Raw genomic sequence first — 57,364 nt, 5'->3', positions numbered from 1 at the left:
AGCACGTCTTCGACGCCATGGGCGCCGCACCGGCCCAGGAAGCCGCCCACCAGGTCCTCGCCCGCGTCCGGGACTCGCGGATGGACGGCTTCACCAAGCGGGACCTGTTCCGCCAGCTCTCCCGCGGTGACTTCCCCGCCATGGCCGATCTCGACCCGGCCCTGGCCCTCCTGGAGGAACACGGCTGGATCCGCCAGCAGCCCTCACCCCCGCGCACCGGCCGCGGCGGCCGGCCGCCCTCCCCGAAGTACGACGCACACCCCCGCCTCACCCGCGGCGCCTGACACAACCCCCGCCGGACCGCCACAACAGACAGAACCCTCGATGTAGCCCGCTGACCTGCATGAACGGGCCCCACGGTCACCGTGACAGAACCTCCGGAAACTCCGACAGAACCCACGCGTCGGCCGCGACAGAACCCACCGCGGGAGGTTCTGTCGGAGTTTCCGCGAGTTCTGTCAGAGCGGCTCCTAGCCCTGAACTCGCAGGTCAACGCGATTTTGCCCAGGTTCTGTCAGTTGTGTCAGCGGTCCCGGTGTTCTTGCTCCCCAACTCATACCTCCCCGAAGGAGTCTCGCCGTGGCCAAGCCCCGCGACGAAATGCTGACCATCCCGCAGGTGGTCGAAGAGATCGGTGTTCCACGAGCCACGTTCTATCGCTGGCGGCAGTGCAAGAAGGGCCCCAAGGCAATCAAGCTCCCGAATGGTTCCGTGCGCATTCGCCGTTCCGAGCTGGTCCGTTGGCTTGAGATGCGGGAGGAGACCGCGTGACGAACGACGCTGATTCCAGGCCTGAGGAGATCAATGGCTTGGACCCGGAAGGGTTTTCCCTCGACGTCCGCCTGTGGAACGTGACCAAGGCGCAGAGTAAGACCCGTCCGTATCAGCTCCGCTGGATCGTCGGGGGCAAGGTCAGCAGTAAGACCTTCGCCACCGTGGCGCTTGCGGGGAGCCGTCGGTCCGAATTGTGGTTGGCCATGAAGCGCGGCGAGGCGTTCCGCATCAAGGACGGCCTGCCTGAGTCCGAAGTCCGCGCCGCCGCGCAGGCTGCAGAGCCCGCCGATGCCCGCGAGGAGCTTTCCTGGTTCACGTTCTGCCGTGAGTACATGGCTATGCGCTGGCCTACGGCTGCTGCCAAGACACGCGAGGGCATCGCCGATGGTCTCGCCGCGGTGACCCTGGCCATGGTGGAGCAAGACAAGCAGATGCCCGAGGTGGGGGAGCTGCGCCTCGCTCTGCGCTGGGCCGTTGTCCCGGCGAACGCTGAGTTGGCGCCGCCGGCCGAACTCGAAAATGTCCATCAGTGGCTTTCGAAGAAGTCGCTTCTCGTTTCCGCGTTGGAAGAGCCGAAGATTCTGCGAGACATCCAGTACCGGCTTTCGTTCAAGCTGGACGGTACGCCTGCGGCGGGGGAGACGTCCCGCCGCAGGCGCCGAGCTCTGAACACTGCGGTGGAATACGCGATTGAGCGCAATCTCCTGGCCGAGAATCCTCTCGCCGGGCTTAAGAGGGTAAAGACCTCTTCATCGGATCGTGTCGACCCGCGCGTTCTCGTGAACAAGACCCAAGCCGCTCAGTTGCTCGCCGCGGTGTCATACGTCGGGACGTGGGACCGCAAGAAGGGGCGCCGTCTGGTGGCCTTTTACGCGGTGATGTACTTCGCAGCGCTCCGCCCGAGCGAGGCGGTGGGGCTGAGGAAGTCGGACTGCTACCTACCCGAGAAAGGATGGGGGACGCTCACCCTCCGGGACACCCATCCCGTGTCCGGCAAGCAGTGGACGGACAGCGGGGAGCGACACGACAAGCGAGGGCTGAAGTCCAGGGAGGCCAAGGATGACCGGCCGGTTCCGATCCCGCCGCCGCTGGTCACCATGCTCCGTGCCCATCTTAAGGAGTTCGGCACGGCCAAGGACGGCCGGCTCTTCACAAACGAGCGGCTCGGTCTCGTCGGTAGCAGTACGTACTGGCGGGTCTGGAAGGACGCCCGGGCCTACGCGCTGCCACCGGACCTTGAAGCATCCATCCTCGGCGGACGGCCCTACGACCTGCGACACACCTGCATTACGACCTGGCTGAACGCTGGGGTGCCCGTGGCTGAGGTCGCCCGCCGGGTTGGCAACTCGCCCGAGGTGATTCATCGCGTGTACGAGGGATGCATTTACGGTCAGGAGGCGGTCATGAACAAGAAGATCGAGCAGGAACTCGACTGGCCACTCGACTGAGCCTTGCTGCTGGTAGTTGACGCAGGCGGAGCATGTTAGCCATAGAGGCTGGCCTATGTCTCAGTCTTCTTCGTCCGGCGGCTGGACGCCGACATTGCCTTTGATGTAGCCGCCGTCACCGACAACTACGATGGTCCCTCCCCTGTGCGCTACGGAGTTATAGTCACCTCCAGGTCGAGCGGCTTCGCTCTTGCTAAAGAGATCTCGGAGTGTTCGCGCTACAGGGGCGAGGTGGAAGAGCATATAGCCCAGAAATGTGAAGCGTGTGATTGTTGCAAGAGCCTCGGCAATCCCATCAGGGATCATGGATGAGGTGATTGAATAGGGTACGGTCAGGAAGAGGAAGAGGGACATTGTGAAGGGGCCGATGTGCATCCGGTCTTCCTTCCTTTGTGCGACACCCTTCTTTTCTACCTCTACGTCCCCTTCTTCATTCGATGGCACCGCTTTCCATTGATCCGCAGTATCGCCAGCTACTACGAACCTAAAGTGGACGTTCTGATCACGCTCCAGGTGCCCAACTTTGTAGATTACTTCCTGGGGGTTGGAGTTGCGTTCGAGTTCAACTTTCAACTCCGGTTCGGGAGTTGGGGACATGTATGTTTCAAGTACTTGCGTTCCGTCGGCAAACTTGAAACGGAACCGCTGATCTTTGATGGCACGGTTTCCCGTGTTTGAGACCCTATACTTGATTGAGAAGATATTTTTTACGTCCACGTCGTCATATGTGACGTTCAGCTTCTCTTGGATCTCAGGGTCGTCGATGGCAGCAAAACCCGGATCGAAGCTGGAGTCCCAGGAGATTCTTTTGCGTGGCTCCGCTCGGGCCTTGAGCATGTGGACGAGGAGCGTCGCGCTGGCACCGATGATGGCGCTTACCAGGGCGACTACGAACTTCTGTTGCAGGTCCGAAAGTCCCTGGCCGGCCGCCAGTTGTAACACGGACATGGATCCACTCCCTGTTCTAGGAGGGCCACATCGTAGGGTCGGCGACCGTGTGTCGTCAGGGTGTTTGGGTGATCAAGCGGGGCGCGGGTGCAGTGACAGCCCCTGCCGCGCCTGAGGCCGGTCTATCGCAGGTCTATCGCGATCAGTGCGTAACAACGACAAAGACCTGGACTCAGTGGGACTGGGTCCAGGTCTTCATGCTCGGCACTTCAGCTGGTCAGCGACACTTGCACACCACCAGCTGGAGTGCCCCCGGCAGGATTCGAACCTGCGCACACGGCTCCGGAGGCCGTTGCTCTATCCCCTGAGCTACGGGGGCGTGTCATCCGCTGTGCGGCGACGGGTTGAACACTACCAGCTTCCGCGGGGTGATCAGGAACGCGTTTGCGGGGTCCGGAGGGGTGGGTCGCCCGGAGGGGGTGGAAGTGGCAAAAACCCGGACGCGGGGGCTTAGGGCGACCTACTCTCGAGTTGTGTCAGGCGCCTCGGGCCGGGTGCTTGTTGTCGACGACAACAAGGTCATCCGGCAGCTGATCAAGGTCAATCTCGAGCTGGAGGGCTTCGAGGTCGTGACCGCGAACGATGGTGCCGAGTGCCTGGACGTCGTGCACCGGGTCTGTCCCGACGTGATCACCCTGGACGTCGTCATGCCGCGGCTCGACGGGTTCGGGACCGTCGCGCGGTTGCGCGCCGATCCGCGGACGCGGCTGGTGCCCGTCGTGATCGTCAGTGCGTGTACGCAGTACGAGGTGGAGTCCGGGACCCTCGCCCAGGTGGACGCGTTCCTCGCCAAGCCCTTCGAGCCGACCGAGCTGGTGCGGGTCGTGCGGCGGCTGATCGAGCGCAAGCGCGGGGGGACCGGCGGGCGGGGAGTTCACATGGCGAAACCGGTTCGCGTCAGGGGGGACCTTCTCCCCTAGTGTGGGTCCCGTGACCCCCGCTGACCTCTCCCGTACCGTCGTGCGCGCCGTGCGCTGCGCCGTCGAGGGCGGGGAGCTCGGCGCAGGGGCCGTCGTGCCCGAGCGGGTCGTCGTCGAGCGGACCCGGCCCGGGGGAGTGGGGGAGTACGCCACCCCCGTCGCCCTCCAGCTGGCCAAGGCGAGCGGACGCCGTCCCGCCGAGGTGGCCGATCTGCTGGCCCGGCGGCTCGGCCGGGTGGCCGGAATCCGGCACGTGGAGATCACCGGCCCCGGCTTCCTCAATTTCAGTCTCAGTGATGATGGAGACGGCGATGGCGACGGCGCTGCCGGTGCCGGTGCCGGTGCTCGTGAGGTCGTGCGGCTGGTGCGGGCCCGGGGGGCCGCGTACGGCTTCGCCGACTCCGCCGACCTCCCCGCCCCAGTCGATCGCCCCGGTACGGACGCCGCCGCCGACCAGGACCTCCGTACCCGCGCCGTGCGCGAGGCCGTCGGGCGGCTGCTGCGGAGCCAGGGCGTGCCGGATGACGCCCGGTTGCTGCGCGTCGCGCCCGTGGCGCGGGCCGACGGGGACGTCGTACGCCGCTACGGCGCCGACGCCTCGCGCTGGGGCATGCTCGCCACCGACCCCGCGCAGCCGCCGCACTTCGGCCCGGTCCTGCTCGTCCAGGGCGAGGCCAGCGAGTTCTTCCGGGTGCGGTACGCCGTCGCGCGCGCCCGGGCGCTCGTACGCAACGCCGCCCAGCTCGGGTTCGCCCCGGCGACGGACGACCCGGCGACGGACTACCCGGCGACGGACTACCCGGCGACGGACGACCCGACCCCGGCCGGCGCCACCCCCGCCCGCACCCCCACCACCAAGCCCCTGCTCGACGCGCTCCGCGAGTACCCCCTCGTGCTCGAAGCCGCCGCGCACCACCGGGCGCCCGAGCGGCTCGCCCGGCACCTCGTCGCGCTCGCCGACGCCCTGCTCGACTTCCAGTACGACGTACTGCCCCGAGGGGACGAGAAACCCTCGGCCGCCCATCGCTCCCGGCTGGCGCTCGCCGATGCCGCCGGGACGGTGCTGGCCGGTGGCCTGACCCTGCTCGGTGTCGACATTCCTGAAGTGGTTTAGAGGAGAAAGAGAAGCGTCATGAGCCGCTCCGCACACCCCGCCGGTCCCCGTCACGCCGACGTCCTGCCGGAAGGCCACTACGCCCCGCCGGCCGCCGACCTCAACCTGCTCCCCGAGAAGGTGTGGTCCCGGACCGTCACCCGCGCCGGTGACGGAGTGGTCAGCGTCGGCGGGATCGAGGTGACCCGGCTCGCAGAGGAGTTCGGGACCCCCGCCTACTTCCTCGACGAGGAGGACTTCCGGGCCCGCTGCCGCGCCTGGGCGCACGCCTTCGGGCCGGACGCCGACGTCTTCTACGCGGGCAAGGCCTTCCTCTCCAAGGCCGTCGTGCGCTGGCTGAGGGAAGAGGGGCTCAACCTCGACGTGTGCTCCGGGGGCGAGCTGGCCACCGCCCTCGCCGCCGAGATGCCCGCCGAGCGCATCGCCTACCACGGCAACAACAAGTCCGTCCCCGAGATCCGGCGGGCCGTCGCCGCGGGCGTCGGGCGGATCGTCCTCGACTCCTTCCAGGAGATCGCCCGGGTGGCGCACGTCGCCGCCGAGCTGGGGGTCCGCCAGCGCGTGCAGATCCGCGTGACCGTCGGCGTCGAGGCGCACACGCACGAGTTCATCGCCACCGCCCACGAGGACCAGAAGTTCGGCATCGCGGTCGCCGACGGGCTGGCCGCCGAGGCCGTGCGCCGCGTGCTCGGCCACGACAGCCTCGAACTGATCGGGATCCACTCCCACATCGGCTCGCAGATCTTCGACATGGCCGGCTTCGAGGTGTCCGCCAAGCGCGTGGTGCGGCTGCTGGCCGATGTGCGCGACGAGCACGGCGTCGAGCTGCCCGAGATCGACCTCGGTGGCGGCCTCGGCATCGCCTACACCGACACCGATGACCCGCGTGAGCCGCACGAGATCGCCAAGTCGCTCACCGAGATCGTCGCGCGCGAATGCGAGGGCGCCGGGCTGCGGGCGCCGCGGATCTCCGTCGAGCCGGGCCGCGCGATCGTCGGGCCGACCGCCTTCACGCTCTACGAGGTCGGCACGATCAAGCCGCTGGAAGGGCTGCGGACGTACGTCAGCGTCGACGGCGGGATGTCGGACAACATCCGCACCTCCCTCTACGACGCCGAATACAGCGTGGCGCTGGTCTCGCGCGCCTCGGACGCCGAGCCGATGCTCTGCCGCGTCGTGGGCAAGCACTGCGAGAGCGGTGACATCGTGGTGCGCGACGCCTTCCTGCCCGCCGACCTGGCGCCGGGCGACCTGATCGCGGTGCCCGCCACCGGCGCGTACTGCCGCTCGATGTCGAGCAACTACAACCACGCGCTGCGTCCGCCGGTGGTCGCCGTGCGCGACGGAGCGGCCCGTGTGATCGTCCGGCGCGACACGGAGGAAGATCTCCTGCGCATCGACGTCGGATAATGAAATTACCGTCTCACTCAATGGACGAAGGATGGAAAGTTCTGTCCATTGAGTGAGACTTGTTCCCACCTGGTGCGCAAGACCGCGCAGCGGGGGCTGATGGACGGATCGAAGCCTGATCGATCCGTGGATCGAAAGGTTTGGGTCTACATGATGCGTACGCGTCCGCTGAAGGTGGCGCTGCTGGGCTGTGGAGTGGTCGGCTCAGAGGTGGCGCGCATCATGACGACGCACGCCGACGACCTGGCGGCGAGGATCGGCGCGCCCGTCGAGCTGGCCGGCGTCGCCGTGCGGCGGCCCTCCAAGGTCCGCGAGGGGATCGACCCCGCGCTCATCACCACCGACGCCACCGCCCTGCTCAAACGGGGTGACATCGACGTCGCCATCGAGGTCATCGGGGGCATCGAGCCCGCCCGGACCCTGATCACCACCGCCTTCGAGAACGGCATCTCCGTGGTGTCGGCGAACAAGGCCCTGCTCGCCCAGGACGGCGCCGCCCTGCACGCGGCCGCCGAGCAGCACGGCCGCGACCTCTACTACGAGGCCGCCGTGGCCGGCGCCATCCCGCTGGTCCGCCCGATGCGCGAGTCCCTCGCCGGCGACAAGATCAACCGCGTCATGGGCATCGTCAACGGCACCACGAACTTCATCCTCGACAAGATGGACTCCACCGGCGCCGGCTACCAGGAGGCGCTCGACGAGGCCACCGCCCTCGGGTACGCCGAAGCCGACCCGACCGCCGATGTCGAGGGCTACGACGCCGCCGCCAAGGCCGCGATCCTGGCCGGCATCGCCTTCCACACCCGGGTGCACCTCGACGACGTCTACCGCGAGGGCATGACCGAGGTCAGCTCCGCGGACTTCGCCTCCGCCAAGCGGATGGGCTGCACCATCAAGCTGCTGGCGATCCTGGAGCGCGCCGCCGACGGCCGCTCGGTCACCGCCCGCGTCCACCCGGCGATGATCCCGCTCAGCCACCCCCTCGCCTCGGTCCGGGAGGCGTACAACGCCGTCTTCGTCGAGGCCGAGGCCGCCGGCCGGCTGATGTTCTACGGTCCGGGCGCGGGCGGCGCGCCGACCGCCTCGGCGGTCCTCGGCGACCTGGTGGCCGTCTGCCGCAACAAGCTCGCCGAGGTGACGGGGCCGGGCGAGTCGGCGTACACGCGGCTGCCGGTCAGCCCCATGGGCGACGTCGTCACCCGCTACCACATCAGCCTGGACGTGGCCGACAAGCCGGGCGTGCTCGCCCAGGTGGCGACCACGTTCGCGGAACACGGTGTCTCCATCGATACCGTTAGGCAGCAAGGACGCCCCGACGGGGTCGGCAATGAAGCCTCCCTCGTCGTCGTCACCCACCGCGCGCCCGACGCCGCCCTCTCCGGGACCGTCGAGGCACTGCGGAAGCTGGACACCGTCCGCGGTGTCGCCAGCATCATGCGTGTTGAAGGGGAGTAAGGGACCCATGACCGACAACGGCACCCACCAGTGGCGCGGCATCATCGAGGAGTACCGGCACCGGCTTCCGGTGACGGCGAACACCCCGGTGGTCACGCTCCGCGAAGGCGGTACGCCCCTCGTCCCCGCGCAGGTGCTCTCCGAGCGCACCGGCTGTGAAGTCCACCTCAAGGTCGAGGGTGCGAACCCCACCGGGTCCTTCAAGGACCGCGGCATGACCATGGCGATCACCCGGGCCAAGGAGGAGGGCGCGAAGGCGGTCATCTGCGCCTCCACCGGCAACACCTCCGCCTCCGCCGCCGCCTACGCGGTGCGCGCGGGCATGGTGTGCGCCGTCCTCGTGCCGCAGGGCAAGATCGCGCTCGGCAAGATGGGCCAGGCGCTCATCCACGGCGCCAAGATCCTCCAGGTCGACGGCAACTTCGACGACTGCCTGGACCTGGCCCGCGCGCTGGCCGACAACTACCCGGTCGCGCTGGTCAATTCCGTCAACCCGGTCCGCATCGAGGGCCAGAAGACGGCCGCGTTCGAGATCGTCGACGCGCTCGGCGACGCGCCCGACATCCACGTCCTCCCGGTCGGCAACGCGGGCAACATCACCGCGTACTGGAAGGGGTTCAAGGAGTACAAGGCCGACGGCCTCGCCTCCCGCACCCCCCGCGTCTGGGGCTTCCAGGCCTCCGGCTCCGCGCCCATCGTTCGCGGCGAGGTCGTCAAGGAGCCGCACACGATCGCCACCGCGATCCGCATCGGCAACCCGGCCTCCTGGGAGTACGCCCTGGCGGCCCGCGAGGAGTCGGGCGGCTTCATCGACGAGGTGACGGACCGCCAGATCCTCGCCGCGTACCGGCTGTTGGCCGCACAGGAGGGCGTGTTCGTCGAGCCCGCCTCGGCCGCGTCCGTCGCCGGTCTGCTCAAGGCCGCCGAGCTGGGGCTGGTCGACCCGGGCCAGAAGATCGTGTGCACGGTCACCGGCAACGGCCTCAAGGACCCCGACTGGGCGGTCGCGGGCGCCCCGCAGCCCGTCACGGTCCCGGTGGACGCCGAGGCCGCCGCCGCACGCCTCGGCCTGGTCTGACCGCGCGCCCGGCGCTCGCGCCCGGCCGTCCGACCTGACGGACACCGGCGCGATCCGGCCGGTGCGGCACGGCCGCCCGGCACCCGCCGCCCCGCCGCCGGATTCCGGAAGGGCTCCTCGGAGCCTTCCGGAATCCGGCAACTCGGCCCGTACGGCCACAAAAGCGCGAGGGAACACCGCGACACGCATCGTGCGCCTCCCGTGCGCCCTATGTCGGAGAAGAACCTTCCTTCGATACGCTGTACTGACATCCGCCACCGCGCATATGACGCGGTGCTGCCCCGGGGGCCTTCGGGTGTCGTACGTTCTCCAGTACATTCACAGCGAAGATTCACAGCTGAAGATCCACGGCAAAGATCTCGCACAGTCACAAGGAGTGTCATCGAGCGTGGCCGGTCCAGCATTCCGCGCCGCCGCCGTACGGGTGCGCGTTCCCGCCAGCAGCGCCAACCTCGGCCCGGGCTTCGACGCCTTCGGGCTGTCCCTGGGGCTCTATGACGACGTGGTCGTCCGCGTCGCCGACTCCGGCCTGAACGTCGACATCGCCGGCGAGGGCGCCGACAACCTGCCCCGCGACGAGAGCCACCTGCTCGTACGGTCCATGCGCACCGCCTTCGACCTGCTCGGCGGGCAGCCGCGCGGCCTGGAGGTCGTGTGCGCCAACCGCATCCCGCACGGCCGCGGCCTCGGCTCCTCCTCCGCCGCCATCTGCGCCGGGATCGTCGCCGCGCGCGCCGTGACCATAGGCGGCGAGGCGCGCCTCGACGACACCGCCCTGCTGGAACTCGCCACCGAGATCGAGGGCCACCCCGACAACGTCGCCGCCTGCCTGCTCGGCGGCTTCACCCTGGCCTGGATGGACGGCGGCAGCGCCAAGGCCATCCGTATGGAGCCCGCCGATTCCATCGTTCCGGTGGTCTTCGTCCCCTCCAAGCCGGTCCTGACGGAAACCGCCCGCGGCCTGCTGCCGCGCTCGGTCCCGCACGTGGACGCCGCCGCCAACGCCGGCCGCGCGGCCCTGCTCGTCGAAGCCCTGACCAGGCGTCCCGAGTTGCTGCTCCCCGCCACCGAGGACCGGCTCCACCAGGAGTACCGCTCCCCGGCGATGCCCGAGAGCGTGGCGCTCGTCAACAGGCTGCGGGCGGACGGGATCCCCGCGGTCATCTCCGGCGCCGGACCCACGGTCCTCGCGCTGGCCGACAACGACGCGGCCGACAAGGTCGCGCAGCTCGCGGGCGAAGGGTGGGCGGCCAACCGGCTGGCGCTCGACGCCGGGGGCGCGAGCGTCCTTCCGCTGGGCAGCCAGGGCGGCTAGCACACGGCCGCCAGGGGGACGGGGCGGCCGGGCAGGCCGCCCCCGGACGGGCGCGAGGCCGGTTACTGAGAGGGGGAATGTCTGTTGGATCCGGTAGTGTTAGTCTCAAGTGCGCATCCGAAGCCGCCATGGCTCGGTGCTCAGTGTCCCCATCAGGGACCACCTTTCTTCCGGGAGCCTCCCCAACTGCTTTGATCACTGCCAAGCAGTTTCGAGCACGCTCCGGAATCGGCGTGATTTTCCCACGCTTCCAGCTCGGGGGCTCTCGCCGGAACCCATGCACGTTTCCCTCCGCCGCGGTATCTCTGCCGGCGGACCACCGCCCCGGCACGGTCCACACCTAGGACCGCGGTCGGACAGCACAACCGGTCGCCGAGCCAGACAGGCCGACGTCCGCTCCAGGGAAGGACCCTTCGTGAGCGACACCACCGATCTGATGGGCGCTGCCGACACCAGTGTCGACACCAGTGCCACCGCCGCGGGCGCCGCACCCAAGCGTCGCCGCTCCGGCACCGGCCTCGAGGGCATGGTTCTGGCCGAGCTGCAGCAGGTCGCGTCGGGCCTCGGCATCAGGGGCACCGCGCGGATGCGCAAGAGCCAGCTGATCGAGGTCATCAAGGAGACGCAGGCCGGTGGTGCCTCCACCGCCAAGGCCGCGGCTTCCGCCCCCGCCGACGCCGCCGAGGCAAAGCCGAAGCGCCGTGCCACCAGCAAGGCCCGCACCGGCGAGACCGCCGCCGCGGCGCCCGCCGAGAAGCCGGCCGTGCAGGCCCAGATCGACATTCCCGGCCAGCCGGCGGGGGGCCCCTCCCGCGCGAGCGAGGCCGACGACCAGCCGGTCGGCGAGCGCCGCCGCCGCCGTGCCACGGCCCCCTCCGGCAGCCCGGAGTCCTCGGCCCCCGCCGCCGTGCAGGTCGAGACCAAGCCGGAGACGGCGGCCGCCGCCGTCACCGCGCAGCCCGAGGCCAAGGCCGAGGCGGCCACCGCCGTCGCCGGCCAGGACGCCGCCGAGGGCCGTACCCGCCGGGACCGCCGCGACCGCGGCGACCGCGCCGAGCGGGGCGACCGTACGGAGCGCCAGGGCCGCCGCGACCGCGGCAAGGCCGACGACCAGGGCCAGGGCCAGCAGGGTCAGGGCCAGGGGCAGGGGCAGCAGCAGGGTGGCGGCCAGGGCCAGCAGCAGGGCGGCGCCGACCGCGCCGACCGCCAGGACCGTCAGGGCGGCCGCCAGGGCCGCGGCCAGGGTCAGGGCCAGCAGCAGGGCGGCCAGGGCCAGGGCCGTCAGGACCGCCAGCAGGACAACGGTCCGCAGGACGACTTCGACGAGGACGGCCGCCGCGGCCGCCGCGGCCGCTACCGCGACCGCCGTGGCCGTCGCGGGCGCGACGAGTTCACCCCGAACGAGCCGCAGGTCGCCGACGACGACGTGCTGATCCCCGTCGCGGGCATCCTCGACATCCTCGACAACTACGCGTTCATCCGGACCTCGGGCTACCTGCCCGGCCCGAACGACGTCTACGTCTCCCTCGCCCAGGTCCGCAAGAGCGGCCTGCGCAAGGGCGACCACGTCACCGGCGCCGTGCGCCAGCCCAAGGACGGCGAGCGCCGCGAGAAGTTCAACGCGCTCGTGCGCCTCGACTCGTGCAACGGCATGGCGCCCGAATCGGGCCGCGGCCGCCCCGAGTTCCAGAAGCTGACCCCGCTGTACCCCCAGGACCGGCTCCGTCTGGAGACCGACCCGGGCGTGCTGACGACCCGCATCATCGACCTCGTGTCGCCGATCGGCAAGGGCCAGCGAGGCCTGATCGTGGCCCCGCCGAAGACCGGCAAGACCATGATCATGCAGGCGATCGCCAACGCGATCACCACGAACAACCCCGAGTGCCACCTGATGGTCGTCCTGGTCGACGAGCGTCCGGAAGAGGTCACCGACATGCAGCGGTCGGTCAAGGGCGAGGTCATCTCCTCGACCTTCGACCGCCCGGCCGAGGACCACACCACCGTCGCCGAGCTGGCCATCGAGCGCGCCAAGCGCCTCGTCGAGCTGGGTCACGACGTGGTCGTCCTGCTGGACTCGATCACCCGTCTGGGACGCGCGTACAACCTCGCCGCCCCGGCCTCCGGCCGCATCCTGTCCGGTGGTGTCGACTCGACCGCGCTGTACCCGCCGAAGCGCTTCTTCGGTGCCGCGCGCAACATCGAGGACGGCGGCTCGCTGACCATCCTGGCCACCGCGCTGGTCGACACCGGCTCGCGCATGGACGAGGTGATCTTCGAGGAGTTCAAGGGCACCGGCAACATGGAGCTCAAGCTCGACCGCAAGCTCGCGGACAAGCGGATCTTCCCGGCCGTCGACGTCGACCCCTCGGGCACCCGCAAGGAGGAGATCCTCCTCAACAGCGAGGAACTCGCGATCGTCTGGAAGCTGCGCCGGGTGCTGCACGCGCTCGACTCGCAGCAGGCGATCGAGCTGCTGCTCGACAAGATGAAGCAGACCAAGTCGAACGCCGAGTTCCTGATGCAGATCGCGAAGACCACGCCGTCGGGCAAGAACGACGACTGATCTCCGCGCCGTCACGGGCCGTGACGAAGCCGCCCCCGCCGGTTCACCGGCGGGGGCGGTTCTCGTTCCCCGGTGTCCTTCACCACACCGTTCGCGCTGCGGACGTCCCGCGCGCGCCGGTGAAATCCCAGGTGGGACGGGCCCGCGGCGGCGCCGGGCGAGGACACCGGGCGGCCTTTGATCACCGAACGGTCACATTCGGCATGGAACCCTGGGATCCGCTCCACCGTCTGAACCAGAGGACACCAGGCGTCGGGGGAGGCGTCCGGACCGGGTCGCCGGTACACCAGGACTGAGGAGAGCATGAGCCAGGACAGCAGGGGCCGCGGCCGCCGTGCCGCCGCCAAGCGCAGCCGCCGCAAGCCGACGACGAAGCGCCGCAAGGCCCTGACCCTCACCGCCTGGACCGCGGCGGGGGTGGTCCTGCTGGGTGGGGCCGGCTTCGGGTACTTCTACGTGAAGTACAACAGCAACCTGAAGAGCGTGGACATCGACGCGGCGCTCGGCAAGGACCGCCCGCAGAACGTGGACAACGGCTCGATGGACATCCTCGTCCTCGGCTCCGACTCGCGCGGCGGCGACAACGCCCAGTACGGCGCCGACGACGGCGGTTCCGCGCGCTCCGACACCGCGATGGTCGTCCACCTCTACGAAGGCCACAAGCAGGCCAGCATCGTCTCGATCCCGCGCGACACGATGATCAACCGGCCGGCCTGCACCACGAGCGGCGGCAAGACCGCCAAGGCCGCCTTCGAGCAGTTCAACGAGGCCTACACGGTCGGCGGGGCCACCTGCGCGGTCAAGACCGTCGAGAAGATCTCGGGGATCCGCATGGACCACTACATCGAGGTCGACTTCACCGGCTTCAAGAAGATCGTCGACAGCCTGGGCGGCGTCCCGCTGACCACCACCAAGCCGATCAAGGACGACAAGGGCAGCCACCTCGACCTCCCGGCCGGCACGCACAAGCTCAACGGCGAGCAGTCCCTCGGGCTGGTCCGCACCCGCAAGAGCGTCGGCGTCGGCAGCGACCTCGGCCGAATACAGCTCCAGCAGGCCTTCATCAAGGCACTGATCAAGCAGGTCAAGAGCATCGGGGTGTTCGACAACCCCAAGCGGCTGCTGTCCGTCGCGGACACCGCCACCAAGGCGATCACCACCGACAAGGGCCTCGGCGACGTCAAGTCCCTCATGGGCTTCGCGGCCGGCCTCCAGGGCCTCGGCGCCGAGAGCATGCACATGGTCACGCTGCCGGTGATGGACTACCCCAAGGACAAGGACCGCGTCGTCCCGCTGGAGGCGGAGTCCAAGATGGTCTGGGACGCCCTGCGCGGCGACCAGCCGATACCCGCCGAAGCCACCCAGAACTCGGCCAATGACCGCAGCGGCGCGGGCTCGATCGTCCAGTAGGAATACCCGGCGCCCCCCGTCCGTTATGGCTCACGTCCTGAATTTTGACAGGCGGCCCGGTCCTGGCAGACTGGTCCGTCGGCCCCGGTTCACGCAGCGCGCAATTCGGCCCCTGCGACCCGGCGCCCTCCCGATCTAGGAGACACCTTGAAGAGCGACATCCACCCCCAGTACGTCGAGACCCAGGTCAGCTGCACCTGTGGCGCGTCGTTCACCACCCGTAGCACTCTGGCCGAAGGCTCCATCCGCGCCGAGGTCTGCTCCGAGTGCCACCCGTTCTACACGGGCAAGCAGAAGATCCTCGACACCGGTGGCCGCGTGGCCCGCTTCGAGGCCCGCTTCGGCAAGGCTGCCGGCTCGAAGTAGCGAGCCCACGGCGCCGGTCCACGGCCACCCCCGGTCCACTCGGGGGCGGCCGGACCGGCGCCTTTGTCGTCCTGGCCCGTCCGCGGTGCCCAGCCCTTCCGCAGCCCGTTCGTACTTTTCACCCCAGGAGCCCCCGATGTTCGAGGCGGTCGAGGACCTGATCGGCGAGCACGCCGATCTTGAGAAGAAGCTCGCCGACCCGTCGGTCCACTCCGATCAGGCCAACGCGCGCAAGCTCAACAAGCGCTACGCGGAGCTGACCCCGATCGTCGCGACCTACCGGGCGTGGAAGCAGACGGCGGAGGACATCGAGACGGCCAAGGAGTACGCGGCCGACGATCCCGACTTCGCGGCCGAGGTCAAGGAACTGAGCGCCGAGCGCGTCGAGCTGACCGAAAAGCTCCGCCTCCTGCTCGTCCCGCGCGACCCCAGCGACGACAAGGACGTGCTCCTGGAGGTCAAGGCGGGAGCGGGCGGCGACGAGTCGGCCCTCTTCGCCGGCGACCTGCTGCGCATGTACCTGCGCTACGCCGAGCGCGTCGGCTGGAAGACCGAGATCATCGACGCCACCGAGTCCGAGCTGGGCGGCTACAAGGACGTCCAGGTCTCCGTGCGCACCAAGGGCGGCAACGGCGCGACCGAGCCCGGCCAGGGCGTCTGGGCCCGCCTGAAGTACGAGGGCGGCGTGCACCGCGTCCAGCGCGTGCCGGCCACCGAGTCGCAGGGCCGCATCCACACCTCCGCCGCCGGCGTGCTCGTCACCCCGGAGGCCGAGGAGGTCGAGGTCGAGATCAACATGAACGACCTCCGGATCGACGTGTACCGCTCCTCCGGCCCCGGCGGCCAGTCCGTCAACACCACCGACTCCGCCGTGCGCATCACGCACGTGCCGACCGGTGTCGTGGCGTCCTGCCAGAACGAGAAGAGCCAGCTCCAGAACAAGGAGCAGGCCATGCGCATCCTGCGCTCGCGCCTCCTGGCCGCCGCCCAGGAAGCCGCCGAGCAGGAAGCCTCCGACGTGCGCCGCAGCCAGGTGCGCACCGTGGACCGCTCCGAGAAGATCCGCACCTACAACTTCCCGGAAAACCGCATTTCGGACCACCGGACCGGGTTCAAGGCGTACAACTTGGACCAGGTGCTCGACGGCGACCTCGACTCCGTCATCCAGGCCTGCGTCGACACCGACTCCGCCGCCAAGCTCGCCGCCGCGCAGTAGCGGCGGCGCGGTACCCCTTCCGTCCGTCCCGCCCGTACGACAGCAGTCCGGAGGACCAGCGTGCAGCCACAATCTGGGGGGCGACCCCCGGGCCCCCGCAGTCTGCTGCTTGCCGAGGTGGCCCAGGCCACGCAGCGGCTGGCCGCCGCAGGCGTACCCTCGCCGCGCTTCGACGCGGAGGAGCTCGCGGCCTACGTCCACGGCGTCAAGCGGGGGGAACTGCACACGGTCAAGGACGTCGACTTCGACGCCCGCTACTGGGAGACCGTCGCCCGCCGCGAGGCGCGCGAGCCGCTCCAGCACATCACCGGGCGCGCCTTCTTCCGCTACCTGGAGCTCCAGGTCGGCCCGGGCGTCTTCGTCCCGCGCCCGGAGACCGAATCCGTCGTGGACTGGGCCATACAGGCCGTCCGCGCGATGGACGTCGTCGAACCGCTGATCGTGGACCTCTGCACCGGCTCGGGCGCCATCGCCCTCGCCATGGCGCAGGAGGTGCCGCGCTCGCGCGTGCACGCGGTGGAGCTGTCCGAGGACGCCCTGCGGTGGACCCGCAAGAACGCCGAGGGCTCCCGGGTCACCGTCCACCAGGGCAACGCGCTCAGCGCGCTCCCGGAGCTGGACGGCCAGGTCGACCTGGTGATCTCCAACCCGCCGTACATCCCGCTCACCGAATGGGAGTACGTCGCCCCCGAGGCCCGCGACCACGACCCGGAGATGGCGCTGTTCTCCGGCGAGGACGGCCTCGACACCATCCGCGGCATCGAACGCACCGCCCACCGGCTGCTGCGGCCCGGCGGGATCGTCGTCGTCGAGCACGCCGACACCCAGGGCGGCCAGGTCCCGTGGATCTTCGCCGAGGAGCGGGGCTGGGCCGACGCCGCCGACCACCCCGACCTGAACAACCGGCCGCGCTTCGCCACCGCCCGCAAGGCCATGCCGTGACGAGCGCGTCCCGCCCTGTGCACACCCCCACCACGATGACCCCGCACGAGGAGACCCGCTGATGGCCCGGCGATACGACTGCAACGACGCGACGGACCGTAAGACGGGCCTGCGTGAAGCCGCATCCGCCGTGCGCCGCGGCGAGCTCGTCGTGCTGCCCACGGACACGCTCTACGGGATCGGTGCGGACGCCTTCAGCGCGGAGGCCGTCGGGGACCTGCTGGCCGCCAAGGGCCGGGGCCGCAACATGCCCACACCGGTGCTGATCGGCTCGCCGAACACCCTGCACGGCCTGGTCACGGACTTCACCGAGCAGGCGTGGGAGCTGGTCGACGCCTTCTGGCCCGGCGCGCTGACCCTCGTCGCCAAGCACCAGCCGTCGCTGGCCTGGGACCTCGGCGAGACGCGTGGCACGGTGGCCGTGCGGATGCCGCTGCACCCCGTCGCGATCGAGCTGCTGACCGAGGTCGGGCCCATGGCCGTGTCCTCGGCCAACCTCACCGGCCACCCGGCGCCGGAGGACTGCGACGCCGCCCGCGAGATGCTCGGCGACTCCGTCTCCGTGTACCTGGACGGCGGGCCCACCCCCGGCATCCAGCCGTCGTCGATCGTCGACGTCACCGGCAAGGTTCCCGTCCTCCTGCGCGAGGGGGCACTCACCGCGGACCAGCTGCGCGAGGTCGTACCCGACCTCGAGGTGGCTCCGTGAGCCCTGAGGGGCGTGGCATAGCAAGGGCCGGAGGGGACGCCTTCCGCATACTCCACGTCAGCACCGGCAACGTCTGCCGCTCGCCGATCACCGAGCGGCTGACGCGGCATGCCCTGAGCCACCGCCTCGGCGGGGCGCCGGCGGGCGGGCTGATCGTCGAGAGCGCCGGTACGTGGGGGCACGAGGGCGCGCCGATGGAGGCGAACGCCGCGGCGGTCCTCGCGGACTTCGGGGCCGACGCGAGCGGGTTCATCGGGCGGGAGCTGCTCGACGAGCACGTCATACGCGCCGATCTGGTGCTGACCGCCACGCGCGACCACCGGGCGCAGGTCATCTCGATGGGGCACTCGGCCGGGCTGCGCACCTTCACGCTCAAGGAGTTCACCCGGCTGGTCCGGGCGATAGACCCGGCGACGCTGCCGCCGCTGGACGACGGGATGGCGGAGCGGGCCCGTGCGCTGGTGCGGGCGGCGGCCGCGCTGCGGGGGTGGCTGCTGGCGCCGTCTCCCGACGCGGACGAGGTGTACGACCCGTACGGTGCGCCGATCACGTTCTTCCGCTCGATCGGCGACGAGATCCAGCAGGCGCTGGACCCGGTCGTCACCGCGCTGACGGGCGTGAACGACCGCCGCTGACGGCGCCGCCGCCCCTTGCGCGGCCCCCGTCCCCCGCGGTGCTCCCGCCCCGCCCCGCGCCTCCCCTCCCCGTACCCCTCTTCGCTTGGCGTGCCCCAGTGCCCGCGGGCGCCCTCAATCGCCGGGCGGCTGGTGCTGCCTCCGGCGGGCCCTCAAACGCCGGGCAGGCTGGAATTGGCAGGCCGGGAGCGGCCATCACCCTCAGATCCGGAGGTCGGACAAATGCAGCCTCGCCGGCGTTTGAGGCGCCGCCGGAGGCAGGGGCCGGTGGCCGGAAGGGGTCCCGGGGCGGTAGGAAAGGCGGGGTGGCGGGGGCGGGCCTACAGTGGCGGTACCCGGTCCATCCACCGCGTCGGAGCCGCGCCATGAGCGTCATCACCCAGCCGACGGACACCCTGCGCCGCCAGGATCCGCAGATGGCCGACGTCCTCGCCGGAGAGGCGCACCGCCAGGCCCGGAGCCTCCAGCTCATCGCGGCCGAGAACTTCACCTCCACCGCCGTCCTCGCCGCCCTCGGCTCCGCCCTGGCGAACAAGTACGCCGAGGGCTACCCCGGCGCCCGCCACCACGGCGGCTGCGAGTACGCCGACCAGGCCGAACGGGTGGCGACCGAGCGGGCCCGCGCCCTGTTCGGGGCCGAGCACGCCAACGTCCAGCCGCACTCCGGCTCCGCCGCCGTCCTCGCCGCCTACGCCGCGCTGCTGCGCCCCGGCGACACCGTGCTGGCCATGGGCCTCCCGTACGGCGGTCACCTCACCCACGGTTCGCCCGCGAACTTCTCGGGCCGCTGGTTCGACTTCGTCGGGTACGGCGTCGACGCCGAGACCGGCCTGATCGACTACCTCCAGGTGCAGGAGCTGGCGCACGCCCACCGCCCCAAGGCGATCGTGTGTGGCTCGATCTCGTACCCCCGCCACCCCGAGTACTCCGCCTTCCGGGAGATCGCCGACGAGGTCGGTGCCTTCCTGATCGCGGACGCCGCACACCCCATCGGCCTGGTCGCGGGCGGCGCCGCCCCGAGCCCGGTCCCGTACGCCGACATCGTCTGCGCCACCACCCACAAGGTGCTGCGCGGCCCCCGCGGCGGGATGATCCTGTGCGGCGCCGAGTTCGCGGAGCGGGTCGACCGCGCGGTCTTCCCCTTCACCCAGGGCGGCGCCCAGATGCACACCATCGCCGCCAAGGCGGTGGCTTTCGGGGAGGCCGCGACCCCGGCCTTCACCACCTACGCCCACCGGGTCGTCGCCAACGCGCGGACCCTGGCCGAGGCCCTGCGCGTGCGCGGCCTCGCGATCACCACCGGCGGCACCGACACCCACATGATCACCGCGGACCCGGACCCCCTCGGCGTCGACGGCCCCACCGCCCGCGGCCGCCTCGCCGCCGCAGGCATGGTGCTCGACACCTGCGCCCTGCCGTACGGGGACCAGCGCGGCCTGCGCTTGGGCACCGCGGCGGTGACCACCCAGGGCATGGGGGAGGCGGAGATGGTCCGTCTCGCCGATCTGTTCGCGGCGGCCCTGACCGGCGCGGACGCCGGCCGCCTGCGGGCGGAGGTCGCCGAACTGGCCCTCGACTTTCCCCCGTACGGGGCGTAACCGGGGCAAGCGGCGGGTAGGGGAACCGGTTCACAGTGCCCTCGCGTCCTCTTCCAGGGGGACATCGCGGCTAATGTGTGGGGCTGAGATGGCCGGCGATACATCTGGGGCAGCCCGTGCGTGAATATCTGCTGACGCTCTGCGTCACGGTGGCGGTGACGTACCTGCTCACCGGGCCGGTACGGAAGTTCGCGATCGCGGCCGGAGCGATGCCGCAGATCCGCGCGCGCGACGTGCACCGCGAGCCCACTCCGCGGCTCGGCGGCATCGCGATGTTCGGCGGACTGTGCGCGGGCCTGCTCGTCGCCGACCACCTGCCGAACCTCAACGGCGTCTTCGAGCGCTCCAACGAACCCCGGGCGCTGCTCTCCGGAGCGGCGCTGATCTGGCTGATCGGCGTCCTCGACGACAAGTTCGAGATCGACGCCCTGATCAAGCTCGGCGCGCAGATGATCTCCGCGGGCGTGATGGTCATGCAGGGCCTGACGATCCTGTGGATCCCGGTCCCCGGCGTCGGCACGGTGTCGCTGACCCAGTGGCAGGGCAACCTGCTGACCGTGGCGCTCGTCGTCATCACCATCAACGCGGTGAACTTCGTGGACGGCCTCGACGGCCTCGCCGCCGGCCTGGTGTGCATCGCCGCCGCGGCGTTCTTCCTCTACGCCTACCGGATCTGGTTCGGGTACGCGATCGAGGCGGCCGCCCCCGCCACCCTGTTCGCCGCGATCCTGATGGGGATGTGCCTCGGCTTCCTGCCGCACAACATGCACCCGGCGCGGATCTTCATGGGCGACTCCGGGTCGATGCTGATCGGCCTCGTGCTGGCCGCGTCCGCCATTTCGATCACCGGTCAGGTGGACCCGGACGCGATGAAGCTGTTCGCCGGTGGTGAGCGCAACGCGGTGCACGCGATGCTCCCGGTCTTCATTCCGCTGCTGCTGCCGCTGACGATCATCGCGATCCCGGTGGCGGACCTGGTGCTCGCCATCGTGCGGCGGACCTGGAACGGCCAGTCCCCCTTCGCGGCCGACCGCGGGCACCTGCACCACCGGCTGCTGGAAGTCGGGCACTCGCACAGCCGGGCCGTTCTGATCATGTACTTCTGGTCGGCGCTGATCGCCTTCGGCGCGGTGGCGTACTCGGTGAACTCCGCTTCGATGTGGATCGTGCTGATGATCGTCGCGCTGAGCGCGGTGGGGCTCGTCCTGCTCCTGCTGCCGCGGTTCACGCCGCGCGCCCCGCGGTGGGCGGAGGGCCTGGTGCCGCCCCGCTACCGGCATTCCGAGCGCGCGGCGGAGGCCGCGGCGGAGGCGGCGGCCCTGGACACCTCCGGCGAAGAGCCGGAGCCGGCCCGGGAAGCGGCGGCGAAGACGGTCGTCGGGGTCTCGGGCGTCAACGGCGCGACCGCCGTAGGCCCTCGTTCGCGGTTCCGGTAACCGGACCGAACGTCCTATACCAGACAGAACCGTTGGCGCGCGTGCACACACGGGCGGGTTAGCTCTCATGTGTGACAGTGAGCACACCACACAGGTAAAGCTCTCATCAAATAGTTTGTGATACCGTTCACTAAACCCGGCGACAGAGCCGAAGGACCGTAGTGCGACGGTCCATTGGCCCGAGGCTCTCTCTCGGACCGGGCTTACGCTCGTCCCGTACGAGTCCCGAAAACCCCCACCACCACGCGGAGCCATGCGCCATGCGGTCTGATGACGCCCGATCCCTTCTGCATACCGCCGTACCCACTGCTGCCGTCGGCGCGATCGCCGCTGTCGTCAGCGGTGTCGTCGCGGGCGGCAAGGGTGCCATCGGCGCGGTCGTCGCCACCGTGGTCGTGATCCTCTTCATGGGCATCGGGTTCGTCGTGCTGCAACGCACGGCGCGATCGATGCCCCAGCTGTTCCAGATGATGGGTCTGGTCCTGTACACGACCCAGATCCTGCTGCTCTTCGTCTTCGTCGCCGTGTTCAAGAACACGACGCTGTTCCATCCCAAGGCATTCGCGATCACGCTCGTCGCGGCGACCCTCGCTTGGATCGGCGCGCAAGCCCGCGCGCACATGAAGGCCAAGATCCTTTACGTCGAGCCCGACGCCACCCAGGGCGGCAAGGGTGAGAAGCCCGAAAACACGGGGTCCTCGTCGTGAACGGTAGGGGCGGAATAAGTGCTCGTTCGAGATGCTGCTATCGTCCGGTGCCAACTGCGGCATCGCGGGCGCGGGCATCTGAGCTGACGCCTGCTCAATCGCGAGGCTCAATGCCTGCAAGCTGCCGCCCCCACATCCGTAAGACCAGTCCCGTGCCGAACCGCGGCTGTGCGCCGCGCCGACACAACGAGGTTGCCGTACCTATGCGCCACGCTGAAGGAGCCCGCGGTGAGTGCTGACCCGACGACGGTGCTCGCCTTCGAGACCGATTGCCACATTTTCGACGGCTGTGGCTTCCCGGCTCCTGGCCTGCACTCGTTCCTGTTCAAGCCGATCTTCGGCGACGCGGACAGCAGCATCTATTTCAACAAGACGATGCTGCTCGCACTGCTCGGGACCGTCATCATCGTCGGTTTCTTCTGGGCCGCTTTCCGTAAGCCGAAGCTGGTTCCCGGAAAGCTCCAGATGATCGCCGAGGCCGGTTACGACTTCGTGCGCACCGGCATCGTGTACGAGACGATGGGCAAGAAGGAAGGCCAGAAGTACGTCCCCTTCATGGTCGCGACGTTCTTCTTCGTCTGGATGATGAACCTCTGGTCGATCATCCCGCTCGCCCAGTTCCCGGTGACCTCGGTCATCGCGTACCCGGCCGGTCTGGCCCTCGTCATCTACGTCATGTGGATGTCGGTCACCTTCAAGCGCCACGGCTTCGTCGGCGGTCTGAAGAACCTCACGGGCTACGACAAGTCGCTCGGCGGGATCCTTCCGCTGGTGATGCTGATCGAGTTCTTCTCGAACGTGATCGTCCGGCCCTTCACGCACGCGGTCCGACTCTTCGCGAACATGTTCGCCGGTCACACCCTGCTGCTGCTCTTCACGATCGCCAGCTGGTACCTGCTGAACGGCATCGGCATCGCTTACGCGGGTGTCTCGTTCGTGATGGTCATCGTGATGACCGCGTTCGAACTCTTCATCCAGGCTGTCCAGGCCTACGTCTTCGTGCTGCTGGCCTGCAGCTTCCTCCAGGGCGCCGTCGCCGAGCACCACTGACCGCCCCACCCCCAAACCAACAGTCGTCCGGTGGCCAACCCCCACCGGTCCATGAAAGAGAAGGAAGAACCGGCATGTCCGCTCTCCAGACCCTCGCTGCTGGCGTCGAAATCAAGGGCAACCTCGGCTCCATCGGTTACGGCCTCGCGGCCATCGGCCCCGGCGTCGGCGTCGGCATCATCTTCGGTAACGGCACGCAGGCCCTGGCCCGCCAGCCCGAGGCCGCCGGCCTGATCCGCGCCAACCAGATCCTCGGCTTCGCCTTCTGTGAGGCGCTCGCCCTCATCGGTCTGGTCATGCCGTTCGTCTACCCGACGTCCTCCTGATCTCGGTAGCGAACAGATCCTTTAGACGGAAGGCACTGATGTGAACCCTCTGGTTCAGCTCGCGGCCGAAGAGGCGGAAAACCCGCTCTTCCCGCCGATTCCCGAGCTTGTCATCGGCCTGATCGCCTTTGTCATCGTCTTCGGTTTCCTCGCGAAGAAGCTCCTCCCGAACATCAACAAGGTTCTGGAAGCGCGTCGCGAGGCCATCGAGGGTGGCATCGAGAAGGCCGAATCGGCCCAGACCGAGGCCCAGAGCGTGCTGGAGCAGTACAAGGCTCAGCTCGCCGAAGCCCGGCACGAGGCCGCGCGCCTGCGCCAGGAGGCACAGGAGCAGGGCGCCTCGCTCATCGCAGAAATGCGTGCCGAGGGCCAGCGGCAGCGTGAGGAGATCATCGCTGCCGGTCACGCCCAGATCGAGGCCGACCGCAAGGCCGCGTCTCACGCGCTGCGCCAGGACGTGGGCAAGCTCGCCACCGACCTGGCCGGCAAGCTCGTCGGCGAGTCCCTCGAGGACCACGCCCGGCAGAGCCGCACCATCGACCGTTTCCTCGGCGAGCTCGAGGAGAAGGCTGCTTCGACTGGGGCCGCCCGATGAACGGAGCGAGCCGCGAGGCACTGGCCGCCGCACGCGAGCGTCTCGACGCGCTGACGGACAACACGTCCGTCGACGCGGCGGAGCTCGCCGGTGAGCTGGCTGCCGTCACCGCGCTGCTCGACCGTGAGGTCTCGCTGCGTCGGGTCGTCACGGACCCGGCGCAGTCCGGCGAGGCCAAGGCCGAGCTGGCCGGCCGTCTGCTGAACGGCCAGGTCGGTGGGGAAGCCCTCGACCTGGTGTCCGGCATGGTCCGGTCGCGCTGGTCGCGGTCGCGCGACCTGGTGGACGCACTGGAAGAGCTGGCGGACACCGCCGACCTCACCGGTGCGCAGCAGGCCGGCGCGCTCGACGACGTCGAGGACGAGCTGTTCCGCTTCGGCCGGATCGTCGGTTCGAGCACCGAACTGCGCGCCGCGCTGACCGACCGCGCGGCCTCCGGGTCCGCCAAGGGCGCGCTGCTCAGCAGCCTGCTCGGCGGCAAGGCCCACCCGGTCAGCGAGCGTCTCGTCGCGCGTCTCGTCACGCACCCGCGTGGCCGCAGCCTGGAAGCGGGACTGGAGTCCCTCTCCAAGCTCGCGGCGGAGCGCCGCAACCGCATGGTCGCCACGGTGACCACCGCGGTTCCGCTCAGCGACGCGCAGAAGCAGCGTCTCGGCGCTGTCCTGGCCACGCTGTACGGCCGCCAGATGCACCTGAACCTCGACGTGGACCCCACGGTCCTCGGCGGGATCGTGGTGCGGGTCGGCGACGAGGTCATCGACGGCACCATCGCGGAACGCCTCAGCGAGGCGTCCCGCCGCATGGCCGGCTGACCGGCCACTTACACACACGACGCATTTCCAGCGGCCCGGTTGGGCCGTGCAGAACTTGCAGAAGATTCCTGGGGGTCACCCCCAGACCCCTAAGAAGCTTCAGGCCCAACAAGGAGAGCAGGGAACCCAGATGGCGGAGCTCACGATCCGGCCGGAGGAGATCCGGGACGCACTGGAGAACTTCGTCCAGTCGTACCAGCCGGACGCGGCCTCGCGCGAGGAGGTCGGAACGGTCAGCGTTGCCGGCGACGGCATCGCGAAGGTGGAGGGCCTGCCCTCCGCCATGGCGAACGAACTGCTGAAGTTCGAGGACGGAACCCTCGGTCTCGCCCTCAACCTCGACGAGCGCGAGATCGGCGCCGTCGTCCTCGGTGAGTTCAGCGGTATCGAGGAGGGCCAGTCGGTGCAGCGCACCGGCGAGGTGCTCTCCGTCGGCGTCGGCGAGGGTTACCTCGGCCGCGTTGTCGACCCGCTCGGCAACCCGATCGACGGTCTCGGCGAGATCGCCACCGAGGGCCGCCGCGCCCTCGAGCTGCAGGCCCCCGGCGTCATGGTCCGCAAGTCGGTCCACGAGCCGATGCAGACCGGCTACAAGGCCATCGACGCGATGGTGCCGATCGGCCGCGGCCAGCGTCAGCTGGTCATCGGCGACCGTCAGACGGGTAAGACCGCTCTGGCCGTCGACACGATCATCAACCAGCGCGACAACTGGCGCTCGGGCGACGTGAACAAGCAGGTCCGCTGCATCTACGTCGCCATCGGCCAGAAGGGCTCGACCATCGCGTCCGTTCGCGGCGCCCTGGAAGAGGCCGGCGCGCTCGAGTACACGACGATCGTCGCCGCCCCGGCGTCCGACCCGGCCGGCTTCAAGTACCTGGCGCCGTACACCGGTTCCGCCATCGGCCAGCACTGGATGTACGCCGGCAAGCACGTCCTGATCATCTTCGACGACCTGTCGAAGCAGGCCGACGCCTACCGCGCCGTGTCGCTGCTGCTGCGCCGCCCGCCGGGCCGCGAGGCCTACCCGGGTGACGTCTTCTACTTGCACTCGCGTCTGCTGGAGCGCTGCGCGAAGCTCTCCGACGACATGGGCGCCGGTTCGATGACCGGTCTGCCGATCGTCGAGACCAAGGCGAACGACGTGTCGGCGTTCATCCCGACGAACGTCATCTCCATCACCGACGGCCAGTGCTTCCTGGAGTCCGACCTGTTCAACGCGGGCCAGCGCCCGGCGCTGAACGTCGGTATCTCGGTCTCCCGCGTCGGTGGCTCGGCCCAGCACAAGGCCATGCGCCAGGTGTCCGGCCGACTGCGCCTGGACCTGGCCCAGTACCGCGAGCTGGAGGCGTTCGCCGCCTTCGGTTCCGACCTGGACGCCGCGTCGAAGGCCTCGCTGGAGCGCGGCAAGCGTCTGGTCGAGCTGCTGAAGCAGGGCCAGTACCAGCCGATGCCCGTCGAGGAGCAGGTCGTCTCCGTCTGGGCCGGCACCACCGGCAAGATGGACGACGTCCCGGTCAACGACATCCGTCGCTTCGAGTCGGAGCTGCTGGAGCACCTGCGCCGCGAGCGCAAGGACCTCCTCACCTCCATCGCCGAGGGCGCCAAGATGTCGGACGACACCATCACCTCGATTGGTGACGCCATCGCCAACTTCAAGCGGCAGTTCGAGACCTCGGACGGCAAGCTGCTGGGCGAGGACGCACCGGCCGTCAACGTCTCCAAGTGACGACGGAAGGGACCTGACTCATGGGAGCGCAGCTCCGGGTCTACAAGCGTCGCATCCGTGCCGTCACGGCGACCAAGAAGATCACCAAGGCGATGGAGATGATCGCCGCCTCGCGCATCGTCAAGGCGCAGCGCAAGGTGGCGGCGTCGATGCCGTACGCGACCGAGCTCACCCGTGCGGTGACCGCGGTGGCGACCGGCTCGAACACCAAGCACGCCCTGACGACCGAGGTCGAGGCGCCGACCCGCGCCGCGATCGTGCTCATCACGAGCGACCGCGGTCTGGCCGGCGGCTACTCCTCCAACGCGCTCAAGCAGGCGGAGCGGCTCACCGAGCGGCTCCGCGGCGAGGGCAAGGAGGTCGACACGTACATCGTCGGCCGTAAGGGTGTCGCCTACTTCGGCTTCCGCGAGCGCAAGGTCGCGGAGTCGTGGACCGGCTTCACCGACAGCCCGGCCTACGCCGACGCCAAGCGCGTCGCGGCGCCGCTGATCGAGGCCATCCAGACGGACACGGCCGAGGGCGGCGTCGACGAGCTGCACATCGTCTACACGGAATTCGTGTCGATGATGACGCAGAACGCGGTGGACGGCCGGATGCTGCCGCTCAGCCTCGACAAGGCTCCGGACGAGGACGGTGCGAAGGGCGAGATCCTTCCGCTGTTCGACTTCGAGCCGTCGGCGGAGGACGTCCTCGACGCCCTGCTGCCGCGCTACGTCGAGAGCCGCATCTACAACGCACTGCTGCAGTCGGCCGCTTCCGAGCACGCCGCCCGCCGCCGCGCGATGAAGTCGGCGACCGACAACGCCGGAGACCTCATCAAGAGCCTCTCCCGGCTTGCCAACGCGGCCCGCCAGGCCGAAATCACCCAGGAAATCAGCGAGATCGTCGGTGGCGCGAGCGCCATGGCTGACGCGACCGCGGGGAGTGACAAGTAATGACGACCACTGTTGAGACGGCCGCCGCCACGGGCCGCGTCGCCCGGGTCATCGGCCCGGTCGTCGACGTGGAGTTCCCCGTCGACGCCATGCCCGAGATCTACAACGCCCTCAAGGTCCAGGTCGCCGACCCGGCCGAGGACGGCAAGCTCAAGACGCTGACCCTGGAAGTCGCCCAGCACCTGGGCGACGGCGTGGTCCGCACCATCTCCATGCAGCCCACCGACGGCCTGGTCCGCCGGGCGCCGGTGACCGACACGGGCGAGGGCATCACCGTCCCCGTCGGTGACTTCACCAAGGGCAAGGTGTTCAACACCCTCGGTGAGGTGCTGAACTACCCGGAGGAGAACGCCAACGTCACCGAGCGCTGGCCGATCCACCGCAAGGCGCCCCGCTTCGACGAGCTCGAGTCGAAGACGGAGATGTTCGAGACCGGCGTCAAGGTCATCGACCTCCTCACCCCGTACGTCAAGGGTGGAAAGATCGGTCTGTTCGGTGGTGCCGGTGTCGGCAAGACCGTTCTGATCCAGGAAATGATCTACCGCGTCGCCAACAACCACGACGGTGTGTCGGTCTTCGCGGGCGTCGGTGAGCGTACCCGTGAGGGCAACGACCTCATCGAGGAAATGGCCGACTCCGGCGTCATCGACAAGACGGCGCTCGTCTTCGGCCAGATGGACGAGCCCCCGGGCACCCGTCTGCGCGTCGCCCTGGCCGGTCTGACCATGGCGGAGTACTTCCGCGATGTGCAGAAGCAGGACGTGCTCTTCTTCATCGACAACATCTTCCGTTACACCCAGGCCGGTTCGGAGGTGTCGACCCTTCTCGGTCGCATGCCGTCCGCCGTGGGTTACCAGCCGAACCTGGCTGACGAGATGGGTCTGCTGCAGGAGCGCATCACCTCGACCCGCGGTCACTCGATCACCTCGATGCAGGCGATCTACGTCCCCGCGGACGACCTGACCGACCCGGCTCCGGCCACCACCTTCGCCCACCTCGACGCGACGACGGTGCTTTCCCGTCCGATCTCCGAGAAGGGCATCTACCCGGCCGTGGACCCGCTGGACTCGACGTCCCGCATCCTCGACCCGCGGTACATCGCGGCGGACCACTACGCCACGGCGATGCGCGTCAAGGGGATCCTGCAGAAGTACAAGGACCTCCAGGACATCATCGCGATCCTCGGTATCGACGAGCTGGGCGAGGAGGACAAGCTCGTTGTCCACCGTGCCCGTCGCGTCGAGCGCTTCCTGTCGCAGAACACCCACGTCGCCAAGCAGTTCACCGGCGTGGACGGTTCGGACGTTCCGCTCGACGAGTCGATCGTCGCCTTCAACGCGATCTGCGACGGCGACTACGACCACTTCCCCGAGCAGGCGTTCTTCCTGTGCGGTGGCATCGAGGACCTGAAGGCCAACGCCAAGGAGCTGGGCGTCTCCTGAGGCCGGGCTCCTCGGAGCACAGCTGATCGACGGAGAGGGGCGGGTGTGTCCCGTCCCTCTCCTCACGCCCATTAGAATTTGACCCAACACCCGGCTTTCCCGCCGGGTGGTGACCCGAGGAGCCACCTTGGCTGCTGAGCTGCACGTCGAGCTGGTCGCGGCGGACCGTAGTGTCTGGTCCGGCGAGGCCACCCTGGTCGTTGCCCGCACCACGTCCGGCGACATCGGCGTCATGCCCGGTCACCAGCCGCTTCTCGGTGTGCTGGAATCGGGCCCGGTGACCATCCGCACCAGCGACGGCAACACCGTCGTCGCCGCTGTGCACGGCGGTTTCATCTCGTTCGCGGACAACAAGCTGTCCCTGCTGGCCGAGATCGCCGAGCTGGCCGACGAGATCGACGTCGAGCGTGCGGAGCGGGCACTGGAGCGCGCGAAGTCGGAGGCCGACAACGCCTCCGAGCGTCGCGCCGATGTCCGGCTGCGCGCGGTGACGGGGCACTGACCCCGGTATCGCAAGAGTGTGTGCCCTCAGCCGCGGCCCGTTCCGGAATTTCCGGGACCGGGTCGCGGCTGAGGCGATGCAGGTCCGTTTTTGGTTTTCCGAATTCGATGAGCGAGGAGGTCGGTGAAGATGCTCCTCGCTCTGCTTGTGAGCGGCCTGGTCGTAGCCCTGGTGGTGATCGGGCTCTTTGTCTTCGGGCTCCGCCGGCGGCTCATCCAGCGGTCCGGCGGTACGTTCGACTGCAGCGTGCGCTGGGGCGTGTCCGACGCCCCCGACGTCTCCGGCAAGGGCTGGGTGTACGGGGTCGCGCGCTACGGCGGTGACCGGATCGAGTGGTTCCGCGTGTTCTCGTACTCCCCCCGGCCGCGCCGGGTGCTGGAGCGTTCCGCGATCGAGGTGCTGTCCCGCCGCGCCCCGGAGGGCGAGGAGGAGCTGGCCCTGCTCTCCGACGCGATCGTGCTCGGCACCCGCCACCGCGGGGACCGGCTGGAGCTGGCGATGAGCGAGGACGCCCTCACCGGTTTCCTGGCCTGGCTGGAGGCGGCGCCTCCCGGCCAGCGGGTGAACGTCGCGTAGGGGAGCCCCTGCGCAAGGCGAAGCCGGGTGACGGGGGGCGGACCCCGGCACCCGGCTTCGCCGGTTCTGGTGCGGGCCCGCTGCTGCGGGCCCGGTCACTTGCGGGCCGTTACCTCAGGCCGCTGTCGATCGCGGTGAGCAGTTCACCGTTGCTGGTGTCGCCGCTGAACTCCCAGAAGAAGGCGCCGCGCAGGCCCTGGTTCTTCACGTAGCCCATCTTCCCGGCGATGGTGGCCGGGGTGTCGTAGCTCCACCAGTTGCTGCCGCACTTGGCGTAGGCGGTGCCGGCGACAGTGCCGGTGGTGGGGCAGCTGTTCTTGAGGATCTTGTAGTCCTCGATGCCCTGCTCGTAGGCGCCGGGCGCCGGACCGGTGGCGGCGCCGCCGGGGGCGTCCTGGGTGACGCCGGTCCAGCCGCGGCCGTAGAAGCCGATGCCGAGGTTGAGCTTGTTGGCCGCGATGCCCTTGGACTTGTACTTCTGGATCGCGGCGTCGCTGTTGAAGCCGGCGATCGGGATGCCGTTGTACGAGGTCAGCGGGGAGTGCGGGGCGGTCGGGCCCTTGGCGTCCCAGCCGCCGAAGAAGTCGTAGGTCATGACGTTGTACCAGTCGACGTACGGGGCGGCCGCGCCGTAGTCGGCGAGGTCGACCTTGCCGCCGGCCGAGCCGTCGGCGCTGACGGCGGCGGTGACCAGGTTGTTCGCGCCGAACTTGGCGCGCAGCGCGGACAGCAGGTTCTTCAGCGAGGCGGCCCCGCTGGTGTCGCAGGACAGGCCGCAGGCGTTCGGGTACTCCCAGTCGATGTCGATGCCGTCGAAGACGTCGGCCCAGCGCGGGTCCTCGACCAGGCTGTAGCAGGAGTCGGCGAAGGCGGTCGGGTTGGCGGCGGCCTGGCCGAAGCCGCCGGACCAGGTCCAGCCGCCGAAGGACCAGAGGACCTTGATGTTCGGGTACTTCTTCTTCAGCTCGCGCAGCTGGTTGAAGTTGCCCGCGACGGGCTGGTCCCAGGTGTCGGCGACGCCGGAGACGCTGCTCGCGGCGTCGTAGGTCTTCTGGTAGTCGGCGTAGGCGTCACCGATCTGGCACTTGCCGCCGGTGACGTTGCCGAAGGCGTAGTTGATGTGGGTCAGCTTGCTCGCCGAACCCGAGGAGACGATGTTCTTCACGTGGTAGTTGCGCTGGTAGACGCCCCAGTTCGTGAAGTAGCCGAGCTGCACCTTGGAGCCCGGGCCGGGACCGGGGCCGGGCCCCGGGTCGCCGCCGGTGGTGGTGACCGTGACCGTGCCCGAGGAGGGGCCGCTCTGGTCGGCGGTGTCGCGGGCGGTGACGCTGTACCCGTACGTGGTGCCCTTGGTCAGGCCCGTATCGGTGTAGCTGGTGCCCGTCACGGTCGCGATCTTGGCGGAGCCGCGGTAGACGTCGTAGTTCTTGACGCCCTTGTCGTCGGTGGCCGGGGTCCAGCTCAGGCTGACCGAGGTGTCGCCCACCGCGCTGGCCGTGGGGGTGCCGGGAGCGGTAGGGGGAGCGTCGGCCGGGGGCGTGGTGCCGCCGTCACAGGAGCCACCGTTGATCTTGCAGCCGCTGGGTGCGCCGGCGCCCGAGCCGTTGAAGCCGAAGCTGACGCTGGCGCCCGGGGCGAGGGTGCCGTTCCAGCCGACGTTCTTGCCGGTCCAGTGGGTGCCCGAGCTGGTGACGGTGGCGTCCCAGGCCGAGGTGACCGAGGTGCCGGCGGGGTAGTCCCACTCGACGGTCCAGCTGCTGAGGGTGGTGGTGCCGGTGTTCTTCACCGTCCACTTGCCCTCGAAGCCGCCGCCCCAGTCGGAGACCTTGGTGTAGGACGCCGTCGCGGAGGTCGCCGCCTGGGCCGTGCCCGCGAGTCCGACCAGCCCGGCGAGGGGCAGGGCGAAGGCGGCCACGGTCGCGGCGAACCTGCGCAGCAGCCGGTGGCGGGGTGGGGGTGCCGGTCGTGACGCATGTGCTGTGCTCAAGGGTGCTCCTCCGAAGGTCCGCCGGAGTCGCTGGCGTCGACTCCCGGCATGGGGGTGGGACCTGCGCCGCCCGTGAGCACGCGTTGTCATGCACGCTCACCACAGTTGCGGTGAGATTAGAAAGGTCTGGACCAACCGTCAAGAGGTCCAGACCTCCGCTCCGGCTCCGCACAAGAATTCAGTGCACCAGGCCCAACTCCTGCGCCAGCACTGCTGCTTGGACCCGGCTGCGCAGTTCCAGCTTGCCCAGCAGCCTGCTGACGTGGGTCTTCACCGTGGCCTCCGCCATCTCCAGGCGGACCGCGATCTCCGCGTTCGAGAGCCCGCCGCCCAGGCAGCCGAGCGCCTCCCGCTCCCGCCGGGTCAGCGACTCCAGCGCCGCGGCCGTCTCCGGCGGGACCGGCGGGCGCCGGTCCGCCGGAGCGGCGAACTCCGCGATCAGCCGCCGGGTCACGGCGGGGGCGATCAGCCCCTCGCCGCGCGCGACCGTCCGGACCGCCTCGACGAGTTCCCGGGCCTCCGTGTCCTTCAGCAGGAACCCCGCCGCGCCCGCGCGCAGCGCCCCGAAGACGTACTCGTCCAGGTCGAAGGTGGTCAGGACGAGGACGTCCGCCAGCCCCTGGGCGACCACCTGCCGGGTCGCCGAGACCCCGTCCAGGCGCGGCATCTGCACGTCCATCAGCACCACGTCCGGCCGCAGCTCCCGGGCCAGGCGCACCGCCTCCAGCCCGTCCCCGGCCTCGCCCGCCACCTCGATGCCGTCCGCGCTGCGCAGGATCAGCACCAGCCCGGCGCGCACCGCGGCCTGGTCCTCGGCCACCAGGACCCGGACGGGGCGCGCCCCGGGGCCGGTCGTCGTTCCGCTCGTCGTCATTCGGCCACTCTCTCCTCGGCGGGCAGGACCGCCCGCACCCGCCATGTCGCGGCGCCCGGCCGGCCCGCTCCCGCAGCCCCCGCTCCGGCCGCCCCGGCCGAGAAGCTGCCGCCCAGCAGCTCCGCCCGCTCGCGCATCCCCACCAGCCCGGCGCCCGACCCCGGCGCGCGCGGCCCGGCGGCCCGGCCGCCGTGCGGGGAGTCCACGTCCACGCGCAGCAGTCCGCCCGAGCGGGCGACCCGGACCGTGACCGTGCCGGGGGAGGCGTGCTTGACCGCATTCGTCAGGGACTCCTGGACGATCCGGTACGTCGCCAGCTCCACCGGAGCGGGCAGCGCCGGGGGCGGCGCCCCGTGGGGCGCCCGGTCGTCGTGCAGCACGAAGGCGAGCCCGCTCGCCGCGCCGTTCGTACGGGCCTGCTCGACCAAGGCCCCGAGCGCGTCCGGCGACGGCACCGCCGCCACCTCCTGCGCCGCGCCCGCGTCCCGCAGCAGGCCGATCAGTCGGCGCATTTCGGCCAGCCCCTGGACGCTGTTCTCCCGGATCACCCCGAGCGCCTCGCGACTGGTCGCGGGGGAGTCGATGGAGAGCGCGGCGGTGGAGTGGATGGCGATCGCCGACAGGTGATTGGCGACCATGTCGTGCAGCTCGCGGGCCATCCGCGCGCGCTCGGCGGCCACCGCCTGGCTCCGGTCCATCTCGGCCAGCAGTGCCGTCTGCTCGGCGCGCAGCCGCGCCGCCACCGCGGCCTCGCGGTGATTGCGCAGGGTGGCCCCGGTGAGGGCCGGCGCGAAGCAGACGATGCCGGTGAGCGCGCCGACGAGCAGGCCCTGCGGGGTGCGCAGCCAGGCCACGGCGGTGATCGTGACGACCACGGTGACCAGGCCGGTCGTGACCGGAAGCCACCGGGCCATGGCGGGCCGGCCGTAGACCACGGCGGCGTACATCAGGTCCGTGAAGATCAGCACGGTGACCAGGGAGCCCACCGTGAACTGGTCGGCGACGATCCCGACCGTGCCCACCGCGAGGGTCACCCGCGGCGCGGAGCGGCGCAGCGGTTCCATCGCGCCGAGGCACACCAGCGGGACCAGCGCGGCCCACGGGGGCAGCAGGTGCCGGGTCGCGTTGCTGTGCACGCCGAGGGCCCACAGGAGGACGCCCACGAGGACGCTGACCACGCCGAGCAGCACGTCGTCGCGGTGCGGGCGCGGGATCCGCGGGGTCACGGCGTCCTCCGGAGGGGCGGCCGGCCGACGGGAGGTCAGCGCTCGCCGCCCGGCACCCACAGCACGTCCCCGACCTCCTTGTTGGCCGTGCGCGCCAGGATGAACAGGAGGTCCGAGAGCCGGTTGAGGTAGGTGGCGGTGAGCGGGTTCATCGACTCGCCGTGCACCTCCAGTGCCGCCCAGGTGGAGCGCTCGGCGCGCCGGACCACCGTGCACGCCTGGTGCAGCAGGGCCGCCCCGGGGGCCCCGCCGGGCAGGATGAAGCTGCGCAGCTTCTCCAGCCGCTCGTTGAAGGCGTCGCAGTCCGCCTCCAGCTTGTCGATGTAGAACTGCTCCACGCGCAGCGGCGGGTACTGGGGGTCCTCCACCACCGGGGTGCACAGGTCGGCGCCCACGTCGAACAGGTCGTTCTGCACCCGGACCAGCACCTTGACGACGTCCTCGGCGAGCGCGCCGAGCGCGATCGCCGCCCCGATGGCCGCGTTGGCCTCGTTGGCGTCGGCGTACGCGGAGATCCGCAGGTCGGTCTTGGCCGTACGGCTCATGTCGCCGAGGGCGGTCGTGCCCTGGTCGCCGGTACGGGTGTAGATGCGCGTGAGGTTCACCATGCGGTCAGCCTAGTTCGCGTCAACTGCGGGCCCTCGCCGCAGTGCTGGGCCGGACCGGTGTGATGTCCGTCATCTGAGACGTGACGCGTGTTACTTCCCGGTCATCGGACCCGTCCCGGACGCTACTCTCCGCCGGAGAGGACTAGAGACCGGGCCGAGACCGGGCCGTCTGGAAGAACGTGGGGTGTGAAGTGGCTGGGAAGCTCGCCGTCATCGGTGCCGGACTCATGGGTTCGGGGATCGCGCAGGTCTCCGCACAGGCGGGCTGGGACGTCGTCCTGCGCGACGTCACGGACGCCGCGCTGACCCGCGGCACCGACGGCATCAAGGCCTCGTACGACCGGTTCGTCGCCAAGGGCAAGCTGAGCGCCGAGGACGCCGAGGCCGCGCTGGCGCGCATCACCACGAGCACCGACCTCGACGCGGTCGCCGACGCCGACATCGTCGTCGAGGCCGTCTTCGAGAAGCTCGAGGTCAAGCACGAGATCTTCCGCGCCCTCGACAAGCTCGTGCGCGAGGACGCCATCCTCGCCTCCAACACCTCCGCCATCCCGATCACCAAGATCGCGGCCGTGACGGAGCGTCCGGAGCGGGTCGTCGGCGCGCACTTCTTCTCGCCCGTCCCGATGATGCAGCTGTGCGAGCTGGTGCGCGGCTACAAGACGAGCGACGAGACCCTCGCCACCACCCGCGCCTTCGCCGAGTCCGTCGGCAAGACCTGCATCGTCGTCAACCGCGACGTCGCCGGATTCGTGACGACCCGTCTGATCTCGGCGCTCGTCGTCGAGGCCGCGAAGCTGTACGAATCGGGCGTCGCCTCCGCCGAGGACATCGACATCGCCTGCAAGCTGGGCTTCGGGCACGCCATGGGCCCGCTGGCCACGGCCGACCTGACGGGTGTGGACATCCTGCTCCACGCCACCAGCAACATCTACACGGAGTCCCAGGACGAGAAGTTCGCGCCGCCGGAGCTGATGCGCCGGATGGTGGACGCCGGTGACATCGGCCGCAAGAGCGGGCAGGGCTTCTACAAGCACTGAGCACGAGCAGGGGCGACACCGTTCGAATGCCCTCACCCGACAGGGTGAATTAGGTATCGGTTCGCTCACGGTCGGCAACTTCCCTGCCCCCGGGGCAGTCAGTTGCAGTGAGAGTTGCCGACCACGGCCCCCATCGGAGACGGCCCGTCGGGCACGGCTCCTCGGACACGGCCATCGGACCACGCACACGCCGCACTGCCGGGAGCACACATGCACATCAGGGGCGACCACGCCGAACTCGCAGTCGGGGGCCGCCTCGACGTGCGCAGCGCGGCGGACGCCCGTACGGCCTTCCACACCGCGCTCGACGACGGCGTCGGAGACCTCGTGCTCGACCTGACGGGGCTCGACTCCTGGGACGCGACCGGACTGGGCGTCATCATGGGCGCGCACCGGCGGGCCGGGCGGACGGGGCGCCGTCTCGTACTGCGCGGGGTTCCGCCGCAGATGCAGCGGTTGCTCGTGGCCACGCGGCTGCACCGGATCCTCGCGATCGAGGGCGGACTGGAAGCGGAATCGCTTCCTCGGGTGTGACGTCCGGGGGTGGCCGAAAGGCGACGCTCTCCGGGCCCCCGCGGCGCCGTACGGCAGGGACGTCGGCGGACGAATCGTGACGCTCCGGGCGTCCGGGCACCCCTGAGGTTCCGGGACGGGCCGAGAACGTCTAGGGTTCGGGCGAAACCGGACCAGTAGCGGCAGCGGCGTGTGCGAAGGCCGGGCGGGACGACGGCGCACGACGCGATCGGGAGACATGGTCATGGACACTGTGGACGAGGGCTCCGGCCTCGTGGATGCGGCCGCCCCCTCCTCCGCCGCCGGCCCCGCGCGGGTGGTCCGGCTCGCGGTCGGCGACTACGTGCTGACGGTCAATCCCGTCGACGGGAGCGAGATCGAGGCCCGGCGGGCCGACGAACCGGAGGGCGAAGCTCCGGCCCGCCGCGACGCGGCCTCCCGTGCCGCCCTGGACGCCGCCGGACGGCCTCCCGCCCCTCCCGGCGCCCCCAAGACCGCCCCGGCCCCGCTGGAGCGCGACGAGGAGCGCGAGCGGCTCGTCCGGCTCCTCGGACGAGGGCGTTCCGTCCGGCTCACCGGCCCCGCCGGATCCGGTCGCACCACCCTCCTCGACGCCGTCGCCGGAGACTGCGCGGACCTCGCGCCCGACGGGGTCGTGCGGCTCTGCGGACACCGGCAGACCCCCACCGAGCTGCTGTACGCGCTGTACTCCGTGGTGTACGCCCCCTCGGACGGCTTCCCCGAACGGCCCGCGCGCCCCGAACTCCTGCGGTGGGTCGGACAGATCGGCGCCGTAGTCCTCCTCGACGACCTCGACTTCGGCGGCGCCGCGCTGGAAGAGCTGCTGCGCGCCACGCCCGAATGCGCCTGGCTGCTGGCCGCGTCCCCGGACACCCCGGCCCCCTCCGACCGCTCCCACCTGGAAGAGGTCTTCCTCGGCGGGCTCGGCCGGGCCGCGTGCGTGGAACTGCTCGAACGCGCCGTCGGCCGGCCGCTGACCGAGCTGGAGAGCGCCTGGGCGGGGGACCTGCGCTTCGCCTCCGAGGGGCTCGCGCTGCGCTTCGTCCAGGCCGGCGGGCTGCTGCGGCAGCGCGACGAACTGAACCGGAGCGCCGAGGACGCCGACGGGGACGAGCCCGGCGTCTTCGAGGGCCCCCCGCGCAAGGCCGCACCGGTGCCGCTGCCGACCCTCGCCGAGGGCGCCGCCCCGGCGGAACTGCTGGCCTCGCGGGTCAGCGAGTCGGCGCGGGCCGCGCTGCGCTTCGCCTGCGCCCTGGACGAGGAGATGCCGCACCCCGCGCACCTGCCCGCGCTGGTGGGGGACACACACGCGGACGCGGCGGTCGCGGAGCTGCTGGCCTGTGGGCTGCTGACCGCTTCGGGGAGCCGCTACCGGCTGGCCCCCGGGGTCGCCCGCCAGCTCGCCGCATCCGGGTTCGTCCCCTCCGGCGAGGCGCTGACGGCGGCCCGGCACTACGCCTGGTGGACCGGGCACACGTCGGTCACGCCGGAGCGGGTGGCCGCCGAGGGGGACGCGGTGCTCGCGGCCCTGGCGGGCGCCGACGTGGTGGCGGCGGTCCTGCTGGCCCGTACGGCCGCACCCGCCTTCGCCGCCTCACTGCACTGGGGAGCCTGGGAGCGCGTGCTACGGGCCGGGGCCGAGGCCGCCCGCACGGCGGGGGAGGTCGCGGAACAGGCGTACTTCCACCACGAACTCGGCGTCCTGGCCCTGTGCGGCGACCGGCTGGACCGGGCCCGCGCCGAACTGGAGACCTCCAACGGCCTGCGCGGCGCGCTCGCCGACAAGCGCGGCACGGTGGCGGGCCGCAGGGCCCTCGCCCTGGTCACGGACCGGGAGGCGGCGGGCCCGCGGCTCTCGCCCCCGCTGCGCCTGGAACCGCCCGCTCCCGCGGGGGCCGAGGCGCAGACCGAGGCGTTCCCGCTGGTGCGCGTCGCACCGGTGCCCGCGGTGCCCCCGGCGGCGGCCTTCGCGGAGACCTTCCCGCTGGACGCGAAGCCGGTGCCCGCACCCGTGACCGTACGCGTGCCGCTGACCCGGCCCGTGCGGCCCGCGGCCCCGCAGTGGCACCGCCGTCCGGCGGCCCTTGCGGCGGGCGGCGTCCTCGCGGTGCTGGCGCTGGGCACGGTGGTGAGCTTCGCGATCTCCTCGGGGGAGGCGCCGGCTCCCCGGCACCCCGGTTCCGCGACCCCCTCGTCCTCCGCGCCGGACACCAGCGGGAACGATCCTGCACCGGCTCCCGCTCCCGCCGATCCCGCGGCTTCCCCGTCCACCTCCGGTTCGGCCGACGCGCCGCCCGCCCCCGGCGGTTCGCCGCAGGGAGCCTCCGGCTCGCCGTCGGCCGCGGCCCCCGGGAACGGGGCCTCGCGCCCCCCGGTGTCGAAGCCCCCGTCGGCACCGGCTTCGAGTAGGCCGACCCCGTCCGCCACCGCGTCGAACTCCGGGTCTCCTACGCCACCGGTCTCGACGTCGCCCACCCCGTCCGCTTCCACGTCGCCCCCCGCCACGACCCAGCTCTCCCCGCCCGCCGCCACGCCCTGACCCCGCGCCGGAACGCGCGCACGCCCCCTCCCGTCGATGACGGAAGGGGGCGCGCGAGGGGGAGCGGGGCCGCGGCGGGGCCCGGGCCGGGGACGGATCAGGTCAAGATCAGAAGAGGCGCAGCTTGTCGTCCTCGATGCCGCGCATCGCGTTGTAGTCGAGCACCACGCACTCCATGCCGCGGTCCGTCGCCAGCACGCGCGCCTGCGGCTTGATCTCCTGGGCCGCGTAGACGCCGCGGACCGGCGCGAGGTGCGGGTCGCGGTTCAGCAGTTCCAGGTAGCGGGTCAGCTGCTCCACGCCGTCGATCTCGCCGCGCCGCTTGATCTCCACGGCCACCGTCGCGCCCTTGGCGTCCCGGCACAGGATGTCGACCGGCCCGATCGCCGTCATGTATTCGCGGCGGATCAGCGTGAAGCCCTCGCCGAGGGTCTCGATCCGGTCGGCCAGGAGTTCCTGGAGGTGGGCCTCCACGCCGTCCTTGATCAGGCCCGGGTCGACGCCCAGCTCGTGGGAGGAGTCGTGGATGACTTCCTCCATCGTGATGATGAGCTTCTCGCCCGCCTTGTTGACGACGGTCCAGACACCGGCCTCCTCCCCGCTCCCCTCCTTGAGGGTGCAGGGCGGGGACATCCAGTTGAGCGGTTTGTACGCCCGGTCGTCCGCGTGGATCGAGACACTGCCGTCGGCCTTCACGAGGATCAGACGGGGTGCCGAGGGCAGATGGGCGGTGAGCCGGCCCGCGTAATCGACGGAGCAGCGGGCAATGACGAGACGCATGGTCGGCAACGCTACTCGACGAGAAGGCCTGCACGCGATTCGCCCCCGAAAGCCCCGTTCGCGGATGGCGCGTTGTATGCGCATTCTCCTGGTGCGGTACCCACCGGGCGCCTACCGTGGTGAGCGGGAGGTCGCCGTACGTGCACGCTGCGTCGCGGTTTCCCTTCCCTGCCCGTAAGGCTCCGGTCACCAAACGGCCGGGGTCGCGAGAGGAGAACCCATGTCGCTCGACGTCTCACCGGCCCTACTTGAACAGGCCGAGCGAGGCGAGGTCGACGAAGCCGCCTTCGTCGACTGCGTCCGGACCTCCCTGCCTTTCGCCTGGGAGATGATCAGCTCGTTGGTGGCCCAACTGAAGGTCGACGGTGGCGAGTTCGCCGACAACCAGACGCCGCCGCCCAACGAGCAGGCGCGTGGCCAGCTGTTGCGCGCACTCGCGAGTGACGCGATACGCGGTGCGCTGCAGCGGCACTTCGGGGTGCGTCTGGCATTCCAGAACTGTCACCGTGTGGCGGTGTTCCCGCTGGATCCCGCGGTGGACGACCGGCTGGCCAAGTTCACGTCCATCAGGGGCCAGCTGCTCAACCAGTCTCCGGAACTCCGGGACTGCTAGTGACGTGAGTCTTCGCTGCCGCTCCGTACCGCGGGAGGTGCGACTGGTACCGGAGCGGCAGCCAAGGCCCGGCGGTCCGGCGCGGCGCGGTGCGCGGTACGGGGCGGTGGCGGGCCCGGCTCAGCCCAGCAGCGGCAGGACCTCGACGCCCAGGCGCCGGACGTTCTCCTCGGTGCCCGCGAGGTCGCCGCAGCCCTCGGTCAGGAGGGCGAAGCGGGTGATGCCGGTGCGTTCGGAGGTGGCCGCCAGCCGGTCCGCCGCCAGCTCGGGCGTGCCCACGGGGTGCAGCTCGCACAGCAGCTCCGTGTAGGCGACGGGATCCCGCATCGCGCGCGCCCGCCCGTCCACCGTCACGTGCGCGTCCAGCCCCTGCTTGAGCCACCCGGGCATCGCCTTCAGCAGGGCCTCGCGGGCGTCCGCCGTGCGGTCCGCGAGCTGGCAGACCCCGGCGGACACGTGCCCGGCGGCCAGGACCCGGTCCCGCGGGTGCCCGGCGGCCAGCGCCGCCTCCCGCCACAGCGCGACCATCGCCGCCTTGTCCTCGTCCCCGCAGTGCATGCCGAGCAGCATCGGCAGCAGCCGCTCTGCGGCGAGCCGGACGGAGGCGGGGGAGGTGCAGGCGACGATCACCTCCGGGCCACCGCCGTCCGCGTCCTCGTCCAGGGCGTCCAGGGACTCCGACGGGCGCGGTACGACGGCCACCTCGCGGAAGCCGTACCGCTGCCCGGGAGCCGGCACGGCCGCCACGCTCGGCTCGGTCAGCCACCGCCGCAGCAGGTCCAGGGCCGCCGGGAACCCGTGCTCGTACGCCTCCAGGCCGCCGCCGAACACCTCCAGGTCCACCCAGGGCCCGCCCCGGCCCACCCCGAGGGTGAACCTGCCGCCCGAGGTGAGGTGCAGCAGCGCGGCCTGCTCGCCGAGCGCCACCGGATGCACGTTCGGCAGGACGCTCACCGCCGTCCCCACCCGCAGCCGCCGGGTCCGGCCCAGCAGCAGGGCGGCCAGGGTCACCGCCGAGGGGCACACCCCGTACGGAACGAAGTGGTGCTCGGCCAGCCAGACCGAGTCCAGCCCGGCCTCCTCGGCCACTTCGGCGGTCCGTACCGCCCGGTGCAGGGCCTCGCCCGACCCCTGGCCGGGGAACTGGGCCCCCAGCACGAACGCTCCTACGCGCATCGCCTTCTCCTCCTCGCGGCTGACGCGGCCTCCCCAGGCGGACCGGCTCTCATGAGACACCGTCTGGTGGCAACAACGTCTGACACGTGCCAAGGGCACGGCCTCACAGGAAAGTTATTGGGATTGTCGGGGAATCGTCTTCGGCCACCCTGCGGGTACCCGGGCTCGCTGCGCGTAGTCTGGAGAAAAGTCCTGTCCGTCCCCCGACCCGTGAGGTATACGTGTCACCGCGCCACAACCGCCCCCGGGGCGGCGAGAGCCCAGCCGACCGATCCGGCACGGACTCGGGCCGCGGCCCGGGGCTGGAGCGGTACGGACTGGAGCGCACGGAGGAGTACCAGGGCGAGGAGTGGAAGGTCCGGCACGTCGCGGGCGCGAGCGCCGCGGGCAAGCGCTACCGCTGCCCCGGCTGCGACCAGGAGATCCCCTCCGGGATGCCGCACCTGGTGGCCTGGCCCGAGTACGGCGGCGTGGACGACCGCAGGCACTGGCACAAGGCCTGCTGGAACGCGAAGGACCGCCGCACCTCGCGGGTGCAGCGGTCGCGCAACGCTCCCCGGTACTGACCTCCGCGCCCGGCGGCGGCCCTCTACACGTCGCGGCGCCGGACCACCACGTACGAGGCGGCCACCGCGGCGCCGGTCACCACGAGGAGCAGCGCCAGCTGGACCACCTTGCTCGGCAGGCCGGCGGTGCCCACCTCCGGCATGCCGAAGAGCTGCATCAGGGCCACCGGCGCGTTGTAGTTGAGGACCAGCGTGCCGAGCGGCTGCGATGCCTCCCAGGCGCTGAGCATCCCCCCTATCACCGGCGGCAGGGTCACCACGCCGAGCATCACGGCGATCGCCCCGGCCGAGTGCCGCACGAGGGCGCCCACCGCGAGTGCGAGCAAGCCGAGCAGGGTCACGTACACGCTGACCGCCAGGGCCGAGACCCAGGCGCCGTCGTCGTGCGGACCGGCATCGGGACCGCCGTGCGCGATCGCCGCCGCGATCCCCACCAGGAAGATGGACCCGGCCACCGTGAGGAAGGCGACCGCGCCGAAGACGAGGTACTTCGCGCTCAGCACGCGGTGCCGGTCGGGCGCGGCGGCGAAGGTCGTCCGGACCAGGCCGGTCCCGTACTCGGAGGTGATCGTCAGCACCCCGAGGACCATCACCGAGAGCTGGCCGACGAGCAGGCCGAACAGCGCGGGCGCGGTGTACGGCATGTTCCGGTAGTTCACGTCCTGGGTCTGCGAGACGAAGACCAGCCCGATCCCGACCACCGTCACCACCAGGGAGCCGATCGTCCACAGGGTGGAGCGGACCGAGATCATCTTGGTCCACTCCGAGGCCAGGGCGTGGCCCAGGTGAGGGCGCGGCGTGGGCAGCGGGGCGCTGTTGCCCGCCGCGCCCGGCCGCGGCGGCCGCTGCTGCGTGCTGGTCGGCGGGGTCATCGGGAGTCCTCGGGGTCGTTCTTGACGGTCCGGGCCAGGTCGCCGGGGCTGCTCGGCATCAGGAAGGCGGGAGCGCGTCCGGCGGCCTCGGGCCCCGGAGCGGGCGCGGCGCCGGGGGACGCGGGAGCGGACCCGGGGGAGCCCGTGGTCCCGGTGGGCGCGGGCGCGCCGTCGGCCGCCGGGGGAGCGGGCACGTACCAGCCCTCGTGGGGCACGGCCGGCGGGGTGGGGTCGTCCTCCCAGGCCGGCACGGTCAGCGGCGGCGGCTCGAACAGCTCGGCCCGCGGGTCGTCGGTGGAGGTGTACTCGACCGAGCCGTGGGTCATGCGCATGTAGGCCTCTTCGAGCGAGGCCCGGTGCGGGGACAGCTCCCACAGCCGTACGCCGGCGCCGTGCGCGAGATCGGAGATGCGCGGCAGCTCCAGCCCGGTCACCCGCAGGGCGCCGTCCGGCTCGGTGAGGACGCGCGCGCCCGCCTCGGCGAGGAGCCGGGAGAGGGCCGCGGCGTCCCCGGGGGCGTCGGCGGAGGTACGGACCCGAGCGAATCCGGCCGAATTGTGCGCGATGAACTCCTGCACGCCCATGTCGGCCAGCAGCCGCCCGCGCCCGATGACGATCAGGTGGTCGGCGGTCACCGCCATCTCGCTCATCAGGTGCGAGGAGACGAAGACCGTGCGGCCCTCCGCGGCCAGCTGCTTCATGAGGGTGCGGACCCAGAGGATGCCCTCGGGGTCGAGGCCGTTGACCGGCTCGTCGAAGAGCAGCACCTGCGGATCCCCGAGCAGGGCCGCCGCGATCCCGAGCCGCTGGCCCATGCCGAGGGAGAAGCCCTTGGTGCGCCGGCGGGCCACGTCCTGGAGGCCCACCACGTGCAGCACCTCGTCCACGCGCTTCTCCGGGATCCCGGACAGCTGGGCGAGGGCGAGCAGGTGGGTGCGGGCCCGGCGGCCGCCGTGGACGGCCTTGGCGTCGAGCAGGGCGCCGACGTTGCGCTGCGCGTTCGGCAGCTCGCGGAAGGGGGCGCCGTTGATCGTGACGTGTCCGGCGGTGGGCCGGTCGAGGCCGAGGATCATGCGCATGGTGGTCGACTTGCCCGACCCGTTGGGTCCCAGGAACCCGGTCACGTGACCCGGCCTGACCTGGAAGGAGAGCTGGTCGACGGCGGTCTTGGCGCCGAAGCGCTTGGTCAGGCCGACTGCCTCGATCATTCCTTGTCCCTTGCCAGGCTGGCGAGATTCGCCCGCGTAAGGCTTAAGAGGATATCGAGCCTCGTACGGTTCCACCCCGTGCCGATCCCTGAGCTACCCCTGAGATGCGACCCGGGGCCGCCCCTGAGAAGGGACGGCCCCGGGTCGGCCGCGAGGTGGACGCGGCGTACGGATCAGGTCGTACGGACCGGTCGCGGGGACCGGTCGTACGGATCAGCCCGAGCGGATCAGGCGTCGCGGTTCTTCAGGACGAGGTAGCCGCCGACGAGCGCGGCCAGGACCCACAGGCCCATGATGCCGAGGCCGCCCCACGGCCCGTACGGCGCCGCCGCGCTGTCCATCGCGCCCGGCACCACCTGCATGATCTTGGAGCCGGCCTGGTCGGGGAAGTACTGCGCGACCTTGCGGGTGGCGCTGACCGCGCCCAGGATCGGCGAGACCAGGAAGAAGAACGGCATGAGGATGCCCAGCGAGAGCATCGAGCTGCGCAGGATGGTCGCCACGGACATCGAGAACAGGGCGGTCAGGGCCATGTAGAGCCCGGCGCCGATGACCGCGCGCAGGACGCCCGTCTCGCCGATGCCGATGCTGTGGCTGCCCAGGATGGCCTGGCCGAGGAAGAAGGACAGGAAGCTGGTCAGCAGGCCGACGATCAGCGCCAGCCCGGTGGCCGCGGTGAGCTTGGCGGCCAGGAAGTTCGCCCGGCCCGGCACGGCGGCCAGTGAGGTGCGGATCATGCCCGTGCTGTATTCGCTGCCGACCACCAGGACCCCGAAGACGATCATGGCGAGCTGGCCGAGGGTCATCCCGGCGAAGCTGGCCAGCGTCGGGTCGAAGGTGAGCTGCTGGGCCTGGTCCATGTCCTTGAACGTGGCGTTGAAGACCGCGCACAGGCCGGCGCTGACGCCGACCGTGACGACCAGCGCGGAGATCAGGGTCCAGATCGTGGAGGAGACCGTGCGGATCTTGGTCCACTCGGACTGGAGAACGGCGGGGAAGGAAGCCATGGTCACTCGCCGCCCTTGCGCTGCGCGTCGAAACCGGCGCCCCAGGCGGGGACGTCGGCGGGCCGGGCCGGGTTGTCACCGGGCAGGCCGGGACCACCGGGCGGGCCGCTCGCGGGGTGTCCGGGTCCGATGGGGTGTCCGGGCGCACCGGACGCGTGGGCGTGGTACTCGACCGAGTCGGCCGTCATGCGCATGAACGCTTCTTCCAGGGAGGCCCGCTGCGGGCTGAGTTCGTGCAGCACGATCCGGTGCTGGGCCGCCAGTTCGCCGAGCTGTTCGGCGCTCGCGTCGTCGATCTCCAGGGAGCCGGTGCCCGGCACGTCGATCGCCGCGATGCCCGCCTCATGCAGGACGTCCTTGAGCCGCTCCTGCTGCGGGGAGCGCAGGCGCACGTAACTGCGCGAGTTCTGGTGGATGAAATCGGCCATCGAGGTGTCGGCGAGCAGCCGGCCCTGCCCGATCACGATCAAATGGTCCGCGGTCACGGCCATTTCACTCATCAGATGGGAGGAAACGAAGATCGTCCTTCCCTCCGAGGCCAGGCTCTTCATGAGATTGCGGATCCAGAGAATTCCCTCGGGGTCCAGACCATTGACGGGTTCGTCGAACATCAGGATTTCCGGATCACCGAGCAGCGCGGAGGCGATTCCCAGCCGCTGCCCCATGCCCAGTGAAAATCCTTTGGACTTCTTCTTGGCGACGCTCGACAGGCCGACCAGGTCGAGCACCTCGGAGACCCGGCTCGTCGGGATCCGGTTCGACTGGGCCAGGCACAAGAGGTTGTTGTAAGCGCTGCGTCCGCCGTTCATCGCCTTCGCGTCCAGCAGTGCGCCGATGTACTTCAGCGGTTCCGGCAGGTCCCGGTAGTGCTTGCCGTCGATCCTGACCGAACCGCTGGTCGGGTTGTCGAGGTCGAGCATCATGCGCATGGTCGTGGACTTGCCCGCCCCGTTGGGGCCGAGGAAGCCGGTCACCACCCCCGGTCTGACCTGGAAGCTGAGGTTGTCCACGGCGGTCTTCGCGCCGAATCGTTTGGTAAGGCCCTCAAGCTCGATCATGCGGGCCACGCTAGAACGCCGCAGGGCCTTGCGCCACCTCAAAAAGGTGTCACAAGGCCCTGGAATGCGAGGTTCCGCTACCGGCGGGTAGCTTGTGCCGGGTTCAGCCGGTCGGCCTCACCCGACGCCGTCGGCGCCGTGGCGGCGCGTCAGCGGCTCTGCTGCGCCGGAACGCCGCGGGTGACCGGCTCGTCGTCGATCGGGGAACCGGCCGCGGCCACCGCCGCACCGGTCAGCGTCGCCAGCATCTCGCGGACGTTGGTCAGCTGGGCGTTGATGGAGTCGCGGCGGTTGGTGAGCGCCGCCAGCTCGCGCTCGGACTCGCTGCGGATGCGGTCCGCCTTGGCGTTGGCGTCGGCGACGATGTCCTCGGCCTGGCGCTGCGCGGTCTCGACCGTCTGACGGGCGCGGCGCTCGGCGTCCGTACGGAGCTTCTCGGCCTCCAGGCGCAGCTGCTCCGCGCGGTGCTCGATCTCCGCGAGGCGCTTCTCGGCCTTGGCCTGGCGGCCCGCCAGGTCGCGCTCGGACTGCTCGCGGCGCTTGGCCAGGTTGGTCTCGAAGTCCGCGGCGGCCTGGGCGGCCTTGGCGCGGGTCTCCTCGAAGAGCGCGTCGGCCTCCTCGCGCTTGGAGGCGGCGTCCTTCTGGGCCTCGGAGCGCAGGGTGGCGGACTCGCCCTTGGCCTTCTCGACGATGCGGACGCCCTCGTCCTCCGCCTTCGACTTGCGGTCGGCCGCGAACGACTCGGCGTCGTTGCGCACCTGCTGGGCCGCCGACTCGGCGAGCTCGCGGTGCTGCTCGGCCGCGCGGCGGGCCTCCTCGCGCAGGTCCTTCGCCTCCTCCTCGGCGAGCCGCAGGATCTTCTCGACCCGGGCACCGAGGCCGGCGTACGACGGCTCGGCGTCGTTGACCTGGGCCTGGGCGTTCTGCGTCTCGAGGTGGAGCTCCTCGATCCGCTTCTCCAGAGAGTTGATGCGGGACAGGGCGCTGTCACGGTCGGCGACGATCTTGGTAATGCGGTCGTCCACCTGACCGCGGTCGTAACCACGCCGCACGAGCTCGAAGCCGAAGGGTGAGGAAGTGTCGCTCATGGGGTTCCTGTCGAATGAGACCGATGAGGTGCTACGTGAGGTGTTAAGGGGAATCCTAGGCGCCGGAGCGGCGTGTCATCGAGTCAATCCACGTTTGATCTGCACAATGACACCCCTTTTGAGTGGCAAGGCGACAGAATGCTTGTCACTCGTTGGCCTGAACCTCCATCAGGAGCACACATCTCGTACCCCTGCTAGCCCTCCGACGTCTTACCACCGGAACGAGTGGAACCGGCCGACGCTCCCGCCTTCACCGCGCCCGCCGCCGGACCGGCCCCGGGCTTTGTGCCACCCGAAGGCGCCTCGAATGATTCCAACGCCTCAAGTACGTCCTGGACACGGGAGATCTCCGCCTGAATGTCCTCACGCCTGCGCACCAGGACCTCCAGCTCGCGCCGCCCCTCGTCGACCAGTTGCGTCGCCTCGGCCTGCGCCGCCGCCCGGATCCCCTCGGCTTCCCGGACCAGTTCGGCCTTCTTCTGCTCGGCCTCCTTGAGCAACTGCTCGGCCTTGCGGACCGCCGCGATCCGGACCTTGCCGGCTTCGCTGCTCGCGTCCGACACCAGGGCCTTGGCCTTCGCCTCGGCCTCCTGGCTCTGCTCGGTCGCCGCCTTCACCAGCTTGTCCACGCGCTCGCCGGCCGAACGCATCTGCTCGGACGACTCCCGGCGGGCCCGCTCGTGCAGCTCCTCGACCTCGGCCTCGACCCGGGCACGCAGCTCCTCCGCCCGCTCCCTTATGGCCGACGCGTCCGTGCGCGCGCCCACGAGCAGCTCGTCCGCGTCCGTACGGGCCTTCTCCACCGTGGAGTTGCCCTCGACGGTCGCCTCCGAGGTGATCCGCGCGGCCTCCTTGCGGGCCGCGTCGACCATCGCGTCGGCCTGCTCCTCGGCCTTGGTGGTGGCCGCCAGGGCCGCCGCCCGCGCGTCCGCGGTGAGCTTGTCCGCCTCGGCGGACGCCTCCGTGATGAGCCGGTCCACCTGTTCCGCGGCCTCGCTGCGGCGCTTGTTGGCCGCCTGCCGGGCCTCGTCGAGCAGCCGCTCCGACTCGGTACGGGCCTGCGCGCGCACCCGCTCCGCCTCCGTGGCCGCCTCCGCCTTGAGCCGCTCCGCACCGTCCCGGGTCCGGGTCGCGTGCTCCTGCGCCGACGCCAGCGCCTCGGACGCCTCCGCGCGCAGCCGCTCGGCCTCCGCCGCCGCCTCGCCGACCGTACGTTCGTTGTCCTTGCGGGTCAGCTCCGTGAGGCGGGCCGCCTCCGCGGACGCCTCGCCGATGAGCCGGTCCGCCTGCTCGGCCGCCTCGGACCGCAGCCGGCCCGCCTCGGCGCGCGCCTCGTCCAGGGTCTGCTCGGACTCGCGCTCCGCCGAGGCCAGGGTCTCGGCCGCGGCGAGCGTGACCCGCTCGGCCTCCGCGGTGGCCTCGCCGATGATCCGGCCGCCCTCCGCGCGGGACTCCTCCAGGACGCCGGCCGCCTCGGTGCGCAGCCGCTCCGCTTCCGCGGTGGCCTCGCCGACGAGGTGGTCGGCCTGTTCGGCTGCTTCGGTGCGCAGTCGTCCGGCTTCGGTGCGGGCCTCGTCGAGGGTGGCCGCCGCTTCGGCGCGGGTGGCGTCCGCCGCGGCCGCCGCCTCGGTGGTGAGCCGCTCGGCCTCGGCCGCCGCCTCGCCGACCGTACGGTCGTTGGCCGCGCGGGTCTCCTGCGTGAGCCGCTCCGCCTCCGCGGTGGCTCCGGTGATGAGCTGGTCGGCCTGTTCGGCTGCTTCGGTGCGCAGCCGTCCGGCTTCGGTGCGGGCCTCGTCGAGGGTGGCCGCCGCTTCGGCGCGGGTGGCGTCCGCCGCGGCCACCGCCTCGGTGGTGAGCCGCTCGGCCTCGGCCGCCGCCTCACCGACCGTCAGCGCGTTCGCGGCGAGGGTCTGCTCGGTGTGCGCCTCGGCCCGCTCCGTCGCCTCGGCGACGATGCGCAGGCCCTCGGCGCGCGAGGCCTCCAGGGACTCCGCGGCCTCCCCGCGGATCCGGTTGGCGTCGTCCCGGGCGTCGGCGCGGGTCCGCGAGGCGTCCCGCTCGGCCGCGGCCAGCGCGTCCGTGGCCTCGGTGCGCACCCGCTGCGCGTACTCGGCCGTGTCCGTGCGCAGCTGCTCGGCCTCGGCGATCGCGTCCCCGACGGTCCGCTCGGCCAACGCCTTCGCCGCGTCCGTCTCGACCCGCGCCTCCTGGCGGATCCGGTTCGCGTCCTCGGTGGCCCGCTCGCGCTCGGCGTAGGCGTCGGAGCGGACCCGGTCCGCCTCCTCCTGCGCCTCGGTCCGCGTGCGTTCCGCGGCGTGGTCCGCCGCGCTGCGCAGCCCGGCGACCTCTTCCTCGGCCTGCTCGTGCAGCCCGGCCACCGCGTCGCGCACCTGCTGCGCGGTCGCCTCGGCGGCCGCGACCACCTCGGACGCGCGCCGCTCGGCCTCCTCGGTCAGCCAGACCGCCTCGGCCGTGGCCTCCTCGGAGCGCTTGCGGGCCTGCGCGAGGAGTTCCTCGCTCTGCTCGCGGGCCTGCGCCCGCTCGCTGTCCGCGTCCGTCCGCGCCGACGCGAGGGTCTCCTCGGCCTCCCGGCGACGCCGGGCGGCCTCCTCCTGCGCGGCGGCCAGCGCCTCCGCGGCCTCCTCGGCGACCCGCTCGGCCGCCGCCTTCGCCTCGGCGCGCAGCCGGTTCGCGGTCTCCTGCGCCTCGGTGCGCAGCCGCTCGGCCTCGGTCTGCGCCTCGGTGCGCAGCCGCACCCCGGCCTGCTCGGCCTCGGCGCGCGCCTGGCCGGCCTCCTCCGCGGCTTCCGTGCGCAGCCGCTCGGCCTCCGCCTCGGCCTGCGCCTGGAGGGTGCGGATGCGTTCCGCCGCCTCGGCGCGCAGCCGGTCGTTCTCCTCGCTGGTCTCCCGGCGGATGTTCTCCGCCGCCGTGCGGGCGTCGCGCAGCGCCTGCTCGGCGCCCGCGAGGCGTGCCTCGGCGTCCTCGTGCAGCCGGACCAGCTCGGCGTCGGCCTCGGCGCGCTTCGCCGCCAGGGCCCGCTCGGTCTCCTCGCGGCGCGCGGCCACGGCCGCCTCCGCCTCGGCGCGCAGCGCCTCGGCCCGCTCCTCGGCCTCGGTGCGCAGCCGCTCCGCCTCGGCGCGGGTGCGCTCCAGCGTCTCCTCGGCCTGGCGGCGCAGGGTGGTGGCGCGCTCGACGGCCTCGCCGCGCACCCGCTCGCTCTCCGCGGTGGCACCGCTGCGCAGCTCGTCCGCGTCCGCCTTGGACTTGCCGAGCAGCTCCTCGGCGGTCCGGGCCGCCTCCTCGATCTGCTGGACGGCCTCGCGGCGCGCCTCGCCGCGGATCCGCTCGCCCTCGGCGACGGCCTCGGCGCGCAGCTGTTCGGCCTCGCCGCGCAGCCGGCGGGCCTCCGCCTGGAGTTCGACCGTGCGGGCGCGGTACTCCTCGGTGTCGTCCTTCGCGGCGCCCTTGAGCTCGTCGGCGGTGGCCGCCGCCTGGGCGCGCAGCCGCTCGGCCTCGGCCTCGGCCTCGCCGCGGATCCGCTCCGCCTCCTCGGAGGCGGCCCGGGTGGTCGCGCGGGCGTCCTCGGACGCCTTGGTCAGGACGTCCTCGGCGGCGCGCGCCGCCTTCGCGAGCTGGGCTGCGGTGTCCTCGGCGGCGGCGGCACGGGCCTTGTCGCCGGCCTCCGCGGTCACCCGCTCGACCTCGCCGCGGGCGTCCGCGAGCAGCTGCTCGGCCTCGGCCTTGAGGGCCTCGGCCTCCTTGGTGGCCTCGCCGACGAGGCGGGCGACCTGCTCCTTGGCGGTGCGGGTGCGCTGCTCGTTGACGGACTCCACCGACGCGAGCTGGCGGGACGCGCTCTCCTTGGCCTCGCTCAGCAGCCGCTCCGCCTCGGAGCGGGCCTCGCGCAGCGCGCCGTCGGCCTCCTGCACCCGCTGCTCGGCCACGCGGCCGAGGTCCAGGGTCTGCTGCCGGGTCTGTTCGGCCTCGGCGGAGGTGCTGCTGCGCAGCCGCTCGGCGTGCTCGGTGGCCTCTTGGGCCTGCGCGGAGGCGGCGGTCAGCAGCCGCTCGGCCTCCTTGCGGGCCCGCAGCAGGGTGGCCTCGGCCTCCGCACGGGCGGACTCCGCGTCGGCGGTCAGCCGGCGGCGGGCCTCCTCGGCCAGCCGGGCGGCCTCGGTGCGGGCCGCGTTCAGGGACTGCTCGGCCTCGGCGCGGGACTCTTCCATGAGCCGGCGGGCCTGGGCCTCGGTGCGGGCGCGCAGCTGCTCGGCCCAGGCCACGTTCTCGTTGACGTGGGCCTCGACGGTCTGGCGGCGCTCGTTGAGTTCCTGGTCCAGGCGCTGGCGCCGGTTGACGGCCTCGCTGTGGAGCTCGGCCTGCAGGCGCGCCTGGTGCTCGGCGTGCTCCTGGAGGATGCGCTGGGTCTGGGCCCGGGCGTCGCGCAGCTCGCGCTCGGCGTCGGAGCGCATCTGATCGGCCTGGATCTGGGCATTGCGGAGCAGCTGCTCCGCCTGGTAGCCCATGTCCGCGCCGTCGTAGGCGGGGCGGGACGCGAGACTGCGGCGTACCTCATGGAGCTTGGCGCGCAGCACCTCGACCTGGTACCCCAGGTCCTCGGCGTGCTGGACGGCCTTCCCGCGTTCCTTCTTCAGCCGCTCCATCTCGGCCTCGAACCGCGAGAGATGGTCGGCCTCGGCCTGATGGCTCTCCTGGCTTTCGTAGCCCCGCACAGCGCGGTCCCATCCGTCCCCTGGTCGCAAGCTCACTCCCAAATGAGCATCGTCCGCCCGCTGAACGATGCCCCCGGGGGAATGGTGTCAGATGGCGGGCCGGGACCCGCAGGCCCCGACCCCCAACGCACCGAACCCCGGCCGAGCCACCGCTCACTCTACCGGCCGGGGAATCGGGCGGTCAGTGCTCGGGGTTGGCGGTGACGAGTTCGGTCAGGACGCCGTGGCAGTCCTTGGGGTGCAGGAAGGTGATCCGGGAGTCCATGGAGCCCCTGCGCGGCTCGTCGTAGAGCACGCGGACGCCCTTGCCGCGGATGGCTTCGGAGTCCCCGTCGACGTCCTCGGTGCCGAAGGCGATGTGGTGCACGCCCTCGCCGTTCTTGGCCAGCCACTTGCCGACCGCGGAGTCCTCGCGGGTGGGTTCCAGGAGCTGGATGTAGGAGGCGCCGCCGTCGGAGGTCCCGTTGATCTTCAGCATGGCCTCGCGGACGCCCTGCTCCTCGTTGACCTCGGAGTGGAACACCTCGAAGCCGTACGTGGCACGGTAGAACTCGACGGTCTTGTCCAGGTCGAAGCAGGCGATCCCGATGTGGTCGATTCTTGTCAGCATGGGACCAGTGCACTCTGGAGGAGGGCGGTCACGCAACGTGCCAGCGATCACACCCACAGCCCGGTGACGGCGGGGGTACCGCTCAGTACATTCGGGTAAACCCTCGTTCACTCCTCTCATCCAAGGGGCTGTGCCTCATGTCCGGAACGAACAACACCACGTCAGTGATCGTCGCCGGGGCCCGCACGCCCATGGGGCGCCTGCTCGGCTCGCTGAAGTCCTTCTCTGGCGCCGACCTCGGCGGTTTCGCCATCAAGTCCGCGCTGGACCGGGCCGGGATCTCCGGCGACCAGGTGCAGTACGTGATCATGGGCCAGGTGCTCCAGGCCGGCGCCGGCCAGATCCCCGCCCGCCAGGCGGCGGTCAAGGGCGGCATCCCCATGAACGTCCCCGCCCTCACCATCAACAAGGTGTGCCTCTCGGGCCTGGACGCCATCGCCCTGGCGGACCAGCTCATCCGCGCCGGGGAGTTCGACATCGTGGTCGCGGGCGGCCAGGAGTCGATGACCAACGCCCCGCACCTGCTGCCCAAGTCGCGCGAGGGCTACAAGTACGGCGCCATCGAGATGCTCGACGCGATGGCCTACGACGGCCTCACCGACGCCTTCGAGAACATCGCGATGGGCGAGTCCACGGAGAAGCACAACACCCGCCTGGGCATCGAGCGCGCCCCGCAGGACGCCTTCGCGGCCACCTCCCACCAGCGCGCCGCCGCCGCGCAGAAGAACGGCGTCTTCGCCGCCGAGATCACCCCGGTCGAGATCCCGCAGCGCAAGGGCGACCCGGTCGTCTTCTCCGAGGACGAGGGCATCCGCGCGGAGACCACCGCCGAGTCCCTCGGCAAGCTGCGCCCCGCGTTCGCCAAGGACGGCACCATCACCGCCGGCACCTCCTCCCAGATCAGCGACGGCGCCGCCGCCGTGGTCGTGATGAGCCGGGCCAAGGCCGAGGAGCTGGGCCTGGAGTGGATCGCCGAGATCGGCGCCCACGGCAATGTGGCGGGACCCGACAACTCGCTCCAGTCGCAGCCCTCGAACGCGATCCTGCACGCCCTGAAGAAGGAGGGCCTGGAGGTCGCGGACCTGGACCTGATCGAGATCAACGAGGCCTTCGCGGCCGTCGCGGTGCAGTCAATGAAGGACCTCGGCGTGGACCCGGAACGGGTGAACGTCAACGGCGGCGCGATCGCCCTGGGCCACCCCATCGGCATGTCCGGCGCCCGCGTGGTGCTGCACCTGGCGCTGGAGCTGCGCCGGCGCGGCGGCGGTGTCGGCGCGGCCGCCCTGTGCGGCGGCGGCGGTCAGGGTGACGCGCTGATCGTGCGCGTGCCCGCTCCCGGTTCCGGCTCGAAGGCGTAGGTGCTGATCGCATGACGACGGTGGACGTTCCCTCGCTCGTGGCCCAGGCCCGGGAGGGCAGGCCGCGGGCCGTGGCCCGGCTGATCTCGCTGGTCGAGGGGGCGTCCCCGCAGCTGCGCGAGGTGATGGCGGCCCTGGCCCCGCTGACCGGCGGGGCGTACGTGGTGGGGCTCACGGGCTCGCCCGGCGTGGGCAAGTCCACGTCGACCTCGGCGCTCGTTTCGGCGTACCGGCGCGCGGGCAAGCGCGTCGGGGTGCTGGCCGTGGACCCCTCCTCGCCGTTCTCCGGCGGGGCGCTGCTCGGCGACCGGGTGCGGATGTCGGACCACGCCTCGGACCCGGGGGTCTACATCCGCTCCATGGCCACCCGCGGGCACCTGGGCGGCCTCGCGTGGTCCGCCCCGCAGGCGATCCGGGTGCTGGACGCGGCGGGCTGCGACGTGGTCCTCGTGGAGACGGTGGGCGTCGGGCAGTCGGAGGTGGAGATCGCCTCGCAGGCGGACACCTCCGTGGTGCTGCTGGCCCCGGGCATGGGCGACGGGATCCAGGCCGCCAAGGCGGGGATCCTGGAGATCGGCGACGTGTACGTCGTGAACAAGGCGGACCGGGACGGCGCCGACGCCACCGCCCGCGAGCTGAACCACATGCTGGGCCTCGGGGAATCCCGGGGGCCGGGCAGCTGGCGGCCACCCATCATCAAGACGGTGGCGGCCCGCGGGGAGGGCATCGACGAGGTCGTGGAGGCCCTGGAGAAGCACCGGGCCTGGATGGAGGAGCACGGGGTGCTCGGTGAGCGCCGCACGGCGCGCGCGGCCCGTGAGGTGGAGACCATCACGGTCACCGCGCTGCGCTCGCGGATCGGCGACCTGCACGGGGACCGGCGGCTCGACGCCCTGGCCGAGCGGGTCGTGGAGGGGACGCTGGACCCCTACGCGGCCTCCGATCAGCTGCTGGAGAGCCTCACCCAGGGCTGACGGGGCGGGCGGGGCCGACGCCGGTCAGTTGCCGTCGTCGTTCCCGTCGTTGTCGTTGTCGTTGTTGTCGCGGTCTCCGCTGTCGGAGTGCGACGAGAGGATCTTGCCGCTGGTGGGGTCGACGTGGACGTTCTGCGTCTTCCCGCCGGAGGTCTTGACCTCGACGTCCCAGTAGCGGGCGTGGCCGCCGTTGTCGTTGTCGTCGTCGTCCCAGCTGACGGACCAGACCTGGCCGGGACGGGCGGCGACGGCGGCCTTCATGGCCTTGACGGCGGTGACCTTGGCGGCGATCAGGGCCTTGCGGTCGCCGTCGTTGCCGTGGTCGTCGCTGTTGTCGTCGGCGTTCTGCTGGGTGATCCGGCCGCTGCGGGCGTCGACCTCCAGCTCGGTGTGCCTGCCGTTCTTGCCGATCGCGTCGACGTGCCAGACGGAGCCGTCCTTGTCGACCGACTCTATGACGCCCGGGACGCGCTTGAGGGCCGTGGTGGCGGCCGTCTCGGCCGATGCGTCGGCCGGTACGGCGGTGACCGCGGCCCCCGCTCTGGCCGCGTCGGCGGCGCTCGGGGCGGCGGCGGCGGCCGCGACCGGGCCGCCGGCCATCAGGACCACGGCCACGGCGGACGGGACGAGCAGATGGCGCTGCATGGCTGACCTCCTTGCCGGAAAAAAGCCCCCTCACCATGCTGGGGGATTTCGGCGCGGACGGCGCGGCGGGCCGTCGGGACGGGCCGCCGCCGCCCGCTCAGGCCTTGCCGCGCCGGTCCCGCAGGTGCTCGGCCACCGGCCCCAGCGAGGCCTGCAGATCCACGAGGCCCTGCGGGCTCAGCAGGTCGATGAAGTGCTTGCGGACGGACGCGACGTGGTGCGGGGCGACCTTGCGCATCAGCTCCATGCCCTCCTCGGTCAGCACGGCGTACAGTCCCCGGCGGTCGGACTCGCAGTTGACCCGGACGACCAGCCCCGCGCTCTCCATGCGGGTGATCTGGTGCGAGAGCCGGCTCTTGGACTGCAGCGTCGAGGTGGCGAGGTCGCTCATCCGCATCCGCAGGCCCTCGGACTCCGAGAGGTTGACCAGGATCTCGTAGTCGTTGTTGGTGAGCCCGAAGGGCTGGAGATCCTTTTCCAGCTGGTGCATCAGCAGTCTGCTGACGTCCAGGTGGGTGCGCCAGGCGCACTGCTCGGCGTCGGTGAGCCAACGAGTGGCCGTCTCGGTCTCCATGGTCTCCATGAATGAACTCTACCTAAGAAGTTGAATTACGTACAAAAATTGCATGTCACACCGCATGTCACCCTGTACGCCGGGCCCCAGGGCGCGCGCCGGGCGGTCACAGCCCGAACCGCCGCTGGAGATCACCCAGCTGCCCCGGCATCCGCGGCACGCCCAGCTGGCCCAGCGGCCCCTGGCCGGCGCCCGGAACGCCCTGCGCGTTGCCCGCGGCCGCACCGGCTCCCACCGCCCCGACCGCCTGCTCCGCCATCAGCAGCTCCGTCGACTGGAGCAGCACCGTGCCCGCCCCGACGAACTCGAACTGGTGCTCCTCGCCGGAGGTGCCGCCGATCCCGGTCAGCGAGCGCAGCCCGCCCAGCACCCCGGACATGTACCCGTGGTCGTAGTGGTGACACGGCGAGGGGCAGTCGGCCCAGCCCACCAGCGCCTGCGGGTCGACCCGCAGCGGCGGCTCCATGAACACCACCGGACCGTTGGACGCGGCCACGAACTTCCCGGTTCCGATCAGCGTCAGGAACCCCGGGACGATCGACTGCTTCAGGGCGAGGGTGGGCTGGTAGGCCAGCAGGTTCCCCGACCGGATCGTCAGGTTCCCGTTCTCCAGGTCGTAGGAGTTCACGTCGAAGGCCCGGTCGGCGAGGAGCATCTTGCCCTGCCCCTCGGCCACCACCCAGTCGCTCGCGTGCAGCGGCGAGTGGAAGCTCGTCCGCAGCAGCCGGTCGAACCGGCCGTTCCCGATCCCGTTGAACTCGATCCGCCCGTAATAGGCGATCATCTTGCCCTTCTGCAGGAACCACTGGCTCCCTTTGAGCTCCACGCAGAAGGTGTACGCGTTGACGTTGTCGTCGGACGGCAGCGTGTGCGGGTCGAAGACCGTCGGCCCGCCGGGTCCGCCCGGCACCGGTCCGTAGTTCACAGCTTCTCCTCCGACGCCTGTACGTACACCGCGCCCTGGCCGGACAGCTCCAGCTGGAACGCCTCGCCCGAACCGCGGCCCACCATGTCCCGCCAGCCCAGCGCGGTCGAGAGCTTGTTGCGCACCTCGCCGTGGTGGGCGACGTAGGCCTGGGGGTCCACGTGCACCGGGCGCTGCGGGGTGATCGGCAGCTCGATGACCCCGCCGTGCGCCATCACCGCGACCGCGCCGTGGCCCTTGAGGGTCGTGGTGAACAGGCCCTGGCCGGTGACCTGGCCGCGCACCATGCCCATGACCCCGCCCTGCGAGCCCATGAACATCGTGCCCTGCTGGAGGGTGCCGTCGAAGGCGAGCAGCCGGTCCG

Annotated in this window: 53 protein-coding genes and 1 tRNA gene (2 of these 54 cut by a window edge); 35 read left to right on the top strand and 19 right to left on the bottom strand. The window is 71.0% G+C overall.

Going from position 1 to position 57,364, the window contains the following annotated elements; translation table 11 throughout:
- From ABZY31_RS12475 to ABZY31_RS12465, 3 genes are all read left to right on the top strand, one after another.
- On the top strand, positions 1–284 hold the final stretch of the coding sequence (locus ABZY31_RS12475; protein ID WP_356408272.1) for a YfjI family protein. The gene continues 1,267 nt to the left of window position 1, outside the view; the window shows 284 of its 1,551 coding nt (coding positions 1,268–1,551); the start codon falls outside the window, past its left edge; it ends in the stop codon at positions 282–284.
- 295 nt (positions 285–579) lie between these two features.
- Positions 580–771: a helix-turn-helix domain-containing protein gene (locus ABZY31_RS12470; protein ID WP_356408269.1), complete on the top strand. Its 192-nt coding sequence runs from the start codon at positions 580–582 to the stop codon at positions 769–771.
- The gene (locus tag ABZY31_RS12465) at positions 768–2,222 is read left to right on the top strand and encodes a site-specific integrase (RefSeq protein WP_356408266.1); all 1,455 of its coding nucleotides are present in this window, start codon (positions 768–770) and stop codon (positions 2,220–2,222) included. The genes ABZY31_RS12470 and ABZY31_RS12465 overlap by 4 nt, the downstream gene beginning before the upstream one ends.
- Positions 2,223–2,282: 60 nt before the next feature.
- On the opposite strand, the gene ABZY31_RS12460 is transcribed toward ABZY31_RS12465, so the two are convergent.
- Together ABZY31_RS12460 and ABZY31_RS12455 are read right to left on the bottom strand one after the other, a co-directional pair.
- A complete protein-coding gene (locus ABZY31_RS12460) occupies positions 2,283–3,170 on the bottom strand; it encodes a hypothetical protein (protein WP_356408263.1) in 888 nt (295 codons plus the stop codon).
- A gap of 247 nt (positions 3,171–3,417) precedes the next feature.
- A tRNA-Arg gene (locus tag ABZY31_RS12455) sits at positions 3,418–3,489 on the bottom strand.
- A gap of 82 nt (positions 3,490–3,571) precedes the next feature.
- Between ABZY31_RS12455 and ABZY31_RS12450 the strand changes: the two genes are divergently transcribed.
- The 25 genes from ABZY31_RS12450 (at position 3,572) to ABZY31_RS12330 (ending at position 30,011) form a co-directional block, all read left to right on the top strand.
- Positions 3,572–4,090, top strand: a complete 519-nt coding sequence (locus tag ABZY31_RS12450; protein WP_356408363.1) for a response regulator — start codon at positions 3,572–3,574, stop codon at positions 4,088–4,090.
- Positions 4,091–4,100: 10 nt separating this feature from the next.
- Positions 4,101–5,204, top strand: coding sequence for an ArgS-related anticodon-binding protein NrtL (gene nrtL, locus ABZY31_RS12445; RefSeq protein ID WP_356408260.1), 1,104 nt, complete (start codon positions 4,101–4,103; stop codon positions 5,202–5,204).
- A gap of 18 nt (positions 5,205–5,222) precedes the next feature.
- On the top strand, positions 5,223–6,614 hold the full coding sequence (gene lysA / locus ABZY31_RS12440) for a diaminopimelate decarboxylase (protein ID WP_356408257.1): 1,392 nt from the start codon (positions 5,223–5,225) through the stop codon (positions 6,612–6,614).
- A 150-nt stretch (positions 6,615–6,764) separates the two neighbouring features.
- On the top strand, positions 6,765–8,069 hold the full coding sequence (locus ABZY31_RS12435) for a homoserine dehydrogenase (RefSeq protein WP_356408255.1): 1,305 nt from the start codon (positions 6,765–6,767) through the stop codon (positions 8,067–8,069).
- A gap of 7 nt (positions 8,070–8,076) precedes the next feature.
- Positions 8,077–9,147 carry a threonine synthase gene (thrC, locus tag ABZY31_RS12430; RefSeq protein WP_356408252.1) on the top strand — a complete coding sequence of 357 codons (1,071 nt, stop codon included), beginning with the start codon at positions 8,077–8,079 and terminating at the stop codon, positions 9,145–9,147.
- 388 nt (positions 9,148–9,535) lie between these two features.
- Positions 9,536–10,462 carry a homoserine kinase gene (gene thrB, locus ABZY31_RS12425; protein WP_356408249.1) on the top strand — a complete coding sequence of 309 codons (927 nt, stop codon included), beginning with the start codon at positions 9,536–9,538 and terminating at the stop codon, positions 10,460–10,462.
- A gap of 415 nt (positions 10,463–10,877) precedes the next feature.
- Positions 10,878–13,025: a transcription termination factor Rho gene (rho, locus tag ABZY31_RS12420; protein ID WP_356408246.1), complete on the top strand. Its 2,148-nt coding sequence runs from the start codon at positions 10,878–10,880 to the stop codon at positions 13,023–13,025.
- A gap of 303 nt (positions 13,026–13,328) precedes the next feature.
- Positions 13,329–14,435 (top strand): LCP family protein, encoded by a 1,107-nt coding sequence (locus ABZY31_RS12415; RefSeq protein WP_356408244.1) that lies wholly within the window; start codon positions 13,329–13,331, stop codon positions 14,433–14,435.
- 147 nt (positions 14,436–14,582) lie between these two features.
- A complete protein-coding gene (gene rpmE, locus ABZY31_RS12410; protein ID WP_356408241.1) occupies positions 14,583–14,801 on the top strand; it encodes a 50S ribosomal protein L31 in 219 nt (72 codons plus the stop codon).
- 136 nt (positions 14,802–14,937) lie between these two features.
- Positions 14,938–16,017, top strand: a complete 1,080-nt coding sequence (gene prfA, locus ABZY31_RS12405; RefSeq protein ID WP_356408238.1) for a peptide chain release factor 1 — start codon at positions 14,938–14,940, stop codon at positions 16,015–16,017.
- Between the two features lie 102 nt (positions 16,018–16,119).
- Positions 16,120–16,959: a peptide chain release factor N(5)-glutamine methyltransferase gene (prmC, locus tag ABZY31_RS12400; RefSeq protein ID WP_356408360.1), complete on the top strand. Its 840-nt coding sequence runs from the start codon at positions 16,120–16,122 to the stop codon at positions 16,957–16,959.
- A gap of 61 nt (positions 16,960–17,020) precedes the next feature.
- Positions 17,021–17,668: an L-threonylcarbamoyladenylate synthase gene (locus ABZY31_RS12395; protein ID WP_283448545.1), complete on the top strand. Its 648-nt coding sequence runs from the start codon at positions 17,021–17,023 to the stop codon at positions 17,666–17,668.
- Positions 17,665–18,303 carry a protein-tyrosine-phosphatase gene (locus tag ABZY31_RS12390; RefSeq protein WP_356408235.1) on the top strand — a complete coding sequence of 213 codons (639 nt, stop codon included), beginning with the start codon at positions 17,665–17,667 and terminating at the stop codon, positions 18,301–18,303. Before ABZY31_RS12395 ends, ABZY31_RS12390 begins: the two co-directional genes overlap by 4 nt.
- A 365-nt stretch (positions 18,304–18,668) precedes the next feature.
- Entirely contained in the window at positions 18,669–19,901 is a 1,233-nt protein-coding gene (gene glyA / locus ABZY31_RS12385; RefSeq protein ID WP_356408232.1) for a serine hydroxymethyltransferase, read from the top strand.
- A gap of 104 nt (positions 19,902–20,005) precedes the next feature.
- On the top strand, positions 20,006–21,337 hold the full coding sequence (locus tag ABZY31_RS12380) for an MraY family glycosyltransferase (protein ID WP_356408357.1): 1,332 nt from the start codon (positions 20,006–20,008) through the stop codon (positions 21,335–21,337).
- A 260-nt stretch (positions 21,338–21,597) separates the two neighbouring features.
- Positions 21,598–22,044, top strand: a complete 447-nt coding sequence (locus ABZY31_RS12375) for a hypothetical protein (RefSeq protein WP_356408229.1) — start codon at positions 21,598–21,600, stop codon at positions 22,042–22,044.
- A 213-nt stretch (positions 22,045–22,257) separates the two neighbouring features.
- Positions 22,258–23,094: a F0F1 ATP synthase subunit A gene (atpB, locus tag ABZY31_RS12370; protein WP_356408354.1), complete on the top strand. Its 837-nt coding sequence runs from the start codon at positions 22,258–22,260 to the stop codon at positions 23,092–23,094.
- A gap of 74 nt (positions 23,095–23,168) precedes the next feature.
- Positions 23,169–23,420 (top strand): F0F1 ATP synthase subunit C, encoded by a 252-nt coding sequence (locus ABZY31_RS12365; RefSeq protein ID WP_283448554.1) that lies wholly within the window; start codon positions 23,169–23,171, stop codon positions 23,418–23,420.
- Positions 23,421–23,460: 40 nt separating this feature from the next.
- Entirely contained in the window at positions 23,461–24,015 is a 555-nt protein-coding gene (locus ABZY31_RS12360; protein ID WP_356408226.1) for a F0F1 ATP synthase subunit B, read from the top strand.
- Entirely contained in the window at positions 24,012–24,827 is an 816-nt protein-coding gene (locus ABZY31_RS12355; RefSeq protein WP_356408223.1) for a F0F1 ATP synthase subunit delta, read from the top strand. Before ABZY31_RS12360 ends, ABZY31_RS12355 begins: the two co-directional genes overlap by 4 nt.
- 130 nt (positions 24,828–24,957) lie before the next feature.
- Complete coding sequence (gene atpA, locus ABZY31_RS12350) at positions 24,958–26,553, top strand: F0F1 ATP synthase subunit alpha (protein WP_330332661.1); 1,596 nt, start codon at positions 24,958–24,960, stop codon at positions 26,551–26,553.
- 20 nt (positions 26,554–26,573) lie between these two features.
- Complete coding sequence (locus tag ABZY31_RS12345; RefSeq protein WP_356408220.1) at positions 26,574–27,491, top strand: F0F1 ATP synthase subunit gamma; 918 nt, start codon at positions 26,574–26,576, stop codon at positions 27,489–27,491.
- Entirely contained in the window at positions 27,491–28,933 is a 1,443-nt protein-coding gene (gene atpD / locus ABZY31_RS12340) for a F0F1 ATP synthase subunit beta (protein ID WP_356408217.1), read from the top strand. The genes ABZY31_RS12345 and atpD overlap by 1 nt, the downstream gene beginning before the upstream one ends.
- 127 nt (positions 28,934–29,060) lie before the next feature.
- Entirely contained in the window at positions 29,061–29,435 is a 375-nt protein-coding gene (locus ABZY31_RS12335; RefSeq protein ID WP_356408214.1) for a F0F1 ATP synthase subunit epsilon, read from the top strand.
- 129 nt (positions 29,436–29,564) lie between these two features.
- Positions 29,565–30,011: a DUF2550 domain-containing protein gene (locus tag ABZY31_RS12330; RefSeq protein WP_356408211.1), complete on the top strand. Its 447-nt coding sequence runs from the start codon at positions 29,565–29,567 to the stop codon at positions 30,009–30,011.
- Positions 30,012–30,120: 109 nt separating this feature from the next.
- On the opposite strand, the gene ABZY31_RS12325 is transcribed toward ABZY31_RS12330, so the two are convergent.
- The 4 genes from ABZY31_RS12325 to ABZY31_RS12310 form a co-directional block, all read right to left on the bottom strand.
- Complete coding sequence (locus ABZY31_RS12325; RefSeq protein WP_356408351.1) at positions 30,121–31,896, bottom strand: glycoside hydrolase family 18 chitinase; 1,776 nt, start codon at positions 31,894–31,896, stop codon at positions 30,121–30,123.
- 280 nt (positions 31,897–32,176) lie between these two features.
- Positions 32,177–32,872: a response regulator transcription factor gene (locus ABZY31_RS12320; protein ID WP_356408208.1), complete on the bottom strand. Its 696-nt coding sequence runs from the start codon at positions 32,870–32,872 to the stop codon at positions 32,177–32,179.
- A complete protein-coding gene (locus ABZY31_RS12315) occupies positions 32,869–34,098 on the bottom strand; it encodes a histidine kinase (protein WP_356408205.1) in 1,230 nt (409 codons plus the stop codon). The genes ABZY31_RS12320 and ABZY31_RS12315 overlap by 4 nt, the downstream gene beginning before the upstream one ends.
- A 35-nt stretch (positions 34,099–34,133) precedes the next feature.
- A complete protein-coding gene (locus tag ABZY31_RS12310; protein ID WP_356408202.1) occupies positions 34,134–34,706 on the bottom strand; it encodes a cob(I)yrinic acid a,c-diamide adenosyltransferase in 573 nt (190 codons plus the stop codon).
- Positions 34,707–34,897: 191 nt separating this feature from the next.
- On the opposite strand from ABZY31_RS12310, the gene ABZY31_RS12305 reads away from it, so the two are divergent.
- From ABZY31_RS12305 to ABZY31_RS12295, 3 genes are all read left to right on the top strand, one after another.
- Positions 34,898–35,746 (top strand): 3-hydroxyacyl-CoA dehydrogenase family protein, encoded by an 849-nt coding sequence (locus ABZY31_RS12305; protein ID WP_354382874.1) that lies wholly within the window; start codon positions 34,898–34,900, stop codon positions 35,744–35,746.
- A 210-nt stretch (positions 35,747–35,956) separates the two neighbouring features.
- Complete coding sequence (locus tag ABZY31_RS12300; RefSeq protein WP_283448577.1) at positions 35,957–36,280, top strand: STAS domain-containing protein; 324 nt, start codon at positions 35,957–35,959, stop codon at positions 36,278–36,280.
- Positions 36,281–36,503: 223 nt separating this feature from the next.
- On the top strand, positions 36,504–38,819 hold the full coding sequence (locus ABZY31_RS12295) for an ATP-binding protein (RefSeq protein ID WP_356408199.1): 2,316 nt from the start codon (positions 36,504–36,506) through the stop codon (positions 38,817–38,819).
- A gap of 108 nt (positions 38,820–38,927) precedes the next feature.
- Here ABZY31_RS12295 and nucS read toward each other — a convergent pair whose 3' ends face one another.
- Positions 38,928–39,599 (bottom strand): endonuclease NucS, encoded by a 672-nt coding sequence (gene nucS, locus ABZY31_RS12290; protein ID WP_356408196.1) that lies wholly within the window; start codon positions 39,597–39,599, stop codon positions 38,928–38,930.
- Positions 39,600–39,819: 220 nt separating this feature from the next.
- Between nucS and ABZY31_RS12285 the strand changes: the two genes are divergently transcribed.
- Positions 39,820–40,212, top strand: coding sequence for an SCO5389 family protein (locus ABZY31_RS12285; RefSeq protein WP_330332675.1), 393 nt, complete (start codon positions 39,820–39,822; stop codon positions 40,210–40,212).
- Positions 40,213–40,332: 120 nt separating this feature from the next.
- Here ABZY31_RS12285 and ABZY31_RS12280 read toward each other — a convergent pair whose 3' ends face one another.
- Positions 40,333–41,388: an LLM class flavin-dependent oxidoreductase gene (locus tag ABZY31_RS12280; protein ID WP_356408193.1), complete on the bottom strand. Its 1,056-nt coding sequence runs from the start codon at positions 41,386–41,388 to the stop codon at positions 40,333–40,335.
- A 221-nt stretch (positions 41,389–41,609) separates the two neighbouring features.
- Between ABZY31_RS12280 and ABZY31_RS12275 the strand changes: the two genes are divergently transcribed.
- Entirely contained in the window at positions 41,610–41,954 is a 345-nt protein-coding gene (locus ABZY31_RS12275; protein ID WP_356408190.1) for an ATP/GTP-binding protein, read from the top strand.
- A 23-nt stretch (positions 41,955–41,977) separates the two neighbouring features.
- On the opposite strand, the gene ABZY31_RS12270 is transcribed toward ABZY31_RS12275, so the two are convergent.
- From ABZY31_RS12270 to mce, 7 genes are all read right to left on the bottom strand, one after another.
- Positions 41,978–42,826, bottom strand: coding sequence for an ABC transporter permease (locus ABZY31_RS12270; protein WP_356408187.1), 849 nt, complete (start codon positions 42,824–42,826; stop codon positions 41,978–41,980).
- On the bottom strand, positions 42,823–44,034 hold the full coding sequence (locus tag ABZY31_RS12265; RefSeq protein WP_356408184.1) for an ABC transporter ATP-binding protein: 1,212 nt from the start codon (positions 44,032–44,034) through the stop codon (positions 42,823–42,825). The genes ABZY31_RS12270 and ABZY31_RS12265 overlap by 4 nt, the downstream gene beginning before the upstream one ends.
- Positions 44,035–44,261: 227 nt before the next feature.
- Positions 44,262–45,041 carry an ABC transporter permease gene (locus tag ABZY31_RS12260; RefSeq protein ID WP_356408182.1) on the bottom strand — a complete coding sequence of 260 codons (780 nt, stop codon included), beginning with the start codon at positions 45,039–45,041 and terminating at the stop codon, positions 44,262–44,264.
- A 2-nt stretch (positions 45,042–45,043) separates the two neighbouring features.
- Entirely contained in the window at positions 45,044–46,099 is a 1,056-nt protein-coding gene (locus ABZY31_RS12255; RefSeq protein ID WP_356408179.1) for an ATP-binding cassette domain-containing protein, read from the bottom strand.
- Between the two features lie 149 nt (positions 46,100–46,248).
- Positions 46,249–47,187 (bottom strand): cellulose-binding protein, encoded by a 939-nt coding sequence (locus ABZY31_RS12250; protein WP_356408176.1) that lies wholly within the window; start codon positions 47,185–47,187, stop codon positions 46,249–46,251.
- A 194-nt stretch (positions 47,188–47,381) separates the two neighbouring features.
- Entirely contained in the window at positions 47,382–51,914 is a 4,533-nt protein-coding gene (gene scy / locus ABZY31_RS12245) for a polarized growth protein Scy (RefSeq protein ID WP_356408173.1), read from the bottom strand.
- A 181-nt stretch (positions 51,915–52,095) separates the two neighbouring features.
- Positions 52,096–52,524, bottom strand: coding sequence for a methylmalonyl-CoA epimerase (gene mce / locus ABZY31_RS12240; protein WP_354379916.1), 429 nt, complete (start codon positions 52,522–52,524; stop codon positions 52,096–52,098).
- A 137-nt stretch (positions 52,525–52,661) separates the two neighbouring features.
- On the opposite strand from mce, the gene ABZY31_RS12235 reads away from it, so the two are divergent.
- Together ABZY31_RS12235 and meaB are read left to right on the top strand one after the other, a co-directional pair.
- Complete coding sequence (locus ABZY31_RS12235; protein ID WP_356408171.1) at positions 52,662–53,882, top strand: acetyl-CoA C-acetyltransferase; 1,221 nt, start codon at positions 52,662–52,664, stop codon at positions 53,880–53,882.
- A gap of 11 nt (positions 53,883–53,893) precedes the next feature.
- Entirely contained in the window at positions 53,894–54,856 is a 963-nt protein-coding gene (meaB, locus tag ABZY31_RS12230) for a methylmalonyl Co-A mutase-associated GTPase MeaB (RefSeq protein ID WP_356408169.1), read from the top strand.
- 24 nt (positions 54,857–54,880) lie between these two features.
- On the opposite strand, the gene ABZY31_RS12225 is transcribed toward meaB, so the two are convergent.
- The 4 genes from ABZY31_RS12225 to ABZY31_RS12210 form a co-directional block, all read right to left on the bottom strand.
- A complete protein-coding gene (locus tag ABZY31_RS12225; protein ID WP_356408167.1) occupies positions 54,881–55,501 on the bottom strand; it encodes a PepSY domain-containing protein in 621 nt (206 codons plus the stop codon).
- Positions 55,502–55,598: 97 nt separating this feature from the next.
- Entirely contained in the window at positions 55,599–56,075 is a 477-nt protein-coding gene (locus ABZY31_RS12220) for a MarR family transcriptional regulator (RefSeq protein ID WP_356408348.1), read from the bottom strand.
- A 106-nt stretch (positions 56,076–56,181) separates the two neighbouring features.
- Positions 56,182–56,985, bottom strand: coding sequence for an AIM24 family protein (locus ABZY31_RS12215; protein ID WP_356408345.1), 804 nt, complete (start codon positions 56,983–56,985; stop codon positions 56,182–56,184).
- Between the two features lie 11 nt (positions 56,986–56,996).
- A protein-coding gene (locus tag ABZY31_RS12210; RefSeq protein WP_356408164.1) for an AIM24 family protein crosses the window boundary here: on the bottom strand, positions 56,997–57,364 show its 3' portion. The gene runs 283 nt beyond the window's last position; 368 of the gene's 651 nt are visible here — the last part of the coding sequence; the start codon falls outside the window, past its right edge; its stop codon occupies positions 56,997–56,999.

Origin of the sequence: Streptomyces sp. NPDC006529 (assembly GCF_040611795.1) — a bacterium.
Classification (GTDB): domain Bacteria; phylum Actinomycetota; class Actinomycetes; order Streptomycetales; family Streptomycetaceae; genus Streptomyces.
This window is presented reverse-complemented; position numbering and strand designations above follow the sequence as displayed.

Bases quoted from the DNA above. Each gene is read 5' to 3' on its own strand.
- ABZY31_RS12460 (WP_356408263.1), bottom strand. From the start codon at position 3,170: ATGTCCGTGTTACAACTGGCGGCCGGCCAGGGACTTTCGGACCTGCAA.
- lysA (WP_356408257.1), top strand. From the start codon at position 5,223: ATGAGCCGCTCCGCACACCCCGCCGGTCCCCGTCACGCCGACGTCCTG.
- ABZY31_RS12435 (WP_356408255.1), top strand. From the start codon at position 6,765: ATGATGCGTACGCGTCCGCTGAAGGTGGCGCTGCTGGGCTGTGGAGTG.
- thrC (WP_356408252.1), top strand. From the start codon at position 8,077: ATGACCGACAACGGCACCCACCAGTGGCGCGGCATCATCGAGGAGTAC.
- ABZY31_RS12415 (WP_356408244.1), top strand. From the start codon at position 13,329: ATGAGCCAGGACAGCAGGGGCCGCGGCCGCCGTGCCGCCGCCAAGCGC.
- prfA (WP_356408238.1), top strand. From the start codon at position 14,938: ATGTTCGAGGCGGTCGAGGACCTGATCGGCGAGCACGCCGATCTTGAG.
- ABZY31_RS12395 (WP_283448545.1), top strand. From the start codon at position 17,021: ATGGCCCGGCGATACGACTGCAACGACGCGACGGACCGTAAGACGGGC.
- glyA (WP_356408232.1), top strand. From the start codon at position 18,669: ATGAGCGTCATCACCCAGCCGACGGACACCCTGCGCCGCCAGGATCCG.
- ABZY31_RS12375 (WP_356408229.1), top strand. From the start codon at position 21,598: ATGCGGTCTGATGACGCCCGATCCCTTCTGCATACCGCCGTACCCACT.
- ABZY31_RS12365 (WP_283448554.1), top strand. From the start codon at position 23,169: ATGTCCGCTCTCCAGACCCTCGCTGCTGGCGTCGAAATCAAGGGCAAC.
- ABZY31_RS12355 (WP_356408223.1), top strand. From the start codon at position 24,012: ATGAACGGAGCGAGCCGCGAGGCACTGGCCGCCGCACGCGAGCGTCTC.
- atpA (WP_330332661.1), top strand. From the start codon at position 24,958: ATGGCGGAGCTCACGATCCGGCCGGAGGAGATCCGGGACGCACTGGAG.
- ABZY31_RS12345 (WP_356408220.1), top strand. From the start codon at position 26,574: ATGGGAGCGCAGCTCCGGGTCTACAAGCGTCGCATCCGTGCCGTCACG.
- atpD (WP_356408217.1), top strand. From the start codon at position 27,491: ATGACGACCACTGTTGAGACGGCCGCCGCCACGGGCCGCGTCGCCCGG.
- ABZY31_RS12330 (WP_356408211.1), top strand. From the start codon at position 29,565: ATGCTCCTCGCTCTGCTTGTGAGCGGCCTGGTCGTAGCCCTGGTGGTG.
- ABZY31_RS12320 (WP_356408208.1), bottom strand. From the start codon at position 32,872: ATGACGACGAGCGGAACGACGACCGGCCCCGGGGCGCGCCCCGTCCGG.
- ABZY31_RS12310 (WP_356408202.1), bottom strand. From the start codon at position 34,706: ATGGTGAACCTCACGCGCATCTACACCCGTACCGGCGACCAGGGCACG.
- ABZY31_RS12300 (WP_283448577.1), top strand. From the start codon at position 35,957: ATGCACATCAGGGGCGACCACGCCGAACTCGCAGTCGGGGGCCGCCTC.
- ABZY31_RS12295 (WP_356408199.1), top strand. From the start codon at position 36,504: ATGGACACTGTGGACGAGGGCTCCGGCCTCGTGGATGCGGCCGCCCCC.
- nucS (WP_356408196.1), bottom strand. From the start codon at position 39,599: ATGCGTCTCGTCATTGCCCGCTGCTCCGTCGATTACGCGGGCCGGCTC.
- ABZY31_RS12285 (WP_330332675.1), top strand. From the start codon at position 39,820: ATGTCGCTCGACGTCTCACCGGCCCTACTTGAACAGGCCGAGCGAGGC.
- ABZY31_RS12280 (WP_356408193.1), bottom strand. From the start codon at position 41,388: ATGCGCGTAGGAGCGTTCGTGCTGGGGGCCCAGTTCCCCGGCCAGGGG.
- ABZY31_RS12270 (WP_356408187.1), bottom strand. From the start codon at position 42,826: ATGACCCCGCCGACCAGCACGCAGCAGCGGCCGCCGCGGCCGGGCGCG.
- ABZY31_RS12265 (WP_356408184.1), bottom strand. From the start codon at position 44,034: ATGATCGAGGCAGTCGGCCTGACCAAGCGCTTCGGCGCCAAGACCGCC.
- ABZY31_RS12260 (WP_356408182.1), bottom strand. From the start codon at position 45,041: ATGGCTTCCTTCCCCGCCGTTCTCCAGTCCGAGTGGACCAAGATCCGC.
- ABZY31_RS12255 (WP_356408179.1), bottom strand. From the start codon at position 46,099: ATGATCGAGCTTGAGGGCCTTACCAAACGATTCGGCGCGAAGACCGCC.
- ABZY31_RS12250 (WP_356408176.1), bottom strand. From the start codon at position 47,187: ATGAGCGACACTTCCTCACCCTTCGGCTTCGAGCTCGTGCGGCGTGGT.
- mce (WP_354379916.1), bottom strand. From the start codon at position 52,524: ATGCTGACAAGAATCGACCACATCGGGATCGCCTGCTTCGACCTGGAC.
- ABZY31_RS12235 (WP_356408171.1), top strand. From the start codon at position 52,662: ATGTCCGGAACGAACAACACCACGTCAGTGATCGTCGCCGGGGCCCGC.
- meaB (WP_356408169.1), top strand. From the start codon at position 53,894: ATGACGACGGTGGACGTTCCCTCGCTCGTGGCCCAGGCCCGGGAGGGC.
- ABZY31_RS12225 (WP_356408167.1), bottom strand. From the start codon at position 55,501: ATGCAGCGCCATCTGCTCGTCCCGTCCGCCGTGGCCGTGGTCCTGATG.
- ABZY31_RS12220 (WP_356408348.1), bottom strand. From the start codon at position 56,075: ATGGAGACCGAGACGGCCACTCGTTGGCTCACCGACGCCGAGCAGTGC.